Source organism: Alcaligenes sp. (assembly GCF_050255915.1).
Lineage (GTDB): Bacteria > Pseudomonadota > Gammaproteobacteria > Burkholderiales > Burkholderiaceae_B > Alcaligenes > Alcaligenes aquatilis.
Genome location: NZ_JBFWIQ010000010.1, coordinates 115344 through 162943, shown reverse-complemented (window position 1 = coordinate 162943; position 47600 = coordinate 115344). Strand labels below are relative to the sequence as shown.

Annotated in this window: 44 protein-coding genes (1 of these 44 only partly in view); 20 read left to right on the top strand and 24 right to left on the bottom strand. The window is 56.6% G+C overall.

From position 1 onward, the window contains the following. Window positions 1-486: 486 nt before the first annotated feature. The 6 genes from AB7E06_RS14015 to AB7E06_RS13990 all read right to left on the bottom strand — a co-directional run bounded on the left by AB7E06_RS14015 (window position 487) and on the right by AB7E06_RS13990 (window position 6586). Entirely contained in the window at window positions 487-1065 is a 579-nt protein-coding gene (locus tag AB7E06_RS14015) for an OmpA family protein (protein WP_094198434.1), read from the bottom strand. A gap of 266 nt (window positions 1066-1331) precedes the next feature. Continuing rightward, window positions 1332-2321 (bottom strand): Bug family tripartite tricarboxylate transporter substrate binding protein, encoded by a 990-nt coding sequence (locus AB7E06_RS14010; RefSeq protein ID WP_094197762.1) that lies wholly within the window; start codon window positions 2319-2321, stop codon window positions 1332-1334. A 70-nt stretch (window positions 2322-2391) separates the two neighbouring features. After that, a complete protein-coding gene (locus AB7E06_RS14005; protein WP_094197763.1) occupies window positions 2392-3129 on the bottom strand; it encodes an amino acid ABC transporter ATP-binding protein in 738 nt (245 codons plus the stop codon). 59 nt (window positions 3130-3188) lie between these two features. Further along, a complete protein-coding gene (locus tag AB7E06_RS14000) occupies window positions 3189-4283 on the bottom strand; it encodes an amino acid ABC transporter permease (protein ID WP_108728534.1) in 1095 nt (364 codons plus the stop codon). Beyond that, entirely contained in the window at window positions 4284-5471 is a 1188-nt protein-coding gene (locus tag AB7E06_RS13995) for an amino acid ABC transporter permease (protein ID WP_125277810.1), read from the bottom strand. It lies immediately after the preceding gene. 98 nt (window positions 5472-5569) lie between these two features. Further along, window positions 5570-6586, bottom strand: a complete 1017-nt coding sequence (locus AB7E06_RS13990; protein ID WP_094197766.1) for an amino acid ABC transporter substrate-binding protein — start codon at window positions 6584-6586, stop codon at window positions 5570-5572. A 220-nt stretch (window positions 6587-6806) separates the two neighbouring features. Between AB7E06_RS13990 and AB7E06_RS13985 the strand changes: the two genes are divergently transcribed. Genes AB7E06_RS13985 through mutY form a run of 3 tightly spaced genes read left to right on the top strand, consistent with a single transcriptional unit; the run spans window position 6807 to window position 9474 of the window. Further along, on the top strand, window positions 6807-7478 hold the full coding sequence (locus tag AB7E06_RS13985) for a cell division ATP-binding protein FtsE (RefSeq protein WP_094197767.1): 672 nt from the start codon (window positions 6807-6809) through the stop codon (window positions 7476-7478). Beyond that, window positions 7475-8383, top strand: coding sequence for a cell division protein FtsX (locus AB7E06_RS13980; RefSeq protein ID WP_094197768.1), 909 nt, complete (start codon window positions 7475-7477; stop codon window positions 8381-8383). The genes AB7E06_RS13985 and AB7E06_RS13980 overlap by 4 nt, the downstream gene beginning before the upstream one ends. Beyond that, window positions 8383-9474, top strand: coding sequence for an A/G-specific adenine glycosylase (mutY, locus tag AB7E06_RS13975; protein WP_427957344.1), 1092 nt, complete (start codon window positions 8383-8385; stop codon window positions 9472-9474). Before AB7E06_RS13980 ends, mutY begins: the two co-directional genes overlap by 1 nt. Before the next feature lie 86 nt (window positions 9475-9560). Here mutY and rodA read toward each other — a convergent pair whose 3' ends face one another. The 5 genes from rodA to AB7E06_RS13950 form a co-directional block, all read right to left on the bottom strand. Further along, window positions 9561-10703 carry a rod shape-determining protein RodA gene (rodA, locus tag AB7E06_RS13970; RefSeq protein ID WP_094197770.1) on the bottom strand — a complete coding sequence of 381 codons (1143 nt, stop codon included), beginning with the start codon at window positions 10701-10703 and terminating at the stop codon, window positions 9561-9563. Then, window positions 10700-12559, bottom strand: a complete 1860-nt coding sequence (gene mrdA / locus AB7E06_RS13965; RefSeq protein WP_094197771.1) for a penicillin-binding protein 2 — start codon at window positions 12557-12559, stop codon at window positions 10700-10702. The genes rodA and mrdA overlap by 4 nt, the downstream gene beginning before the upstream one ends. Before the next feature lie 14 nt (window positions 12560-12573). Beyond that, the gene (gene mreD, locus AB7E06_RS13960; RefSeq protein WP_108728531.1) at window positions 12574-13155 is read right to left on the bottom strand and encodes a rod shape-determining protein MreD; all 582 of its coding nucleotides are present in this window, start codon (window positions 13153-13155) and stop codon (window positions 12574-12576) included. After that, complete coding sequence (gene mreC, locus AB7E06_RS13955; protein ID WP_108728530.1) at window positions 13139-14020, bottom strand: rod shape-determining protein MreC; 882 nt, start codon at window positions 14018-14020, stop codon at window positions 13139-13141. The genes mreD and mreC overlap by 17 nt, the downstream gene beginning before the upstream one ends. Before the next feature lie 61 nt (window positions 14021-14081). Beyond that, window positions 14082-15125 carry a rod shape-determining protein gene (locus tag AB7E06_RS13950; RefSeq protein ID WP_003801946.1) on the bottom strand — a complete coding sequence of 348 codons (1044 nt, stop codon included), beginning with the start codon at window positions 15123-15125 and terminating at the stop codon, window positions 14082-14084. Window positions 15126-15396: 271 nt separating this feature from the next. On the opposite strand from AB7E06_RS13950, the gene gatC reads away from it, so the two are divergent. The 3 genes from gatC to gatB are packed head-to-tail and all read left to right on the top strand — an operon-like array spanning window position 15397 to window position 18692. Beyond that, window positions 15397-15705, top strand: a complete 309-nt coding sequence (gene gatC, locus AB7E06_RS13945; protein WP_108728529.1) for an Asp-tRNA(Asn)/Glu-tRNA(Gln) amidotransferase subunit GatC — start codon at window positions 15397-15399, stop codon at window positions 15703-15705. A 9-nt stretch (window positions 15706-15714) separates the two neighbouring features. Continuing rightward, window positions 15715-17235 (top strand): Asp-tRNA(Asn)/Glu-tRNA(Gln) amidotransferase subunit GatA, encoded by a 1521-nt coding sequence (gene gatA, locus AB7E06_RS13940; RefSeq protein WP_427957339.1) that lies wholly within the window; start codon window positions 15715-15717, stop codon window positions 17233-17235. Continuing rightward, on the top strand, window positions 17235-18692 hold the full coding sequence (gene gatB, locus AB7E06_RS13935) for an Asp-tRNA(Asn)/Glu-tRNA(Gln) amidotransferase subunit GatB (protein ID WP_427957337.1): 1458 nt from the start codon (window positions 17235-17237) through the stop codon (window positions 18690-18692). Before gatA ends, gatB begins: the two co-directional genes overlap by 1 nt. Before the next feature lie 91 nt (window positions 18693-18783). On the opposite strand, the gene pyrE is transcribed toward gatB, so the two are convergent. Continuing rightward, complete coding sequence (gene pyrE / locus AB7E06_RS13930) at window positions 18784-19458, bottom strand: orotate phosphoribosyltransferase (RefSeq protein ID WP_094197776.1); 675 nt, start codon at window positions 19456-19458, stop codon at window positions 18784-18786. A 53-nt stretch (window positions 19459-19511) separates the two neighbouring features. Further along, window positions 19512-20402, bottom strand: a complete 891-nt coding sequence (locus tag AB7E06_RS13925; protein WP_094197777.1) for a LysR family transcriptional regulator — start codon at window positions 20400-20402, stop codon at window positions 19512-19514. 202 nt (window positions 20403-20604) lie between these two features. On the opposite strand from AB7E06_RS13925, the gene AB7E06_RS13920 reads away from it, so the two are divergent. The 3 genes from AB7E06_RS13920 (at window position 20605) to AB7E06_RS13910 (ending at window position 22740) form a co-directional block, all read left to right on the top strand. Beyond that, window positions 20605-21006, top strand: coding sequence for a DoxX family protein (locus AB7E06_RS13920; protein WP_094197778.1), 402 nt, complete (start codon window positions 20605-20607; stop codon window positions 21004-21006). A 57-nt stretch (window positions 21007-21063) separates the two neighbouring features. Continuing rightward, entirely contained in the window at window positions 21064-21873 is an 810-nt protein-coding gene (locus AB7E06_RS13915; RefSeq protein ID WP_094197779.1) for a DODA-type extradiol aromatic ring-opening family dioxygenase, read from the top strand. Between the two features lie 72 nt (window positions 21874-21945). After that, window positions 21946-22740, top strand: coding sequence for an exodeoxyribonuclease III (locus tag AB7E06_RS13910; RefSeq protein WP_094197780.1), 795 nt, complete (start codon window positions 21946-21948; stop codon window positions 22738-22740). A 24-nt stretch (window positions 22741-22764) separates the two neighbouring features. Here the strand turns inward: AB7E06_RS13910 and AB7E06_RS13905 are convergent, their stop codons facing one another. The 8 genes from AB7E06_RS13905 to AB7E06_RS13870 all read right to left on the bottom strand — a co-directional run bounded on the left by AB7E06_RS13905 (window position 22765) and on the right by AB7E06_RS13870 (window position 34071). Then, a complete protein-coding gene (locus tag AB7E06_RS13905; protein ID WP_094197781.1) occupies window positions 22765-23094 on the bottom strand; it encodes a c-type cytochrome in 330 nt (109 codons plus the stop codon). A 192-nt stretch (window positions 23095-23286) separates the two neighbouring features. Then, a complete protein-coding gene (nirK, locus tag AB7E06_RS13900; RefSeq protein ID WP_094197782.1) occupies window positions 23287-24432 on the bottom strand; it encodes a copper-containing nitrite reductase in 1146 nt (381 codons plus the stop codon). Window positions 24433-24661: 229 nt separating this feature from the next. Beyond that, a complete protein-coding gene (locus AB7E06_RS13895; RefSeq protein WP_094197783.1) occupies window positions 24662-25126 on the bottom strand; it encodes a MarR family winged helix-turn-helix transcriptional regulator in 465 nt (154 codons plus the stop codon). Between the two features lie 129 nt (window positions 25127-25255). Beyond that, window positions 25256-27031, bottom strand: coding sequence for an acyl-CoA dehydrogenase (locus AB7E06_RS13890; protein ID WP_094197784.1), 1776 nt, complete (start codon window positions 27029-27031; stop codon window positions 25256-25258). A gap of 2 nt (window positions 27032-27033) precedes the next feature. Continuing rightward, on the bottom strand, window positions 27034-28404 hold the full coding sequence (locus AB7E06_RS13885; protein WP_094197785.1) for a spinster family MFS transporter: 1371 nt from the start codon (window positions 28402-28404) through the stop codon (window positions 27034-27036). A 69-nt stretch (window positions 28405-28473) separates the two neighbouring features. Continuing rightward, complete coding sequence (locus tag AB7E06_RS13880) at window positions 28474-30597, bottom strand: acetate--CoA ligase family protein (protein WP_427957332.1); 2124 nt, start codon at window positions 30595-30597, stop codon at window positions 28474-28476. 89 nt (window positions 30598-30686) lie between these two features. Continuing rightward, entirely contained in the window at window positions 30687-31526 is an 840-nt protein-coding gene (locus AB7E06_RS13875) for a p-hydroxycinnamoyl CoA hydratase/lyase (protein ID WP_094197787.1), read from the bottom strand. Between the two features lie 265 nt (window positions 31527-31791). Then, entirely contained in the window at window positions 31792-34071 is a 2280-nt protein-coding gene (locus AB7E06_RS13870) for a nitric-oxide reductase large subunit (protein ID WP_427957328.1), read from the bottom strand. A gap of 306 nt (window positions 34072-34377) precedes the next feature. Between AB7E06_RS13870 and norR the strand changes: the two genes are divergently transcribed. Continuing rightward, on the top strand, window positions 34378-35919 hold the full coding sequence (gene norR, locus AB7E06_RS13865) for a nitric oxide reductase transcriptional regulator NorR (RefSeq protein ID WP_427957326.1): 1542 nt from the start codon (window positions 34378-34380) through the stop codon (window positions 35917-35919). Continuing rightward, the gene (locus tag AB7E06_RS13860) at window positions 35912-36610 is read left to right on the top strand and encodes a Crp/Fnr family transcriptional regulator (protein WP_094197791.1); all 699 of its coding nucleotides are present in this window, start codon (window positions 35912-35914) and stop codon (window positions 36608-36610) included. The genes norR and AB7E06_RS13860 overlap by 8 nt, the downstream gene beginning before the upstream one ends. A gap of 8 nt (window positions 36611-36618) precedes the next feature. Here the strand turns inward: AB7E06_RS13860 and AB7E06_RS13855 are convergent, their stop codons facing one another. Continuing rightward, window positions 36619-37422, bottom strand: coding sequence for a formylglycine-generating enzyme family protein (locus AB7E06_RS13855; protein WP_427957324.1), 804 nt, complete (start codon window positions 37420-37422; stop codon window positions 36619-36621). A gap of 173 nt (window positions 37423-37595) precedes the next feature. On the opposite strand from AB7E06_RS13855, the gene AB7E06_RS13850 reads away from it, so the two are divergent. Then, the gene (locus AB7E06_RS13850; RefSeq protein ID WP_094197793.1) at window positions 37596-38060 is read left to right on the top strand and encodes a nuclear transport factor 2 family protein; all 465 of its coding nucleotides are present in this window, start codon (window positions 37596-37598) and stop codon (window positions 38058-38060) included. Between the two features lie 53 nt (window positions 38061-38113). On the opposite strand, the gene AB7E06_RS13845 is transcribed toward AB7E06_RS13850, so the two are convergent. Next, window positions 38114-38770, bottom strand: coding sequence for a TetR/AcrR family transcriptional regulator (locus AB7E06_RS13845; RefSeq protein ID WP_094197794.1), 657 nt, complete (start codon window positions 38768-38770; stop codon window positions 38114-38116). A gap of 143 nt (window positions 38771-38913) precedes the next feature. Here AB7E06_RS13845 and AB7E06_RS13840 point away from each other — a divergent pair, with 143 nt between their 5' ends. From AB7E06_RS13840 to AB7E06_RS13805, 8 genes are read left to right on the top strand one after another with little or no spacing between them, the layout of a single operon-like run. Beyond that, window positions 38914-40263 carry an NAD(P)/FAD-dependent oxidoreductase gene (locus tag AB7E06_RS13840; RefSeq protein WP_094197795.1) on the top strand — a complete coding sequence of 450 codons (1350 nt, stop codon included), beginning with the start codon at window positions 38914-38916 and terminating at the stop codon, window positions 40261-40263. Then, the gene (locus tag AB7E06_RS13835) at window positions 40260-41012 is read left to right on the top strand and encodes a DUF1365 domain-containing protein (RefSeq protein ID WP_094197796.1); all 753 of its coding nucleotides are present in this window, start codon (window positions 40260-40262) and stop codon (window positions 41010-41012) included. The genes AB7E06_RS13840 and AB7E06_RS13835 overlap by 4 nt, the downstream gene beginning before the upstream one ends. Beyond that, on the top strand, window positions 41009-42280 hold the full coding sequence (locus AB7E06_RS13830; RefSeq protein ID WP_094197797.1) for an SAM-dependent methyltransferase: 1272 nt from the start codon (window positions 41009-41011) through the stop codon (window positions 42278-42280). Before AB7E06_RS13835 ends, AB7E06_RS13830 begins: the two co-directional genes overlap by 4 nt. After that, the gene (locus AB7E06_RS13825) at window positions 42273-42842 is read left to right on the top strand and encodes a hypothetical protein (RefSeq protein WP_094197798.1); all 570 of its coding nucleotides are present in this window, start codon (window positions 42273-42275) and stop codon (window positions 42840-42842) included. The genes AB7E06_RS13830 and AB7E06_RS13825 overlap by 8 nt, the downstream gene beginning before the upstream one ends. A gap of 15 nt (window positions 42843-42857) precedes the next feature. Beyond that, on the top strand, window positions 42858-44153 hold the full coding sequence (locus AB7E06_RS13820) for an MFS transporter (protein WP_427957321.1): 1296 nt from the start codon (window positions 42858-42860) through the stop codon (window positions 44151-44153). Next, window positions 44150-44710: a DUF3833 domain-containing protein gene (locus tag AB7E06_RS13815; RefSeq protein ID WP_094197800.1), complete on the top strand. Its 561-nt coding sequence runs from the start codon at window positions 44150-44152 to the stop codon at window positions 44708-44710. Before AB7E06_RS13820 ends, AB7E06_RS13815 begins: the two co-directional genes overlap by 4 nt. 5 nt (window positions 44711-44715) lie before the next feature. Beyond that, entirely contained in the window at window positions 44716-45507 is a 792-nt protein-coding gene (locus AB7E06_RS13810; RefSeq protein ID WP_125277800.1) for an SDR family NAD(P)-dependent oxidoreductase, read from the top strand. Window positions 45508-45544: 37 nt separating this feature from the next. Then, on the top strand, window positions 45545-46447 hold the full coding sequence (locus tag AB7E06_RS13805; RefSeq protein WP_094197802.1) for a TIGR01777 family oxidoreductase: 903 nt from the start codon (window positions 45545-45547) through the stop codon (window positions 46445-46447). A gap of 183 nt (window positions 46448-46630) precedes the next feature. Here AB7E06_RS13805 and gltS read toward each other — a convergent pair whose 3' ends face one another. Then, window positions 46631-47600, bottom strand: partial view of a sodium/glutamate symporter gene (gene gltS, locus AB7E06_RS13800; RefSeq protein ID WP_108728517.1) — the 3' portion only. Its footprint extends 260 nt past the window's final position; only the last 970 of its 1230 coding nucleotides appear in the window; its start codon lies beyond the right edge, outside the window; the stop codon is at window positions 46631-46633.

Genomic DNA, 47600 nt, shown 5'->3' with positions numbered 1-47600 from the left:
ATGCATGATTACGTGAATAGCCACGGTATAAGCCCTTGGGGGGGGTGGGGACCCGGAGGGGCGATTCAGAGTACTTGCCGCAGGGGGGGGCATCATCCGGGATGCAAGCACTCTGCTGTTTGAGCGGGACGCTTGTGGTTCGTCCGGGGGACGAACCACCCCGCGAGTTCAGAGTGCGCCCGGATGAGAACCTCGACAAGGGGACCGGTGCGCAGCACCGGCAAGTGCTCAAGCCCCTCCGGGTCCCCACCGCCCCCAAGGGCGTGCTCATTACTGGGTTCTACTCAATAATCAGCCTTACCCCCAAAGCAACGGTGACGCCATCAGCGACAACAGATAAGCGCCAATTGGCAGCTCACAACTAACAACAAGCAACAAGCAGAGGACCCTGCCCTCAAACTCCATTACTCCCCGATCGAGCACAAAAAAAGCCCGGTTAAAAAACCGGGCCTTTTGTCAGCACGCCTTAAGGCGGCAAGCAGAGACTTACTTCTGCGGAGCGTACAAATACAACTCCACACGGCGGTTCATGGCGCGGCCTTCAGCCGTGGCATTATCGCCAATAGGAGCATTCGGACCACGGCCTTCCACCATCAGACGACCTTGCCCCACACCTTGCTGTGTCAGGTAGTTGGTTACCGCACTGGCACGGTTGACCGACAAAGTCTGGTTGGTTTGCGCCGAACCGGTGCTATCGGTATGACCAACAGCCTTAGCACGCAACTCGGGATGCTGATTCATCGCACGAGCAACACTGTCGAGCACAGGCAGCAAAGCGGGTTTCAACTGATAGCGACCCGTATCAAAAGACACACTGCTAGGAATATTGACCCGCAAGCTGCCATCAGCCATTTCGGTCACATCCACACCCAGCCCAGTTGCCCCAGACTGCTGAACATCCTTCTTGATGCCAGACCAGTTATACGCAGCAATACCACCAGCCAGGGCGCCGATACCTGCACCGATCATGGCTGCCTTGCTGCTATCTCCGATCAAGGCCCCAATACCCGCCCCCACAGCAGCACCGCCACCGGCACCCATTGCGGTACGACCGCCTGTGCTCATATTGTCCATAGTGCCGCAAGCGGCCAAAAGGGAAAGAGCACCCGCACATGCTGCTAATTTTGCAGAACGAATGGAAATTGTCATTATTGGCTCCGTAATCTTAAGTTAAGTACCAAGACCGCTTGAATGCCTCTAATACTAGCAAGAGGCACACCAAGCAGGTACTTCAAAACAGACTTCACTGCCTTGTTTAACAATTCTTGATCTTGCCAGCGACCATGCCAACTTCAGTCACCCATTGCCTTGGGGGCTACGCCCTTGAATACTTAAAACAACTCGGCACCCGAGTCAGCAACGACTTCTTTGTACTTCTTAAGATCATTGCTGACAAGCTCGCTGAACTCGGCCATGGTGCCAGGCTCAACATCCGAGCCCATGGTAGCCAGAGCTTCACGTACGGCGGGATCCATCAAAGCCTTGGCGTAAGCGGCATGCAACTTGTCTAGAACGGGCTGAGGTGTACCGCCGGTGGCGAACACACCGAACCAAGTGCCCAGGTCGAATGGTTTCACGCCAGCCTGTTCCATAGTGGGAACCTCAGGCAAGAAAGTGGAACGATCCAGAGTCGTCACAGCCAAGGCTTTTACGGTATCGGCCTTGATCAACGGCGCGGCCGAAGCCAGGTTGTCAAACATGAAATGCACTTGGCCAGCCAGCAATGCTGTCTTGGCAGGATTGGCACCCGCGTAAGGGACGTGCACGGAATTGATCTGGGCACGGGTATTCAGGACCTCACCGGCCAGATGGCCTGCACTGCCATTACCGCCCGAGGCAAAGTTCATTTGACCAGGATGCTCTTTAGCGTAGTTGATCAGGTCCTGCACCGAGGCAATCTTGTTTTGCTCGGCAAACTCTTTGTTTACGATCAAGATGTTAGGCACCGAGGCAACCAGCGCGATGGGCGCAAAGCTTTCGACTGGGTCAAACGGTATCGCCTTGTACAACCAGGGGTTGATGGCGTTGATCGCCACCGCACCCATCATCAAGGTGTAGCCGTCTGGCGCAGCCTTGGCCACGATGCTGGCACCGATATTGCCACCTGCTCCTGATTTGTTCTCCACCACGACCGTACCCAGATCGTCTTTGACACGTTCAGCCAGCAAGCGCGCCATGCTATCCAAGGGGCCACCCGGCGGGTACGGCACCACGAACTGGATCGGTTTGGAAGGATAGGAATCCTCTGCCATGACAGCCGGGGCAGCCATGACAGCCGCAACACCAGAGACCGCCAGCAGCCACTTACAGACACGAAACATCACTTTTTTCCTTGAAATAAAAATGCATATGGGCTGCGTAAAGCAGCCCGTACAGAGCAACCACTGACCCTTAATGGATGATCTGGCTTAAGAACTCGCGTGTTCTTTCACTGCGTGGCGAGTCAAAGAACTCATCAGGCGTATTTTGCTCGATGATTTCGCCCTGATCCATAAAAATGACCCGATCTGCCACTTTACGTGCAAAACCCATCTCGTGGGTCACACACAGCATCGTCATACCGGTATGCGCCAGCTCGACCATTACCTCCAACACTTCCTTGACCATTTCCGGGTCCAGCGCCGAGGTCGGCTCGTCAAACAGCATGATCTTAGGCTCCATGCACAAGGAACGGGCAATCGCCACGCGCTGTTGCTGCCCACCGGAAAGCTGTCCAGGATACTTGTTGGCCTGCTCTGGAATACGCACACGCTCAAGGTATTGCATGGCCAGTTCCTGAGCCTGGGCCTTGGTCTTGCGACGTACCCACATCGGCCCCAAAGTCAGATTTTCCATCACAGTCAGGTGAGGAAACAGGTTGAAGTGCTGAAACACCATGCCCACATCACGCCGAATGGCCTCAACCTGACGCACATCGTTGGTGAGTTCCTCACCGGCCACAATAATCTGCCCTTGCTGATGCTCCTCCAAGCGGTTGATACACCGAATAAGGGTGGATTTTCCCGAGCCAGAGGGTCCACAAATAACGATGCGCTCGCCTGGGGCCACATCCAAGGTAATGTCGCGCAGCACATGAAACTGCCCATACCATTTATTGACGTTCTTTAGCTGAATAATGGCGTCTGCCATGCAAAACTCCTTGTCTGGCCAGCAAAGCCTCGGTGCTACCCAAGGCTTTGCCACCTGTGTCAGCGTTCATAACCCGTTTGCAAACGTCGCTCCAGCGAACGACTGTAGCGAGAGATGGAGTAGCAGAACACGAAATAAATCAGTGCGATGAACAGATAGGCTTCCCGGCTAAAGCCGCGCCAGGCCGCATCGGCCAGAGCGACTTTGGCGGCCTGGGTCAAATCGAAGATACCGATAATCACGACCAGGGAGGTGTCCTTGAACAAGGAAATAAAGATACCTACCAATGGCGGAATCACGATCTTGAGAGCCTGCGGCAAAATGATCTGGCGCATGGTGCGCCAGTAGCTCAAACCCAGCGAGGCGGCCCCTTCATACTGTCCTTTTGGAATGGCCTGCAAACCACCCCGCACAGTTTCCGCAATGTAGGCCGCCGCAAACAAAATAATCGCGATCTGGGCACGCAGCAGTTTGTCGATGTTAAAGCCCTCGGGCATGAACAACGGCAGCATCACCGAGGACATGAACAGCAAACTGATCAGTGGTACGCCACGAATCAGTTCGATGTAGACCACGCACACCGCCTTGACGGCCGGCAAGCGCGAGGTACGCCCCAGGGCCAGCAGCAAGCCCAAAGGAAAGGCGAAAGCGATGCCGAAGGTAGCCAGAATCAAGGTCAGCGGCAAGCCGCCCCACAGGCTATTTTCCACATAGCTCAAACCCAGCACGCCGCCCCACATCAAAATACCCACGACGATCAGGCCGACCAGCCATAGCAAAGGCAGCCACGGTTTCCAAAACCAGCGCACGCAACTGCACACAATCAGCAGGGTCAGCAAGATAGAGGCCAGCAAGGGCCGCCATTGCTCGTCGTAGGGATAGATGCCAAACAGGATCAGGCGGTGCTTTTCACGAATGAAAGCCCAGCACGCCCCGGCACTGGCCCGACAGTCCTGTGCGGTTTGTGCATCGAAATTGGCCTTGATGAACAACCAATCGATCATCGCTGGTACGGTCATCAACAACAACCAGGCCGACAGCGCCGTCAAAATGGCGTTCAAGGGGGAAGAAAACAGGTTCTGGCGCAGCCAACCCAATGTGCCCCGCTGCAGCGGCGGTGGCCCGCTTACGGTGGATGTAGGCGTATGGCTCATTTATCGCTCCACCAAAGCAATGCGGTTGTTGTACCAGTTCATGAAAACCGAAATCGACAGGCTGACCGTCAGGTAGGCCGCCATGATGATCAAAATGCCTTCAATCGCCTGCCCTGTCTGGTTCAAGGTGGTGTTCACCACAGACACAATATCGGGATAGCCAATGGCCACGGCCAAAGAGCTGTTTTTAGTCAGGTTCAGGTATTGGCTGGTCATGGGCGGCACAATCACACGCAATGCCTGGGGCAGAACCACCAGACGCATCATGCGGCCACGGGACAGCCCCAGCGCCTGCGCCGCCTCCCACTGTCCTTTACCCACTGCCTGAATACCGGAGCGCACCACTTCGGCAACAAAGGCCGAAGTATAGGTGACCAAACCGGCCAGCAAGGCGGCAAATTCAGGCGATAAGGTCGCGCCCCCGACAAAGTTGAAACCTTGTAGGCGGGGCATATCCAACGCCAAGGGCTCGGGACTGAGCAATAAGGCCAGAACCGGCAGCACAACAAGCAGCAAAATGCCAAAACGGAGGGTGGGAAAAGGACGGCCCGTATTTTCCAGACGACGACGCGCCCAATGCGCCATCAGAACCCACAACACCACGGCCAGACCCAGACCCATGAAGATCCAGTCCATGCCATCGCCCTGCAAGGTCGGCAGCTTCAAACCGCGATTCGATAGAAATACGCCACTGATCGGGTTCAAAGCCTGCCGAGGTCCGGGCAAGGTCTCGGTAATCAGGGCGTACCAGAAGAACAGTTGCAGCAGCAGTGGCACGTTACGCATCACTTCCACGTACAAGCCCGCCAAACGGGAAACCAGCCAGTTCTTGGACAGGCGTGCAATGCCCAGCAAGGTGCCAAACACGGTGGCGGCAATAATGCCGATCACCGCCACTTTCAGCGTATTGACCAGGCCGACCAGAATGGCCCGCCCATACGTGTCCGAGGGCGTATACGCCAGAGCCGACTCGCCAATGGCAAAGCCTGCCTCTCGGTCCAGGAAATCAAAGCCTGTAGAAATATTGCGGACAGCCAAGTTGTGCAAGGTATTGGAAACCAGATACCACACACAAAAACCGAGCACACCCAAAATCAGCACCTGGTAGATAATGCCGCGTGTGAACGGATCATTCCAGGACAGGCGCCGTTTAGGGGGCGCTGGCACGGCAGGTGTATTTTGTGCCATAGCGTAAAACCCATGGATGCAGCACTACGCGTAGCCCTGCGAGGTGGCGCACGTCTGGCCGAAGCCAGACGCAAAAACAAACAGCGAAGACCGAAATCTTACCGCACTGGCCAGCCGTACATCACCCCACCGTCACGCCATTGTGCGTTCAAACCGCGATCGAGCTTCAGTGCTGTCGATTTACCCAGATTACGCTCGAAGCTTTCTCCGTAATTGCCAACCTGTTTGATGATGTTGTAGGCCCACTTGTTATCCAACTTCAGACCTTTACCCAGCTCTCCGGACACGCCCAGAATGCGCTGAATATTGGGGTTATTGCTCTTGGTCATTTCATCCACGTTAGCGCTGGTAATGCCATATTCCTCCGCTTCCAGCATGGCATTCAGAGTCCATCGCACCAGCGTGAACCAGTCATCATCACCCTGACGCACGAACGGGCCCAGCGGCTCTTTGGAGAAGTCCTCAGGCAGGATATCGAACTCGTCCGGTGTCGTCTGGGCAGCACGCATAGCAGCCAGCTGGGATTTATCGCTGGTAAAGCCGTCGCAACGACCGGAGGTAAAGGAGCGCATCGCCTCTTCAGGATTGTTGATCACCACAGGGTTGAATTTGATACCCTGGCCCCGGAACCAGTCCGCCAGATTCAACTCGGTTGTCGTGCCAGGCTGTACACACACAGCAGCTCCATCCAGCTCTTTGGCACTTTTGACACCCAGGGATTTTTTCACCATCACGCCTTGGCTGTCATAGTAGTTGATGCCAGCGCTGACCAAGCCCAAGGTCGTGTCGCGCGAGATCGTCGCAGTGGTGTTGCGGGTTAGCACATCCACTTCCCCCGATTGCAGGGCGGTAAAGCGCTGCTGGGTGGTCAAGGGCGTCACCTTGTATTTTTTGGCATCCCCAAAAACAGCAGCGGCGATCGCACTGCACATGTCCACATCAATACCAGACCAGGCTCCCTTACTATCGGCCAGCGAGAATCCTGCAATACCTGTTGAGACACCACACTGGACAAAGCCCTTTTTCTTGACCGAGTCCAGGGTTTCACCTGCTTGTGCATTAGCGGCCAGGGCCATCAACGCAACACTACATGCAATGGTTTTCACTAAGGTCATGGAATATCACCTCCTGTTTACTTTTGGTAAATGGATGCAGATTACAATTGCAGCTAAGCTGTGGTGTCCAATCGTAGAGCCAGACTGTGCAAACACGCATCGGGGGTTTCCCTCTAACAATCTGACGAATACTTTTACCTACGTCGACACTTTCAGGCAGGCCCCCATAGCCATTCCCTAGGGGCTTTTCAAGCAGACTCCTCTTTAATTGTGCGTCGCGATGATCGAGTTCCAACACGTTTTTAAATCGTATGGCCGCAGTAAAAATATTCTAGCCGACATTAATTTTCGCATTGATGACGGCGAATTCATTTTTGTGTCCGGCCCATCGGGAGCAGGTAAATCCACTTTATTGCGTCTGATCGGGGGGCTGGAGCTGCCTAGCCGTGGCTCGGTCCAGGTCAACGGGCACAGGCTGGACAAGCTGCCCGCGCGCGCGCGCCCCTATCTGCGACGCGCTGTGGGCGTGGTTTTACAAGATACACACTTGCTGCAAGACCGCAGCGCCCTGGCCAATGTGCTCCTGCCTCTGGCAGTCGTAGGCCTGGAGCCCGGCACAGCCCAGGCACGTGCCCGCGCCGCCATGGAAAAAGTGGGGCTACGCGGCAAAGAAGATTTAAAGCCGGTGGAAATGTCCGGTGGTGAGCAGCAACGGCTGGCCATTGCCCGTGCGATTGTCAATCGTCCGGCTATTTTGATTGCGGACGAGCCTACCGCCAATCTGGACGCCGATAACGCCAAGCGCATCATGGATGTTTTGATGGACTTTAACCGGGTGGGTGTCACCACCCTGATTGCCTCGCACGATCTGAATTTGATGGCACGCTATGCGCGTCGCACCCTGCTGATTCAGGACGGCCGCTTTTCCGATCATCCAGGAGTGCTGGCATGAGAACCTGGCTGCGTCATCACCAATATGCTTTCCTGGTGGCTTTGCGCCGTCTGAAAGTGCAACCCTTCTCCTCCCTGTCCAATCTGCTGGTCATTGCCCTGACTCTGGCAGTACCTGTGCTGGGAGCCAGTATCTTGCTGGCCGCCCAGCCTGTCGTGCGCGAAATCCCTACCTCGCCCGAAATGACCGTGTTCATGAAACAGAACAGCACCCTGGAGCAAGCCCAGGCCTTCAGCCAGGCCGTGGGCAAAGAGTTTCAAACTGAACTGGCCAATATCAGGCTGGTCAGCAAGGAGCAGGCGCTCAAGCAATTGCAGAGCAACCCCAGTTGGACAGAGGCTTTGGGCGCCTTGCCCAGCAACCCCTTGCCCCACGCCATTGTGCTGACCCTGCATGAAACACCAGATCTGGTCACGCGGGCCGATACCTTAGCCAAAACCCTGCAAGGTCGCCAAGACGTGGATAGCGTGCTGCTCGATAGCGAATGGGTGCAGCGTCTGGCCGCGATCCTGAGCTTTATCCGCATTGGCTTATGGATATTGATGGCAGGTGTGGGCGTGGTGGTGATTGCCACCGTGTTCAATACCGTGCGCCTGCAAGCCCTGAACCAGCGTGAAGAAATTGCCGTGGCCCGTTTGGTCGGCGCGACCGAAGCCTTTGTACGCCGCCCTTTTCTGTACATGGGTGCGCTAACCGGCCTGCTTGCCAGCGCACTGGCATGTGGCCTGGCTCTCTTGGCCCTGACTCCGCTGAACAAGGCCCTATCCAGTCTGGCCCAAAGCTATGGCGTCCAGCTAGCGCTCAAGCTGCCGGAATTTTCTCTTTTGCTGACAGCGGCTATGTTGGTCGCCATTTTGGGCGCACTGGCGGCTCGCTGGTCTGTTACCCGTAGTACCCAATATTGATGTCGCTTCCTGAACCCTGTCCCCAAAATCTGGCCGAAAAAGTGGTGGCCTGGCAAAGAACCTCCGGCCGCCACCACCTCCCCTGGCAGAACACGCAAGACCCTTACCGCGTCTGGCTTTCCGAAATCATGTTGCAGCAAACCCAGGTCGCCACTGTCCTGGGTTATTACGAGCGCTTTCTGGAACGCTTTCCTACCGTCAAGGATCTGGCCGCTGCCGAGCAAGACGAGGTCATGCCCTACTGGGCCGGTTTGGGCTATTACGCTCGCGCCCGTAACCTGCATCGCTGTGCCCAAGAGGTCATGGAAAAATGGGGCGGCCATTTCCCGGGCAATGCCACGGATCTGGCGACCTTGCCCGGCATAGGTCGCTCCACCGCCTGTGCCATCGCCGCCTTCTGTTTTGGCGAACGCAGCCCCATCATGGACGGCAACGTAAAACGTGTGTTTACGCGCTATTTCGGAATTTATGGGCCCACGCAGAAAAAGGCCGTGGAAAACACCTTGTGGGCCAAGGCGGATGAAGTCGTCGAGCTTGCTCCGGCAAGCCTGGATATGGCGGCCTACACCCAAGGGCTAATGGACCTGGGCTCGCAATGCTGTACGCGCAGCAAGCCCACCTGTAGCCTATGCCCGCTGCAAAGCAACTGCTATGCCCATACCCATCAGGCCCAGTCCGAACTACCCAGCCCCAAAGAGCGTATCCGCCAGGATGAGCGCTATGCGCATGTGCTGATTCTGGAGCTGAACGGTCAGGTCTTGCTGGAGCAACGGCCTGACAAAGGTATTTGGGGTGGCCTGCTCACTCTGCCCCAGTTTGACGATGCCGTCAGCCTGCAAACGGCGGCACTGCACTGGTCTCATGAAGAAGCGATTGCGCTGGCCTCTTTCCAGCACGTGTTCTCACACTTCAAGCTGCACATCACACCGTGGCTGCTGCAAGTGGACGAATCTACCCTGGCCGAGCCAATGGCAGGCCAGCAATGGCAGGATCATGAAGCTCTGGAGCAAACCGCTTTACCTGCACCTATACGCAAGCTACTGCTGGGTTTGTATCAAAACCAAGATAGTGAACAACTGCTTCTACCTTGATGCCAAGACCCCCGGTATCATCCGGGGTAAGCGAGACAGCCCCTGGCTACGCGCAGCACCAAGCCAGGAGCACCCAAGGTCAAGCACTATGAAGGTCGCGCGGGCTTATCGTTGCTGATGCTCATCAGCATTCCGCAGGCCACACCCAGCGTCATCAAGGCCGTGCCGCCGTAGCTTAGAAATGGCAAAGGCACGCCTACCACGGGCAAAATCCCCGTTACCATGCCTATGTTCACGAACACATAGACAAACAGCATCATGGACATAGAACCGGCCAGCAGACGGCTGAACTGGGTATGAGCCACAGCGGCAATCGACAAGCCGCGCAGAATCAGCAAGGCATACAGCACCAGCAGCATGATGCCGCCATACAAACCGAATTCCTCGGCAAACACCGCAAAAATAAAGTCGGTGGTACGTTCGGGAACAAAGTCCAGATGGGACTGGGTGCCCATCATGTAGCCTTTGCCGTAAACCCCGCCCGAGCCAATCGCAATCATGGACTGAATGGTGTGAAAGCCCCTGCCCAGACGGTCGCTACCCGGATTCAGCAGCGTGCAGACCCGGTGTTTCTGATAATCGTGCAGCACCACCCAATCCAGGTCAGGCACGCAGATATAGTCTTCGTAATAAAGCAAAGCACTGATGCCCAGCACCAGCACGACCACAATCGGCACAATCAGCTTGAAGGACAGGCCTGCAAAATAAATAACGCAAAAGCCAGCAGCAAACACCAGCAAGGCGGTACCCAAGTCCGGCTGACGCACAATCAGCAGGAACGGAATCATCAGCAAAATACCCGCCACCACAAAATCCAGCAGGCTCATCTTGGGCCGTTGATAGCGGTGAAAATACCAGGCCAGCATCAAGGGCACAGAAATCTTGAGCATTTCCGAGGGCTGAATACGCGCCACCCCCAGATCCAGCCAACGCGTCGCGCCTTTGCTGGTCTCGCCAAAGAACTCCACCCCCAAAAGCAGTACCACCCCAACCGAATAAACGACTGGGGCCAACTTCATCCACATCGCCGGTGGAATCAAGGCCGCAACCCACATCACACCAAAGGCCAGCAGGAAATTGCGAACCTGGTCAGCAAAGCGCCAGTCCGTCCCCCCGACGGCTGAATGCATGATCGTCATGCCCAGCGCAGCCATCAGCACCAGCAACAGCAGCAAGGGCCAGTCAAAGGCAGTGACAGCTTTCAGGCCCAGTTGCAAAAGTCGCTTCATTGCATCTGCCCTCGCTCTACCAACCAGTAATCAAAGACCTTGCGCACAATCGGTGCTGCAACCGAACCACCCCATCCTGCGTTTTCCACAATCAGGGCAACTGCAATTTTAGGGTTTTCTGCCGGGGCGTAAGACATGAACAAGGCGTGATCACGCAACCGTTCGTCAATGGCGTTCGCATTGTACTTGGCACCGCGCAGGCTAAAGACCTGTGCGGTCCCTGTCTTGCCAGCAGCCTGATAGGCTGCTCCCGCAAAAGCGCGCCGTGCCGTGCCTTGGCGCACTACATCGACCAAAGCCTGTTTGACCACATCCACATTAGCCTGCTTCAAGGGGATCAGCTTGGCATCAATACGCACGGGCTGCTCAATTTCCGGGTCGTGGGGACTTAGCGTCTGGGTGACCAGGTGCGGAGGCCGCACAATGCCATTGCTCGCCAGCACAGCCGTGGCATGAGCCAGTTGCAACACGGTAAAAGAGTTATAGCCCTGGCCTACCGCCACGGAGATACTCTCCCCAGCATACCAGCGCTGTTGCGCCGGTTTGCGATAAGCCTTACGTTTCCACTCGGTAGAAGGCAAAATGCCTTGGCGTTCACCATCCAGGTCAATGCCAGTATGCTGGCCAAAGCCAAACTGCTTCATGAAGTCGTGCAGATTATCGACGCCGATTTCCGGGCCTAAGGAATAGAAATACGTATCCGAGGACACCACCAAGGCACGGTGCATATCGGTAGACCCGTAAACCGCCCCACCCGCGTTACGGAAACGCTGACCACCAAACTCAAAATAGCCAGGATCGGAAATACGATCGGTCGCCTTGCGCTTGCCGGTCTCCAAAGCCGCCAACGCCACGAAGGGCTTGTAGGTCGAACCAATCGGATATGTACCGTACAGGGGACGATTAATCAGCGGATGATCGGGCGAGTCATTTAACTTGCGCCAGTTCTCTACGTCGATACCGTCGATAAACAAGTTCGGGTCAAAGGACGGTGCGGACACAAACGCCAGCACTTCCCCCGTGCTGGGTTCAATCGCCACCAACGCACCACGTCTCCCGGCAAACAAACCTTCGGCCATCTTTTGCAGGCCAATATCCAACGACAGGCGCAGGCTGGCACCCGGTACAGGGTCCACGCGACTCAAGGTACGCACAGGACGACCTGAAGCGGCCACTTCCACCTCTTCAATACCCGTGCGTCCGTGCAGGGTCTTTTCCCAGGTTTTCTCAATCCCTTTTTTGCCAATCACCTGCGTGCCTCGGTAGTTACCGGTTTGCCCGGTTTCTTCCAGACGCTGCTGGTCGCCTTCGGAAATACGGCCTACATACCCCAGCACGTGCGCCGCTGACTCGCCGTGCGGGTACTCGCGCACCCAGCGGGCCTGTAAGGTCACTCCGGGGAATTTGAAAGCATGGGCAGCAAACCAGGCCGCTTCATCATCACTTAGGTTATTGCGCAGTAAAATCTCGGAATATCGGCTGTTTTGGGCGGCGTTCTGCTTGAATCGGCGACGATCGCGTGGACTTAGCTCCACCAATTCACCCACGCGATCCAGCATATCGTCTACGGGCTCGCCCAGACTGGCGGGCACCACCGACAGCGTGTAGTCCCGATAATTACGAGCTAAAACCTCGCCATTGCGGTCCAGAATCTCGCCTCGTCGGGGAGTAATCGGGATGACAGCAATACGGTTTTGATCAGCTCGAGCGGCAAAGCCTTCGTAGCGCACCACTTGCAAGTACCACAAGCGCACGCCCAAAATTCCTAGCAGCACGCAGGCCAGAACGGCGGCCACCAGAACACGAAAAAAAATGCGTTGGCGCAACTGGTGTGAGGTTTTTTTGAATTCAAACATGGCCGCCCTACCAATCAGGACGAACCAGAGTCGGATTCGTCCAGACGTCGCTGCGGCAAGAACAGCACACTATCGGCCAGAGGCCACAAAGCGGCTGTCAGCAAGGTGCCAGCCGCCCACTCCCAGCCAGACCACTCCCCCACCAGCCAGGCGTGCAACACCTGCACGATCAACTGTGCCAGCAACATGACGACTGCCATGTGCAAAAAGTGAATCCACATACCGAAGTTCAAGATGCGCTTGCGCAAAAGCAAGGCGCCATACACGACCAGCACGTAGGCCAGGGCATGCTCGCCCAGGAGACTGCCATCATGCACATCCACCAAGATACCCAGCACGAAGGCCAGGGACATGGGAACACGGCGTGGCTCATGCACGGCCCAAAAGCCCAGTACCAGCATCAACAGGTCCGGCGCAAAGGGCAGCAGGCGCCAGGGCAACATGGACCCCAGCCACATCAAAAGAATTGAGCCCCACACCAGCCACGGGCTGGAAGCACGCGAAAACGGGCTGCTATCAATAGGCTGCAAACTGCCCAGAGATGAAGACCGGACTTTGCGGCTAGGGGTGTCCGAGGACTCAGCGTGTCGCGTCATCAGCATCGTCCTGTTCAAGAGAGCGTTCGCTCTCGGGCACCAGCAAAATGAGAAAATGGCGGTAACGCTCGGGGTGCGATAAGGGCGTCACCAAAGCCAGCGCAAAACCGGAGGCATCATCGCGCTCGATACTGCTGACCGTCCCGACCGGCAAACCAGCGGGGAACAAGCCGCCGATACCACTCGTGATCAAGGTATCGTCTGGCTCCAGATCCACGTCACTGGTCAGAAAACGCACCTCTACCTTGCCACCGGGGTTGCCACCAAAGGCAATCAAACGCAGGCCATTGCGCAGCACCTGTACCGGCACCGAGACTTTGTCGTCAGTAATAAGCGCGGCCTCCGAGGTAAAACGCGTGACACGCACCACCTGCCCCACAACCCCGCCTTCGTCAATAACGGGCATACCGGGACGAATGCCACTTGCCGAGCCCTTGTTGAAAATCAGGTGACGCGCATACCCATTGGGCGGTTCGTACAGAACTTCAACTGCTACAGAGGGCTGGGTGACGGTATCGGCCACTTGCAACAAGCGACGCAATTGTTCGTTTTCAGCAGAAAGCTGAGCGGCATGGGTAGAGAGCTGAGCCAGCTCGATGCGCTGGCGTTGCAAGGCCTCTTTTTCAGAACGGGCGGTCGAGGCCGCATCCGTCCAGCTACTGAAGTACGTAACCAGATCACGCGGCGCGAGCATGACGCGCTGAAAGGGGTAGAGCACAGTGGCAATCGCCTGACGTACAGGCTCAAGCACAGAGTAACGAGCATCGGTGATCAACAGGCCCACTGTCAGCACCAAAAGAGCGGCCAAACGCAGCTCAGCAGATGAGCCACGCCTAAATAGCCGGATGGAGCCTTGTTCTCGCATTACTCAAACACTCGATCACTTGTCCCAACGAACAGGCATTGCCGTAGGGGCCAAGCAAGGATCAATCGTAAATGAATACGGACTCCAGACGCTCCAAATGCTCCAGAGCCTCGCCGCAACCCCGTACCACGCACGTCAGAGGATCTTCGGCCACCACAACGGGCAAACCGGTCTCTTCTTGCAATAGACGGTCCAGATCATGAACCAGCGCACCACCCCCGGTCAGGACAATGCCCTTGTCGGTGATATCCGCACCCAGTTCAGGAGGAGTTTGTTCCAGAGCGGTTTTAACCGCAGAGACGATCTGATTCAAGGGATCGGTCAGCGATTCCAGGATCTCGTTGGACGAAACCGTGAAACTACGTGGCACCCCTTCGGACAAATTGCGACCCTTGACTTCAATTTCACGAATTTCAGTGCCAGGAAATGCGGAGCCAATCTCTTTTTTGATCAATTCAGCGGTGGGCTCACCGATCAGCATGCCGTAATTGCGACGGATGTAATTAATAATGGCTTCGTCGAACTTGTCGCCACCAACGCGCACCGATCCTTTATAGACCATGCCGCCTAAAGAGATCACGGCCACCTCGGTAGTACCACCACCAATATCCACCACCATGGAACCACTGGCATCGGACACGGCCAGACCGGCACCGATTGCTGCCGCCATGGGCTCTTCAATCAGGTAGACCTTGCTGGCGCCCGCGCCTAATGCAGATTCTTTGATGGCGCGGCGTTCTACCTGGGTAGAGCCACAAGGCACACACACGATAATACGTGGGCTGGGGGCAAACATGCTGCGGGGGTGAACCATGCGGATAAACTGCTTGAGCATTTGCTCGGTCACAGTAAAGTCCGCGATCACACCATCCTTCATGGGCCGGATGGCTTCAATATTGCCAGGCACCCGACCCAGCATTTGCTTGGCCTCCTGCCCAACGGCCTGAATGATTTTTTTACCATTAGGTCCACCTTCATGGCGGATGGCTACAACGGACGGTTCATCCAGTACGATACCCTTGCCGCGTACATAAATAAGGGTATTGGCCGTACCGAGGTCGATTGCCATATCGCTGGAAAAGTAACTGCGTAGGAATCCGAACATGGGCGCGCAAAGTGTAAAGTGTTTGGGGGAAAAGACAGGTAAATTCGGCGCGGAACTCAAGCGTAAAACGACAGGCACAAGAACCAGGCAACGAATTCAAAAATACCTGGAAAGAAAACGATCAATGATAACTTATAATTGCACTACATTAGGACTGTTTTAATGGTCAGTTAAGTTCTGTAACCCCCGCATTTGCTGTAAAAGTGCCAAACTGTCCTTAACTGACAGATTTCCGCTTTTTTTTATTACTTATTTTCCAGTACCCACCCACATGTCTATCACTGAACAGGATGTTGCCCGTATAGCGCAACTGGCGCGCCTTGATCTTTCTGCTGAACAAGCCTCCCAGGTCGAGCACGATTTGACGCGCATCCTGGGCCTGATCCAGACCTTGCAAACCGTTGATACTCAAGGCGTTGAGCCGATGGCCCACCCTTTGTCCGCCCGCCAGCAGATCAGTCTGCGTCTGCGCGAGGACAAGGCCCTGCCTTGCGGAACGGTAGAAAGCCGCCAGGCCATGATGCGCAACGCCCCCGCCGAGCAGGATGGCCTGTTTCTGGTGCCCACGGTCATCGAATAAAGCAAAACCATGTCTTTTACCCCTGAATTCGCGACTATTGCAGCGCTGCGACTAGCTCTGCAAAACAAAACCGTCAGTGCCCGCGAGCTGGCCCAGCAAGCCCTGGACAACAGCGCCCGTCAAAAAGAGCTCAATGCCTTTGTTCAGCAAGACGCCGCCCTGACCCTGGCACAGGCCGATGCCGCCGATGCCCTGATTGCCCAAGGCAAGGCCGGTCCACTGACCGGCATCCCGATCGCCCACAAAGATTTGTTTGTCACCAAGGATTGGCAGACCACCGCCTGCAGCAAAATGCTGAAAGGCTATGTCAGCCCCTTTGACGCGACGGTGGTGACCAAACTGCAGGCAGCCGGTGCTGTCTCGCTGGGCAAACTGAACTGTGACGAGTTCGCCATGGGTTCGCGCAACGAAAGCTCGGTATTCGGTCCCGTACGTAACCCCTGGGATCACACCATGGTGCCCGGTGGTTCGTCAGGTGGTTCCGCCGCTGCGGTGGCCGCTGGTCTGGTAGCTGGTGCAAGCGCAACCGATACCGGCGGCTCGATTCGCCAGCCTGCCGCCCTGTGTGGTGTCAGCGGCATCAAGCCCACCTACGGCACGATTTCCCGCTTTGGCATCATTGCTTACGGCTCCAGCCTGGATCAGGCCGGCCCTATCGCCCGTAATGCCCGCGACTTGCTCGATCTGCTGGAGACCATGTGCGGTTTCGACCCCCAAGATGCTACCAGTCTGGAATTTTGCGACGATCAGCCCAATAACGGCGCGCGGATTCGTCAGCAATTTGAACAGCAACAGTCGCAGCAAGAAGCCCAAGGCAGTCAGCCACTGAAAGGCCTGCGTATTGGTGTGCCCGCCCAGTTCTTTGGCCCCGGCCTGGACCCGGTCGTTGCCGACGCCATCGAAGCCGCCCTGAAAACCTACGAAAGCCTGGGTGCAGAACGCGTCACCGTGCAACTGCCCCTGACCGAGCTGTCTGTCCCTACGTATTACGTCATCAGCCCCGCTGAGGCCTCAACCAACCTGTCACGCTTTGACGGTGTACGCTTTGGCCACCGCGCCAGCCAGTACACCGACCTGAACAGCATGATCTCGCGTTCGCGCTCGGAAGGTTTTGGCCCTGAGGTGATGCGCCGCATTCTGGTTGGCACTTACGTGCTCTCGCACGGCTACTACGACGCCTACTATCTGCAAGCCCAACGCGTACGCCGCATGATTGTGGACGACTTCCAAAAAGCCTTTGAACAGTGCGACCTGATCCTTGGCCCCGTCACACCGGCCCTGGGCCGCAAGCTGGGTGCCACCATCGAGGACCCCACTACCGACTGGCTGGGCGATGTCTACACGCTGGGCGTCAGTCTGGCTGGCCTGCCCGCCATGTCCATTCCTTGCGGCTTCAGTAACGATGAGCGCCCCTTGCCCATCGGCCTGCAAATCATTGGCAACTACTTCCGTGAAGGCCAATTGCTGGCCTTTGCCGACCGCTTCCAGCAAGTCACCGACTGGCATCAACGTCAACCAGGACAACAATAATGGAATGGGAAATTGTGATCGGGCTGGAAACCCATACCCAGCTCTCGACCGAATCCAAAATCTTCTCCAGCAGCAGCACCCGCTTTGGAGCCTTGCCCAACACGCAAGCCAACGAAGTCGATATGGCCCTGCCTGGCGCGCTGCCCGTCTTTAACCGTGGTGCTGCCGAACGGGCGATCCGTCTGGGTCTGGCCGTTGGTGGCCACATTGCGCCACGTTCCGTGTTCGAGCGCAAAAACTACTTCTACCCTGATCTACCCAAGAACTACCAGATCAGCCAGATGGAAATCCCCGTCGTCAGCGGCGGCACAGTCAGCTTCATGCTGGATGGCGAAGAAAAAACCATCAATCTGACACGCGCCCACCTGGAAGAAGATGCCGGTAAATCCCTGCATGAAAACTTCCGTGGTCCTTACGGCGAGTCCAGCACCGGGATCGACTTGAACCGAGCAGGCACTCCGCTGCTGGAGATCGTGTCCGAACCTGAAATGCGCTCGGCTGCTGAAGCCGTGGGCTATGCCCGCGCCTTGCACAGCCTGGTAGTCTGGCTGGGTATTTGCGACGGCAATATGCAGGAAGGCTCGTTCCGCGTCGATGCCAACGTATCGGTGCGCCCCAAAGGCCAGAATGAATTTGGCACCCGTTGCGAACTGAAAAACATCAACTCCTTCCGCTTCCTGGAACGTGCCATTCAATACGAAGCACGTCGCCAGATCGAACTGATCGAAGACGGTGGCAAGGTCATTCAGGAAACCCGCCTGTACGACTCGGATCGCGATGAGACCCGCAGCATGCGCAGCAAGGAAGATGCACACGATTACCGCTACTTCCCCGACCCTGACCTGCCACCTCTGTTTATCAGTGAAGAATGGATCGAGCAGGTTCGTCAGAACATGCCTGAACTGCCCGCCCAGAAACAGGCCCGCTTCGAGCAAGAGTTTGAACTGAGCCGTTACGACGCCTCGCAGCTGACGGTAGACCGCGCCACTTCCGACTTCTTTGAAGCCATCTTGCAAGCAGGTTCCAGCGCCAATGCCAAACTGGCTGCCAACTGGGTGCTGGGCGAGTTGTCGGCTGCCTTGAACCGTGAAGAAATCAGCATCGAACAGTCCAAAGTCAGCCCGGCACAATTGGCTCAGCTGATTGCCCGTATTGCTGACGGCACCATCTCCAACAAGATTGCCCGCGATGTCTTTGCGGCGCAGTGGGATGGCGAGCTCAATTGCGATGTAGATGCCATTATCGACGCCCGTGGCTTGAAGCAGATCAACGATGTGGGTGCCATTGAGGCCATGGTGGACGAAGTACTGGCCGCCAACCCCAGCATCGTCGAACAACACCGTGCCGGTAAACCCAAGGCCTTCAACGCTTTGGTCGGTCAGGTAATGAAGGTTGCCAAGGGCAAGGCCAATCCGCAGCAAATCAATGAAATGCTCAAGCAAAAGCTGGACGCTTAAGTCCGGACTCTGCGCTTAGCGGATACAAAAACACCAGGCCAAGGCCTGGTGTTTTTTTTACTACTGAATCCTGCTTAACAAACGCGGAAGATCAGACGCCGTAGCGATCACGGTAGGCTTTCACCTGGGGAGCATGAGCGGCCAAGGTCGTATCGTCTGCCAATACCGCCATGATGTCAGCCAGCGAGGCAATGCTGATCACGGGAATACCGTAAGTCTGTTCCACTTCCTGCACAGCAGAATGCGCGGACAGTTCCTGGTCATTACCAGCGCGTTCCATGCGATCCAGAGCAATCAGCACCGCAGCAGGCTCTGCACCCGCCGCCTTGATGATCTGCATGGATTCACGCACGGACGTACCCGCTGTGATCACGTCATCAATAATCACGACCTTGCCTTGCAAGGGTGCTCCCACCAGGGTACCGCCTTCGCCGTGGTCTTTGGCTTCTTTGCGGTTGAAGGCAAAGGGCACGTCACGATCACCAATTTGAGGATGCTCAGCCAGGGCAATCGAGGTCGCGGCAGCCAAAGGAATCCCTTTGTAGGCAGGCCCGAACAGCATGTCAAACGACACGCCCGAATCCAGTAAAGCCTGGGCATAGAAACGGGCCAGTTGACCCACACTACGTCCCGTATTGAACAGGCCGGCATTGAAGAAGTAAGGACTCAAACGGCCAGACTTGACCTTGAATTCCCCAAAGCGCAGCACTCCCTGTTCCAGGGAAAAGCGCACAAAATTGCGACGATTATCGTTAGTAGCCGACATGACAGAGTATGAAAAAGATAGAGACGAACAGCATTTTAGCGTGTTGTGCGCCATCACTTGGCAGGTTCGGCCAGTTCTTCTAACAAGAAGTCGATAAAACTGCGCACTTTAGGTGTCAAATAGCGACGACTGGCATAGACAGCGTGCAGTTGTTGCCGCTCTTCGGTGTAATCAGGTAGCAAGCGAACCAAACGACCACTGTTCAGATCATCCATGACCAGCCACTGGGGCAAATAGGCCAACCCTGCTCCGCCCAAGGCGCTGTAATAGGTCAGGTTCGTGTTGTCCGAGCGCATAAAAGGATTCAGGCGCAAGGACTCCGGCCCGTCCGGCCCTAACAGCTCGAAGCTGGGCTGCTGCAAATAACTGGGACTGATAGCAGGCAAACGCATCACCTCAGCACAGTTGCGCGGCATGCCGTGCTGGGCCACAAACGCCGGGCTGGCCACCAGATGAAAAGGCATGGGGCAAATAAGACGCGCAATCTGATGCGGGGCAGGCTCACGCATCACCCGCAGAGCCAGATCAAAACCTTCCGCCACCAAATCCACTTTGTGATTGCTCAGGCTCATGTCCAGAGTCACTTCCGGAAAGCGTGTTTGGTAATCGTGCAACAACTGCGCCACTTTGCGATTTGCAAACCACACCGGAGCCGTCACCCGCAAGGCCCCTTGCGGCTGATGCCCTGAACCCGACAAAGCCTGCTGCCCGCGTTCCAGGGTATCGAGCGCCTGCAGGCAATAGTCAAAGTAAGTCTGCCCCAATTCTGTCAGACTCAAACGACGGCTGCTGCGATGGAGCAAGCGGGTGCCTAGCTGTTTTTCCAGATTGGCCAGGTGTTTGCTGACCATAGGCGCTGACATGTCCAGACGTTGCGCCGCCGCGGCAAAACTGCCCGCCACCACGATCTCTCTGAACACCCGCAAACTCTGAATCGTATCCATGCTTTCCTAATAAGAAAGTAACTAATGAAAATAGGCCTGTTTATTTCCTGATAGTAATTGATTAATCTAAAAAAAGTGCCAACCCGATGCCTGTCTGGACCTTGAACGGGCGGGACCAGCTCCAGGCTGACATCGAAACGATGTCACTTCCCCGGGTCAGGTGCTGTTTTACCGATACTGTCAACTTTCCAAAGGAAAACACATGAGCGCCCTTACTTCCAGCTGGACTCCTCGCATCCTTAGCCTGCTGCGCTTTGTCACAGGCTATTTACTGCTGACACACGGTACTGCCAAGATCCTCGGTTTCCCCAAAGTAGACATGTTTGCCAACCTGCAGATCACCTCTCTGTATGGGGTTGCAGGCATCCTGGAACTCGTTCTGGGCGGCTTGCTGGTGCTTGGGCTGTTTTCTCGCTTTGCAGCCTTTGTTGCATCGGGCCTGTGCGCGTTTGCTTATTTTATTGGTCACGCCACCTCCAGTACCTTTGCCACTCCAATTCTCAACGGCGGCGAAGCGGCGGTTCTGTTCTGCTTTGTGTTCCTCTATCTGGCCTTTGCTGGCCCGGGCCCCTGGAGCATTGACGCAGGTCGCAGCAAAGACTGATTGCCCCACTCAACCCCTTAACCCCTGCCTCTATCTGGCGGGGGGCAGGAGATCATCATGACAATGCCCACCTATTTCATTTCGCACGGTGGCGGACCCTGGCCCTGGATCTCCGAGGCACAAACCATGTACGCCCCGCTGCGTACTGCCTTGCAGGACATTCCACGCCAACTGGGCCGCACGCCCAAAGCAATCGTGATGGTCTCCGCCCACTGGGAAGCCCAACAGGCACATTTGCTGGTCGCAGCCGCAGCACAACCGAGCATGGTGTACGACTACTATGGCTTTCCACCCCATACCTACGAGATCCATTACCCTGCACCGGGCGATCCTGCATTAGCCCAGCAGGTCTGTAACCTGCTGGAAGGCGCTGGCCTGCCCACTCATCTGGATATGCAACGCGGCTTTGACCACGGCGCCTTCGTACCGGCTTATGTCATCTACCCGCAGGCCAAAGTGCCCATGGTTCAGTTGTCCATTCACGCCAACTATGACCCGGCCCTGCACTACGCCATGGGCCAAGCCCTGGCCCCCTTGCGGGACGAGGATGTGCTGATTATTGGCAGCGGCCTGAGCTACCACAACCTGCGCAATATGGGACCCGGTGGTGTGGAGCCCTCGGCCCAGTTTGATGCCTGGCTACACCAGAGCCTAAGCCTGGAGGATCCCGCTGTTCGCCGTCAGGCCTTGATGGATTGGGAACAAGCTCCGGCGGCACGTATTGCCCATCCGCGCGAGGATCACCTGGTCCCCGTCATGGTGGCTGCCGGGGCCGCACGTGGCGATACCGCGCATCGCTTTCACCATGAAACACACGCCTTTGGTGGCTTGACCGTGTCCAGCTACCGCTTTGGCTCGGCCACGTAACAAGCTCTGACGGCCACTGACATACAGGCAGGTTACGGGTTACAGTGCTGACGCTATAAGGAGAATTGCCACGTGTTACGCGTCACCTCGTTAAACGTCAACGGTATTCGGGCTGCTTTTCGTAAAGGCCTGCCCGCCTGGCTGGAAGCCCAGAAACCTCATATTGTCTGCATGCAGGAAATCAAGATCAGCGAGCCTGATCTGACCCCCGATCTGACCCACCCCGGTCAGTATCACGGGCATTTCCACCACGCGCAGAAAAAAGGCTATAGCGGCGTAGGCCTGTATCTGAATCACAAAGCGGAAAATGTGGTCGAAGGGATGGCCTGCGAGGAATTTGATGCCGAAGGCCGTATCATTCGCGCCGACTGGCATGACCTGAGTGTCATCAGCGCCTACCTGCCCTCCGGTTCGTCGGGCGACGAGCGTCAAACGGCCAAGTACCGCTTTCTGGATCATTTTGAGCAGTGGATTAATGGCTTGATGCAGGAGCACCGTGATACTGGCCGCGAATTCATCATTTGTGGTGACTGGAATATTGCACACCACGAAGCCGATCTGAAAAACTGGAAAGGCAATCTGAAAAACAGCGGCTTTCTACCTGAAGAACGTGCCTGGATGACAAAAGTGCTGGACGAGCTGTCCTGGGTAGACGTGTATCGCAGCCTGCATCCCGATACCACCGACGAGTGCTACACCTGGTGGAGCAACCGCGGCCAGGCTTGGGCCAAAAATGTGGGGTGGCGCATTGATTATCAAATTGCCACCCCAGGTATTGCTGCCAAAGCGCGTCATGCCACAGTCTATAAAGAAGAGCGTTTCAGTGACCATGCGCCCTTGACGGTTGATTACGACTGGAGCTTGTAAGCCCAGTCTGAGAAGGTCAGCGCCTTAGCTGCCCTTCTCAATCATGTAGCGCACCACACTACGCAATTGCTCGTCCGTGGCTTTGGGGGCAGCACCACGCGGTGGCATGGCGCCCTTGCCATTGATAACCACTTCCATCAGGGCGTCTTCGCCTTGAGCAATCAAGGGCGCCCAACGAGCCTTATCACCCAGACGGGGCGCATTGGCCATACCGGATGCGTGGCAGACCATACACGACGATTTATATAGTTTGAGGGCTTCGTCGGAATCGGCATGTGCTGCAGGAACAGCGGCCAACAAGAGTAAAGCGGCCATTGCAGATGACATCATGGTGGCGGGGCTATAGATTCTCATGGTTTTACCCTTTAAACAGTCGGCATGAACGCATGCCCGGCTGATACTTCGTTTGCAGAACAAGGGACCTGGTTTTCAAAGTCCATACCCCCTGCTTGTTCTTGGCTTGTTTACGATACTGCCTGCAAGCCCGGACGGAATTGATTCGTACTCCTGTTCCTCAATTCCGCGCTCCGGGCACCAACTCCTGCCTTAAGCCTTGATCGGGCCGGGAGGGCTGACTTGTTTCATCAAGTCATCGTTCCAGTCGCCTTCGACCAGGACGTGACCTGCGGCGCCCAGCTCCATGGCTTCGATCAGGTTGTGGTTCACGTAGGCGTACACTCCAGGCTGCTTGAAGGTGTAGAGCGCCACACCGGCCGAACCGCCACGAATGAACCAGGTTTCCAGGTTCTTGGCGGGTGGGTCATCAAATTTACCCAGTTCCCAAACCCAGTCACCGTGCCCCCCGATCAGGTGGGGTCGCGTATCGCGGTTGGCCTGCGAGTGAATGAACAGCACGGTTTCACCCACTTTGGCCTTCATGGCACCGTCACCCATCAAGGCACCGACCTTACCGTTGAACACCACATGGCTGGGGATCAGGCCACGCATGGCTTCCAAGGTATCACCGTAGCTTTCCGCCGATGAACCATACTTTTTAAAGTTACCCTTTTCATCACGAGGGATGTAGAGGTCAAACTCACCAATGCTGTAGACACGGTCGTAATGCAAGGGGTTACCAGCCGAGTCTTTCAGGCCGTCGCGTGGCAGCACCATGACGGTACCGTGCATGCCCTGAACCACGTGCCAGGCAACCGAGCCTTCTGGTGCGCAGTGGTAAATGAAGGTACCGCTACGGTCGGCCTTGAAACGCAGTGTGGCTTGCTCCCCAGGGTTCACGTTGGTCAGCTTGGCACCGCCCAGCGCACCGGTCGAGGCATGAAAGTCGATATTATGCGGCATGGTGTTGGTGGCCGGGTTCACCAGGGTCAGCTCCAGGTAGTCGCCTTCATGAACCACCATGGTAGGACCGGGCATGGAATCGTCGAACATCATGGCGTGCATGGTGGTGCCGTCACGGTCAACCTCGATTTCGCGCTCGGAGATGGTCATGCGAAATTCCACGACACGCGGCTCGGGACCCACTTTTTGCTCGTGTTTATGGACCATGGGAGGCGCAACCAGATCCACCTTGACCCGTTCCAGCTTGGCGATCTGCTCTTCTGTACGTGCAGCCAGCCAGGGCGCATTCTTTTTGGGGGCGGCTGTTTCGCGGGCTTGTACTTGCGCCGCCAACAAAGTGGTTCCTGCGGCCACACCTAGGCCAGCACTTTTCAAGAAATGACGACGTTCCATACTACCTCCGGTTTGATCCAGGCGTAATGCCTGCTGATTAAATAGTTGATTGCTCTAACAGTTACAGGATGTATTTGAACGCACTTAATCTACGCCATCTTTGTTGCAGCGCAAGCATTGGCGATGCGCACAAAAAAAACCGCCTCAACGGCGGTTTTAAAAAATACCTGTTAACGATACGCCGCAACCCGATCCGCAAGGATCGTCTGCTCAGCCATTCTGCAACTGATCAGCTTTCGCGACTCTCTTGGACGGCCATCAGTTTGTCCAGGGCCGAGAACAAATGGCGCCGCTCGGTAGCGGTGAGAATCTGTTCCAATTCCTCCTCCAATTTTCCGACCTGCTCTTCAGCAGGCAAGAGCAAAGTCTGGCCTTGAGCAGTCAGATGCAATTGCTGCAAACGTCGATCACGCGGGTCTGAATGGCGTTGGATCAAACCACGCTTGACCAGACGCTCGACCACCGGCACCAGATTGGACGGCGAGATATCCAGCGTTTCACCCAATTGGCGTAAATAGATTCCCGGATTGGCATCGAGCAAGATCAAAATAGAAAACTCGCTGGGCTTGAGATCATGTTCGGCAACACGATGCGCAAACAGCTTATGAATATGAATTTCCGTACGCGTGAGGCGATAGCCCAGAAAGCGCAGAAGGCGCGACTGGTCAACAGCGGATTCGAGAGCACTGTCCATGAGTTGGTGTCTGACTAAAAAGAGAAAAACGCCAGCAAGACAGTGTCGACATACTATCGACACCATCCTGAGCGGCACACCGTTGATCGGTGCAGACATCAATCATAGAACATAGACCCGTAAACCGTCTCAGACGAGCTTTTGCATGGGCACTGTGCTTGCCGCTGTCGCCTCTATCCTGCTCAAATAATAGCGGGCGTCCAGCAAGCCATGATCAAAGAAATAATCGGCACTGGCCACCTTACGCTCACACAAGCTGGTATCGGCCTGCAAGCGACTGACCCGCCCTGCCCGTGCCCAGGCAAATGCCATACACACGGTACCGACCAAGCGCAGATAATCCTCCGCACACCACGCCAGCACTTGCGTATCGTGTTGAGCACGGGTGCACAAATGGGTCGTCACTTCGTGCAGATGGTCGCTCCACTGCCTTAACGCTTTGCCCCACGGACAGTCCGCCATCGCACTCAGGCAAGCATCCGCCTCCCCGCGCCAGGTCTGGAGCAAAGGCTGCAAGGCCTCGGGGCCGACGGCGGCAATCTTGCGCTGCAGCAGATCCAGCGCCTGGATCTGGTTGGTTCCTTCATAAATCATGGCAATACGCACATCCCGAAGCGTTTGCTCAATACGATACTCATGCACGTACCCATAGCCGCCAAAAACTTGTAGTGCGTCGCTGGCCAGGGCAAAGCCCCGCTCTGTAAAGAACGACTTGACGACCGGTGTCAGCAAAGAGGCCAGACTCAGCGCCTGAGCCTGCTCGTCGCCCTCTGGCAGGCTCTGCGCCAAATCAAGCTGATGCGCTGTCCACGCCGCCATCACCCGCATACCCTCCGTCCAGACGCGTAAGTCGGCAAGGATGCGTTGCATGGCAGGATGATGGGCAATAGGGTCCGCTGCTCCCTTGGCCGTTGCCGGGCGAGGTTGCACCCGCATCTGATGACGTTCGTGAGCATAAGTGCGTGCCAATTGCCACGCAGCTTCTGCATGCCCCAAGCCTTGCAAGCCAACATGCAAACGAGCCGAATTCATCATGACAAACATGGCAGCCAGACCTTGATGCGGCTTGCCAAGCAACCAGGCCTGGGCAGCCTCGAAACGCATCGTACAAGTAGCACTGCCCTTGATACCCATTTTCTTCTCAATACCATCGCAATAAATCGTATTGGGAACCAATCCCTGTTCCTGGGGAATCAGGCGTGGGGCCAGGAACAAGGACAGCCCCCGTGTACCGGCAGGGGCATCGGGCAGACGTGCCAGCACCAGATGAACGATGTTCTCGCTCATATCCTGATCGCCACCAGAGATGAAAATCTTGTTGCCATGCAAGCGGTAGGAACCATCTTGTTCGGGCAGTGCCTGGGTACGTAACAAACCCAAATCGGAACCGGCTTGTGGTTCTGTCAGGCACATCGTGGCCAACCAACGCCCGCTAACGATAGGCGGCAGATAGGTGCGGCGGATGTAATCATCACCATGAGCATGCAAGCAGGCGTACGCACCATGCAAAATTCCCGGATACATGGCCCAGCCGTGATTGGCCGATGCCAGCATTTCATGCAAGGCCGTATCCAGCAACTGAGGCAGACCCTGGCCGCCCACGCTGGGATCGCAGGCCAAAGCAGGCCAGCCCGCTTCCACAAAATCGGCATAGGCTTTAGCAAACCCGTCTGGCGTCAAGACCCGTCCGTGCTCCAGACGACAGCCTTGCAAGTCCGCTGGCCCATTGAGCGGGGCCAATACGTCAGCACAGAAGCGTCCGGCCGCCTCGAGCACCCTATCTGCCGTTTCCTGATCCAGCCCCTGGTGCGCCGACAAACGGCACCACTCTTTTTCCGCCTGTAAGCAATACTGCTGCACAAACCGGAAATCCTCCAAGGGGGGCTGATAATGTGATGCTTGCATACTTAAATCCTCTCTTGCTGCGCCAAACCGGCGACCAATTGACGATAAGGGCCAATCGCCCGGGCCAGGCACACGACTGACAGCAAGGCCGCCAAGGCTGAGACCAAACCCAATGACAACCCTACTTTCTGCTCGTCATAAAAAATAAAGTCCGTGAAAAAAGCGACCAGAAACGGGCCCATGCCCAAGCCAATCAAATTGATCAGAAGCAGATAAATCGACGTGACCTGTCCCCGCAATTGATTGGGCGTAATCGCCTGCAAGATAGGAGGAGCCAAGGCAACGGGCATCCCCAGAAAGAAGGTCGTTGCTGCCACCGCTACCAACGCAAACTCAGCAGAAGGGGCAAAGGCCAGCGCCACGCCAGTCACGATCAGAACGCTGGTGGCGATCAAGGAAATAAGGATCGAGCCTACCAGCTTGCCGCGTGCGGTCAGATGATCAGCCAGAAAGCCACTGACCAGCATGCCCCCAATCCCAAATGTCAAAATAATGACCCCGTAAGCTGGGCCAATTTCACCCGGAGTCCAGCCCCACTGGCGGATAAAGGTAGCGGGCAGCCAGGCCGTGACGCCAAACGTGATCATGGCGGTCAGCCCCGGAGCCAGCAGCAGTGGAAAGTAGGCCCGTTTATGACGCAGCACATAGCGCCAATCCGGGGCGCAAGCCGATCCGGCACGCGCGGTTGGGCTGGCCTCTTTCAGGCCCCGCCGCACCGGCTCCCGCACCGTTAGCATCAGCAGAACAATGGGGATACCGGGCAAGGCCACAAAGATGAAGGCCGCCTGCCAGGGTTTGAAGCTGCCCAGCAGCGGAAACACCAGCGTCCCTGACTGGCTGGTCGCCTCAATGACCAGCCCACCCACAATGAAGGCAGTCGCCGATCCTATATAGACCCCCGATGTATAAATACTCATGGCACGGGCCCGGCGCTCGGGCGCAAAGTAATCGGCCAACATAGAATAGGCGGCCGGAGACAGGGCGGCCTCGCCAATGCCCACGAACATGCGGGCGACAAAAAGCGATGCGAAACCAGTCACATAGCCCCCTGCAGCAGTGGCCAACACCCACACCACCATTCCGATCACAATCAGGTTGCGGCGATTCCAGCGGTCTGCCAAGCGGCCCAGAAAAATCCCAACAAACGTATAGAAAATGGCAAACGCAAAACCGTGAACAATACTGAACATCCAATCTGACAGATGCAGATCCTTTTTGATGGGCTGCACCAACAGGCCCAAGATCTGGCGATCCACAAAGGACAGCGTATAGGCCAGCAATAAGACAATCGTGACGTAATACGCATAGCCCAAGGTCGAAGGCTCGGTGGAAACGGGCACGCGTACACGGCCCGGCAAATAAGGCAGGCTCAAGGCAAGCTCCTGTGAAGGATGGAGAAAGGAATTAAATGGGCTGGCATGAACAGCCAGCCCTGGTGGACCTCAGCCGCTTTGACCCTGAATCAGCATCAGGGCATCTAATGCAAGCACACCTTGAGCTTCGGGCAACACAATCACCGGATTAAGGTCTATTTCACGAATAGCAGGCGTGCCACGCAACACCTGCCCGAGGCGGACGATCAGCTCGGCCAATGCCTCACGATCAAGCCTGGGGGAGCCTCGATAGCCATGCAACAAGGCCGCTGCCTGCAACTGATCGAGCTCATGCAATACCTGCCTTACGGACAGATCAGCATCCAGCAGACGAACATCACGCATGATTTCCGCCGTAACTCCTCCCATACCTACCAAAATGACCGGCCCCCATTGCGGGTCCTGACGCGCCCCTACAATCATCTCCAGGCCACGCCGTCCCATGGCCTCTACCAGCACACCATCCAGGACAATATTGCCGTCGTAGTTGGCCACATTGGCATGCAGACGCGTCCAGGCTTGCTCTAAAGATGGCCTGTCGCCAACGTTAAGAATGACACCGCCTGCATCACTCTTGTGGCTTAACTGCGCAGACTGAGCCTTGAGCGCAACAGGCCAACCCAGCGCCTGGGCGGTCTCTACCGCCTGCTCCAGGCTAGTAGCCAGTTCTCCACGAGCAAATGGTATGCCCGCTTGGGCCAGGATTTGCTTGGCCTGATATTCAGGCACAACGGTGCGATCTGCCGGCAAAGCTAAGGCTTTGGGTTCACTGTGACTGCTTTCAAAACGGCGTGCTTGCAACGCTGTCAACCGTTGCACGGCGCGCAAGGCCCGTTCGGTACTGGGGAAATACGGAACGCCCAGGCTGCGCAGTTGCTCAATGAACTCGGGTGGGACAGCCGCCCCCTCATCCAATCCGGCCAGCACCACGGCTTTACGGGGACGCAAATCGTGTATGGCTCGCAGCACCGGGGGCATTTTGATGCCGCAGGTCACCGCATCGCCCTGAATCAGACCAATGACAAGGGTGGAGAAGCGTTCGTCCTCCAGCAACGCCGTCAAGGTACGGTAATAGAGGTCCGGATCGACCAAACCTTGTGCCGTCAGGTCCAAGGGATTGCTCACACCCACAAAACCGGGCAACACCGCCCTTAGCTGCGGCGAGTCCTGGTCACTGATCACCGGCAGATCCAGTTGCAAGGCCTCGGCCCAATCCAGGGTCAAGGCTTTGAAGGCGCCTGACTCTCCCAGAACCGCTACGCCCGCAGCCGGCAAGGCCGGACAACGAATGGCAATCTCGGCGATATCACCTAGCTCTTCCAGTGTTTCTGCAAAAACAGCACCCGCACGCTCCATCTTGGTGCGCATCAAGGAGTAGTCGCCAGCCAGAACCCCGGTATGTGTGGCCGCAGAAGCGCGAGCCGCACTGCTTTTGCCTGGATGAAGCAGGACAAGCGTCTTGCCCTGACGACGTGCCTGGGCCACGGCTGCCAGCATGCGCTCTGGATGACGAAATTGCTCGACAATCATCGCAATAACGCGGGTATGGCTTTGTTCCAGCAAGAACTCCACATAATCTTCCGCAACACTGGCCGCCTCATTGCCCGTTGAGACGGCGTAGGACAAGGGCAAGTGACGGCTGGACAAGGTGGTGCACAGCACCGTCATCATGGCACCGCTTTGCGACACCACCCCGATGCACGGTTGCTGCGCGCAGGTCTTGTCGCGAATATCCACTTGCACAAACGTCAGTGGCACACCTTGCTGATAATTGATGCTCCCCAGACAGTTAGGCCCTTCAATCACCATGCCTGCCTCAGTCGCGATTCGAGCAATCTCGCTTTGTTCGGCTTGGCCCTGCTCTCCGGCCTCGGCAAAACCTGCCGAGAAAATGATCGCCGCACCGACACGCCGCTTGGCCAGCGCACGAATGGTATCCAGGACGGCCGTTTGTGGAATCGCCAAGACAGCCACATCCACTCCGTCAGGAAGCTGTTCAACGGATGCCAGGCAAGGGCGGCCTGCTATCTGGGCGCGCTTGGGATTGATCAAGTAAATCTCACCGGCAAAACCGTTGCGTTCCAGATTACCCAGTACCGATGCACCCAGTGCGCCGGGCGTGGCAGACGCGCCCACAATAGCAATGGAACCGGGCTTTAACAGCCGTCCGATATCCGGCCGCTGAGCGGCCACCCTCTGTGTCCTTATCACTGTTGTCTCCCATTGGGTGATGTCAGCTCTCCTTCAGACCAAGGAGGCTGCCTCCCCTGCTGTGCCGTTTATCAGGCTTTTTGTTTGGAAAGGTCGTAGGTTCCCAGGCCAGGCTTGTATGTTTTATCGTCCAGGAACTGACGCATACCCTCTTTGCGGCCTTCGTTATCGAAACTGTTGGCTGCTTCCTGAACTCGCACCAGATAATCTTCAGCATTGTCGTAAGTCATTTCCCGCACACGACGAATGGCATCTTTGGTGGCCTTCAAGGCAATCGGGTTCTTTTGCAGCAAGGTTTGCGCAACCTGCGTCACGCGCTCTTGCAAGCTCTCCAAGGGCAAGGACTCATTGACCAGCCCCCACTGGGCTGCCGTACGCCCGTCGATGTTCTCACCCATCATGGCGTGATACATCGCATTACGGAACGACAAAAGCTCGACCGCAACCTTCGAGGCACCACCACCGGGCAAAATACCCCAGTTGATTTCAGACAGGCCAAACGTGGCCTCATCAGCGGCAAACGCCAGGTCGCAGGCAAACAAGGGGCCGTAGCCTCCACCAAAGCACCAGCCATTGACCATCGCAATCGTCGGTTTCTGAAACCAACGCAACCGGCGCCACCAACCGTAACTTTCACGTTGCGCCTTGCGCGTCCCTTCCAGGCCTGTGGCCTCGGTCTCCCGGAAATACTCTTTCAAGTCCATGCCGGCAGTCCAAGCCGAGCCCTCGCCACTGAGCACCACGACACCCACGTCCTCACGGAACTCCAGCTCATCGAGTACACGCATCATCTGACGATTCAGTTGCGGACTCATGGCATTGCGTTTTTCGGGTCGATTGAATTTCACCCAGGCGATACGGTTCTCTACCGTACAAGACACGGTTTGCTCTTCTGTGCGTTCAATATTCATCAGCCTTCCTTGCTCTTGTGAAACTGGATTTCTATCCAATTAATTTGAATCAATAATTATTATGATAAATAACTATTATTGATCATCACAATACAGCGTTAACCCTAGGTGCTCGCAAACACAATCCACACAGCCTGACAAAACGGCCACCAGCTTGGCGTTCGTACTCGGAGCACAGCAGTCCCTCCAACATAAAAAAAACCGCCCGAAGGCGGTTTTCTTGTCGATGCGCTCTCATAGAAAAAGAGAGCGCCAGTAAAAAAAATCAGGATGTTTTGATGGCACCGACTGCATTGGCCGGCGTTATCCGACGCCGTGCAGAGATACGTACCCAAACCTGCTGGAACACAATCAAGGCACCGGCAATAAAGACGACGTCACCCAAGGTGCGCCACCAACGCAGAGATTGCAGGATGGGCTGCTGCATGAACTCTTCACTGCGGGCGTACCACATGCCTTCCGAAATGCTGGCCCAAGCCTGAATAATCCCGGCAGGCAGCAAGCTGACGAACATCATCAGCACCAGACCACCGTTCAGCGCCCAGAAGCCCCAGCTCATCACACGGTCGTTATAGCGAACCTCGGGCGAGATATAACGTACCACCAGCAAGACAAAGCCCAGAGACAGAAAGCCATACACACCAAACAAGGCAGCGTGTGCATGCAGTGGTGTCGTGTTCAGACCCTGAATGTAGTACAGCGAGATGGGTGGGTTGATCAGGAAACCAAACACACCAGCACCGAGCATGTTCCAGAAGGCCACGGCCACAAAGAACATGACGGGCCAACGCAAATCGCTCATCCAGCCGGCTTGTTTCTGCATTTTCCAGTTATGGAAGGCTTCGTAACCCAACATGATCAAAGGCACCACTTCCAACGCACTGAAAGAAGCACCAATGGCCATGATCGGAGTGGTCGTACCCGAGAAGTACATGTGATGCAAGGTACCCGGCACCCCGCCAACCAGGAACAGCGAGGCGGCAGCCAGACCGGCAATGGTGGCACTGCGCTTGGAAACCAGACCCAAGGTCAGGAAGATAAAGCCCATGGCAACCGTGGCAAAGACCTCAAAGAAACCTTCAACCCACAGGTGAACCACCCACCAGCGCCAGTACTCCATGATGGTGATATTGGTGTGCTCGCCGTAGAACAGGCCAGTCCCGTAGAACAGGCCAATGGCCACGGTAGAGATGGTCAGCAGGACCAGCAAGTGGTTGTCGCCCTTGTCTCGACGCAAGGCAGGCCACATGCCACGCAGCATCAGCAACAGCCAGAAAGCCAGACCAATGAACTTGATGATCTGCCAGAAACGCCCCAGATCCAGGTATTCGTAGCCCTGGTGACCAAACCAGAAGTTCAGCTCGGGAGGCAGGATGTTTTTGATAGTCAGGAAGTTACCGGCAAAAGAACCAATAAAGAGCACAACCAGAGCACCGAACAGGACGTCCACACCCAGGCGCTGGAACTTGGGATCCTCGCCCCCGTTAATCAAGGGCACCAGGAACAAGCCGGCGGTCAGAAAACCACTGGCAATCCACAAGAGAGCTGCCTGAATATGCCAGGTACGGGTCAGGGAATAAGGGAACCACTGCGACACGTCTATGCCATAGAACATCTGGCCTTCAACCGTGTAGTGTGCGGTAAAGCCCCCCAGGAAAACCTGGATGACAAATAGGGCAACCGTCAGGAAGGCATATTTTTTCAGGGCACGCTGTGAAGGGGTCAGGCGGAAAGCCAGAACCGGGTCGGTAGCCGGGGCAACAGGGGCTTCCTCTTCTTTGTGCGTAAAGGCCCAGATCCAGACCAGCAGGCCAATACCGGCCAGCAAGAGCACGATACTGACGATGGACCAGACGATATTGGCCGTGGAAGGATAGTTATCCACCAAGGGCTCGTGCGGCCAGTTGTTGGTATAGCTGACGGTGGTGCCAGGACGATCAGTTACCGTGGCCCAGGACAGCCAGAAGAAAAAGCGGGTCATGTCCTGACGGCGCTGCAGCTCTGGCAAGGTGTTGTCCTTCATGGCAAAGCTCTCGCGGCTGGATTTCAGCTCGGGCGCGTCACCAAACAGGTCAATGTAGTACTGGGAGGTAGTGTCGATGGCCTTGGCGCGACGTTCACTGATCTGCAGCACGCCCGTCGCTTCATCAATGCGGTTAGGACGGTATTCGTCCTGCAGTTCCTGCCGCAAGGTGGCCTGCTGACTGGATGTCAGCTGATCATAGTTCAGCGAGTAGGTTTGCTGGGCAGCCAAATCCAGCCAGGCCAGAGCCTCGCGGTGCAACCAGTCGGCACTCCAGTCCGGTGCCTGGTAGGCCCCGTGCCCCCAGATCGAGCCCAGTTGCATACCGCCGGTACTTTGCCAGGCGGACTGGCCACGATGTATCTGTTCCTGTGAGGTAAATTCACGGCCATCCGGTGTGACTACCTTGGCCGGCATGGGGGGTGCCTGACGATACACCTCCACACCTGTCCATCCCAGGATGGCAAAGGTGACCATGGTGACTGCCACCAGGGACCACCATAGTTTTTTATAGCTACGCATTTTCTTCTCCGTCTCGCTGATGAATCAAACGACCCAATCCAAACAGGTCCTGGCAGGACCCAGTTACCTGGTCAAAACCTGTTTGGGTACGGCCCCGGAACGGGGGACGGACCGAAGTACACGCCTTGTAGCGATGTTCTGCTAAGTCGGGGGTCATGTCATAGTCCTTAAAAATGTATGACAAGACCTCTAAAGCAAAGACCGTGCCAAGTCCAAGACGACATAGATCAATGGTTTGCCACCATCCTAGGTATAAACTACCCCAACAAAACTGGGTATTTTTCACCATAAGGGTATTTTCCACCCATGCTAGATCTTTTGATTGCCGACCTTGCCACCGAGATTCCCGGGCCCTTACGTCTACAGCGCATGGTGCATTTGCTGGCTAGGCACTTTGGCTGTGATGCAGCGGGTTTGCTGAAACTGGATGACACCGTATTGCGTATTGTTGCAGCCAGCGGCTTGGGCCATGACACCCTGGGGCGTCACTTCGTGATTGCAGACCACCCCCGTTTGAACCGAATTTTGAGTTCATCCAACCTGACCCGCTTTGAACCCCACTGTGGCCTGCCCGACCCTTACGACGGCTTGCTTGATGACAAACTGGGCCAGCCTTTGCCGGTACACGATTGCGTAGGGATTACCTTGCAAGCCCAGGGCACACCCTGGGGCATTCTGACGCTGGATGCCTTGCGGCCAGGGACGTTTTCAACCTCCATGCTGATAGAACTGAAGCACTGGTGCCTGGTGCTGGAGAGCGCGATCCGCATCAGCGAACTGGAAGAAGAGAACCGCAGTCTACGACTGCTCTCCACCTTGCCGCCCGATTATTTGTCACGCCATAACTCGGCCGCCATCATTGGCAACAGCAAACCGCTGCAGGAAGTCATTCAGTTGCTGGACACGGTGGCCTCCTCAGAGCTGCCTGTACTTTTACTGGGCGAGACGGGGGTAGGGAAAGAGCTGTTTGCACAGCGCCTGCATCAACGCTCACCACGTCACAACAGTCCCTTGATCTACGTGAACTGTGCTGCCCTGCCCGAGTCTTTGGCGGAAAGCGAATTATTTGGACATGTAAAGGGGGCCTTTTCCGGGGCGCATGAAAATCGCGCCGGGCGCTTTGAAGCGGCTCAGGGCGGCACCCTGTTTCTGGATGAAATCGGTGAGTTGTCTTTGACGATTCAGGCCAAACTGCTGCGTACCTTGCAGAATGGCGAGATTCAACGCTTGGGGGCGGACCACCCCATCAAGCTGAATGTGCGTCTGGTTGCCGCCACCAACCGTGACCTGAGTCAGCAGATCGCCCAAGGCGGTTTCCGGGCGGACCTGTTTCACCGCCTGTCGGTTTTTCCACTTACCATCCCTGCCCTGCGCGAGCGCCATCAGGACATCTTGCTGCTGGCAGGCCATTTTTTGGAAATCAACCGATCCCGTTTGGGATTACGCGGAATTCGCTTGTCTCCCGACGCAGAAGCCGCTTTACTGGCTTATCATTGGCCGGGTAATGTTCGTGAATTGGAACATTTGATCAGCCGGGCAACTATCCGCCTGCTGGTCGACACGCCAGAACGTAACCAAATATTTACACTTAGCGCTGATAATCTCAATTTGTTACCTTCTATCCACCAGCCTGTCACAGCGACCAGTATGGCGATTGATCCCCCCCGCCAATCCTTGCGTCAGTCCGTTGAGCAACTACAGAGTCAACTGATCCGACAGGCTTTGGAGGATACCACCGGTAACTGGAGCCAGGCTGCCCGGCAGCTAGGCATAGACCCCAGCAATCTACACAAGCTGGCCAGCAAACTAGGGCTAAAAACCCGCTCAGAAAGCTTAAGTGATGACTGACATCTCCTACCCCTCCTTGTTAGCCAACCTGCCCGTTTTCTCCACGCTGGACGCAAGCGGCATCGATGAGCTGTGGCAAGAAGGACGCCTGATCCACTACGACAAGGACAGCCAGGTCTTTCGCCAGGAACAAAGCAGCGACCATTTTTTCGTCCTGCTCCAAGGCCTGATCAAAGTCGTGCGCACCATGCCCAATGGCTCGCAACTGCTGGTACGTTTTGCCTTACCGGGCGATGTGATTGGCATTGCCCCAGCACTGCGCCGCCGCAACTACCCGGCTACCGCTATCAGCGTGACCACCAGCGCGGCATTGGCCTGGCCGGAGAAATCCTGGGACAGCCTGACGCAACGCTTTCCGTGCCTGCTCAATTCTGCGCAAGATACCGTCGCACAACGACTCAGCGATGCGGATGATCGCCTGTTGGAAATTCATAGTCTGGAAGTGGAGCAGCGGCTTGCTCACAGCCTGCTGCGTTTGATTCGCCAAGTGGGCCAAAGCGGCGCACAAGGCACATCCTTGAGCATTCCGGTGACCCGGCAAGATCTGGCTGACCTGGCCGGGACCACCTTGTACACGGCCAGCCGTGTCGTCAGTAGCTGGGATCACCAGGGCTTGATTCTGGCAGGCCGCAAACAAATTACGATTGCAGACCTGGACAAGTTTGCACAAGCCGTTCTGGAGCGTGGCTAAGTGCCAGCCTAATCGTCAGTGACCAGACGCAGCCCCAGATAACGCGGTGGCACACCAACCGAACACGCCCCGGTTTTAGGATCGCGGATAAAGTCGGGCATCACCGCAATATGCTCGCCCCCCAAGGTGCGTACACCGCAGTTTTCCAGGCGTGATTCTGCACGAGGCATGCTGATGCGGTGTACCCGTACGTGGCAGGTATTGGTCCATTCGGCCACCTGCCCACCGGCATCAAATACCCCATAAGCATTGGCCACGCCCTGGCCCAAGGGCGCTAAGGGCACCTCTTGCTCCTGTTTGCGCTTGTAGCTTTCCTGATATTCCTGCAGCCACAAAGCGGCCTGCTCATTCTCATCCAGCCCACCCTGCGCCGATTCGGGTACTTTCTGATCGGCGAAATAGCTCCATTCCAGATACTGCGGCAAACGGAATGTCTTGCCTGTACGCTCGCTTAACCAGGCAGCGTAATCCTGTCCATCCTGCCAGCTCACCCCGACAACCGGCATATTCTTGGCCTGCCCTCGACCCACTGCGTCTGCAGCCTTGCAACGTTCTGCACGAACGCACTGATCGTACTCGTACTGGCTGACTTGATATTTCATCGCTTTCAGGGTCGGGGCCGGGGCATACATCACCGTATCGGACGCGACCAGGCGGCCATCGAGCAAGTACTCGCCAGCCTGCATGAGCTCACGTGCCGGGCCAGCCACTTCCACCAGCTCGGGCAAAGCGGACGGATTGCTGGACTCGCCAGCCGAACATCCGGCCAATATGGCCACTAACAGCACGTATCCCACTACATGGCTTCGCATTATGAACTCCCTAGAGACAATCACCATTGAAACGTAGCGAGAACATTGCGTCCTTGCTCCAAGGCAAACAGCGTCTATAAGAAGTCAAATTATCCAACCCGCTCTTTGGCCTGTTGCTTGAGCCTTATACTTGTTGTTTCCTCATCGTCCCTTGAATCCTCAGGCTGACACCCATGAAGACTGACTTGCCCGCAGGTTCCGATGATAGTGCGGCGGCAGTGCGCCGAATCGTCCAGCTCTATCAAGAGCTGGCACCAGACCGGCTCTCCGAGCTTGAGGCCTGTTACGCGCCTGATGCCTATTTCAAGGACCCCTTTAACGAAGTGCGTGGCGTGCCGGCCATTCGACGCATCTTCGAACATATGTTTACGGCGCTACAAGCACCACGATTTGTCATTACGCAGCAGATCGTCCAAGATCACCGGGCCTTTCTGGAATGGGAGTTCCGTTTTCGACTCCGTCGGTGGAAGCCGGACGTTGAACAATGCATCAAGGGGGCTTCGTTCCTGTCCTTTGATGAACAGGGACGGGTGTCTCATCATCGCGATTATTGGGATGCGGCCGAGGAGCTTTACGCAAAACTGCCGCTACTGGGCGTATTGATGCGCTGGCTGCGACGCAAGCTTGCTACCTCTTGAGACAACAAGCAATCGGAACACACACAAGCCCCTGCTTGCGTTTGGAGATCACCCTACGGAGTGGGGGGCTTCAGGCCAGATCCTGCCAAACCATCAAACGTGGTGCTGGTCACCCATTCAATGATTTGCTCATGGGTGTACTGGCCGGACTCCTTGAGCAAACCCACCACAGGATCGCAAGCGCGCGCAAATAGGGTATAGAGCACAAGCTCAACGGGCAGACCCGTTTGGAGGCCGCCTGCTGTCTGTGCCTCGATAATCCAGGTGCTCAGACGATTACTCAAGGCGATCAGACGATCCATATACTCGTCATTCGATTGGAGCGAGGTGCTAAGGTTCGAGTTCTGCGCGGGCAACGACGGCATTTCCCCTTGCAATTGGGTGTGCATCGTCCAGCGCACCACTGATTTGAGCTGATCGATTGCTGCAATCGGCGCACCCAAGTCAGCCGCGCTCTTGGCCTGTCTACGCAACTCGTCCACAAAAGCCAAGGCGCGATCCAAGACACCAACCATTGCGGCCGCAGCAAGTTCTTCCTTTGACGTGAATAACTTATACAGGCTGGCCTTGGCCATGCCCGCCTCGGCGGCAACTTCGTCGACCGTCATGGCGTCGTAGCCCTTGGTAGCCAATAGCCGGTTCACAGCGGTCACGATAGCTTCTTCGCGCACCCGCTGGATTTGTTGTTTGATTGAGGATCGAGCGTTCATACATCACATTTTAGGACGAATGGGACTATCTTGAACACTAGATAGTGCAAAAATAATATTTAGGGTTTATAGTTTGAACTAAGCAGTTCACATTTTAATCCTTATGGTCTATTGAGCACTATAGCAATACTCAAGGAGCTGCCATGCGTCGTATCGCTGTCATAGGTTCGGGCATTTCCGGTCTGGCCGCTGCCTTTCGTCTGGCCAGCACGCAGACCTCTCATCGCGTGTGCTTGATCGAGGCAAACAGCTATTTCGGCGGACATGCCAATACCGTCCAACTAAGCCTGGACGGAATTTGTCATGGTGTAGATACCGGGTTTCTCGTATTCAATCACCGCACCTACCCCATGCTCACGCAACTGTTCAAAGAGCTGGATGTGGAAACGGCACCGTCCGAAATGTCTTTTTCAGTGCAGGTGCCCGACGCCCACGGCAGACCGGGTATGGAATGGAGCGGCAGCTCCTTGAACGGGGTTTTTGCACAACGCAAAAATTTGCTGCGCCCACGCTTCATTGGCATGCTGCTCGAGATCATGCGTTTCAATCGTCTGACCACGGACATTGCCCAGCGCCAGGTCGAGTCGCAGCTCAGTGCCTCGATAGAAACCTTTCTTGATCAGCACGGCTTTAGCAGCGCCTTTCGCCACCACTATCTACTACCCATGATTGGCAGTATCTGGTCTTGCCCGACAGATCAAATGCTGCGTTTTCCCGTTACTACCTTGATTCGCTTTTGCCACAATCATGGGCTGATACAGATCACTAATCGGCCTCAGTGGCACACCGTTCGAGGGGGATCGCAACAGTATGTGCGTCGCATGATTGAACGGCTGCAACAAGACGGTCGCCATGAAACACGCTTGAATACCCCGGTGCTCAGCCTCAAACGCCTGCCACAGGGGGTTTTAGTAGAAATGCCCCACGGGTCGGAACAGTTCGATGCAATCGTACTGGCCTGCCATAGTGACCAGGCATTGCACTTGCTTGGCAAAGACGCGACACAACAGGAACAAGCCGTACTGGGCAGCATCCGCTATCAGGCCAATGAAGCGGTTTTGCATACCGATACCTCCGTCTTGCCACAACGCACAGCGGCTTGGGCGGCATGGAACTACGAGCGCGCCTCCTGCGTGAATTCAGAAGAGGCGGGGGTTTGCCTCCACTACCTGATCAACCGATTACAACCCCTGCCCTGGCAACAAGCCGTGCTGGTTTCCCTGAATCCAGCCCGCCCAATAGACCCGGACAAGGTGCATGCCCGTATTGGCTACCACCATCCGGTCTTTGACCAGGCCGCCATCCAGGCACAACCGCTTGTCGAGCAACTGCAAGGCCAACGCCGCACCTGGTTTTGCGGCGCTTGGTGTGGCTACGGGTTCCATGAGGACGGATTGCGCTCTGGCCTGAATGCGGCCGACAAGGTCCTGCTGTCTCTTGAGCACAAACAGCCAGCGCCCCCCATCGAGATCAACGAGGAGGAAACGGTATGAGCACCGTCCCTCTTATTGGCTTTGGCCATATTTGGCACCGCCGGCTACGGCCGGTCGATCACGCCTTTCGTTACCCCGGTTATTTCCTGCTGCTTCCCATGCGCAGCCTGCGTGAGCACCCCGTTGCTGTGCTACGTCGCAATCGGCGCGGCTGGATCAGTTTTCACGATAGTGATCACGGCGACGGCAGCAATGACGCTCTGGCCTGGTTCGAGGCCTTGCTGCAAGAAGAAGGCATACAGGACGCCGATGGGGAAATCTGGTTGCATACCTTCCCCCGTGTCCTGGGCTATGTCTTCAAGCCCGTCAGCTTTTGGTACGCACATCGGGCAGACGGCTCGCTGGCGGCGATTCTGGCTGAGGTCAACAACACCTTTGGTGAGCGCCATGCCTATCTTCTTGCCGGACCGGATCTGGACTGGGACTGTGAGCAAGTGGCCAGCAAGCAATTTCATGTGTCTCCATTTTGCGAGACTCAGGGAGAGTATCGCTTCCGCTTCAAACGCAGTGACCGCGCCAACCTGGCACTCATTGATCTTTACGACGACGCAGGCCCCGTGCTGCGTACGGGCGTTCAAGGAGTGTTGCATCCCTTGAGCACCACGACCGTGCGCCGGGCCTTTTTTGGCACGCCGCTCATGACCCTTGGGGTCATTTTCCGCATCCACTGGCAAGCACTGCGCCTGTGGGCAAAGCGGCTTCCTTTCCATCGCAAACCACCAGCGCCCAAGCGCTCTGTCACACGATGAATACAAGCACCGCCACCCTCTTGCGCAAGTCCGCCGATGCAAAACGCGTCTTGCCACCTAGCGCGAACCGCGTCCTGAAGCTGTTGACGCATCTGCCTCATGGCCAATTGGAGCTTCAATTGCCCGATGGGCAACTGCGGCATTGCCCCAAACAGAGCGCCCCGGATGCAGACGCACGCTGCACAATCAAGCACTGGGAAGCGCTGGAGCGCGTTCTAAGCTCGGGCGATATTGGTTTTGCCGAAGGTTATATAGACGGCCTATGGGACAGTGACGACCTTAGCGGACTCTTGCGCCTGTGCATCGACAACCGCGACCACCTGGAGCAACTGGTATATGGTCACTGGTGGGGCCGTCTGGGCTTCAGGCTACGGCATATGCTTCGCCGCAACACACGGGCAGGCAGCGCCAAAAACATCCATGCCCACTACGATCTGGGCAACGATTTTTATCAGCTGTGGCTGGATCCGACCATGAGTTATAGCTCTGCGTGGTTTGAAGGTCTCAGCGGCAGCGCCTTGCAAGAGGCAGATCTGGAGCAGGCCCAGCAGAACAAAATACGACGTGCGTTGCGCGAGACAAGGCTGCAACCAGGTCAACGCCTGCTGGAAATCGGCTGCGGTTGGGGGGCACTTGCCCAGACAGCGGCCACGGAGTTCGGCGCACAGGTCAGCGGTGTGACCTTGTCGCGTGAACAACTTCACTGGGCCACGCAGCGCATCACCCAAGCAGGCCTGCAAACACAGGTGGATCTGCGTTATCAGGACTACCGGGACTTAGCTGCCGAACACGCGGCGCAGCCATTCGACGCCATTGTGTCCATTGAAATGTTTGAAGCGGTCGGACATGAATACTGGCGCACCTACTTCCAGACCTTACATGACTGCCTCAAACCGGGGGGCCATGCTTGCTTGCAATCGATCACCCTGCGCGAAGACCTTTTTGAGCGCTATTTGCACTCTTCCGACTTCATTCAGCAGTTCATTTTTCCGGGAGGACTGTTGCCCAGTGTCACGGCCTTCGAGCGCGAGGCGCAACGAGCAGGCCTGGAAATAGTCAAGAAGATGAGCTTTGGCAAGGACTATGCCGAAACGCTCAGGCGCTGGCGTCAGGCTTTCGAGCACAAGCTCGATGCTGTACGAAGCCAGGGCTTTGACGAACGCTTTGTACGCATCTGGCGATTTTATCTGGCCTACTGCGAGGCTGCCTTTGATATGGGCAACACCGATGTGGTCCAGTTCACATTGAGAAGGCCCGACCATGCCTGATCTTCGACGACGCAAAACCCTGATCTGGGGCATCAGTCTTCTCGCTCCTACCCTTACTGCCATGACCAATACTGTCTTGGCGGCCACACCGGCTGCCCCCCAGGAGCTGCGCTCCACCCTGCCCGCTGCCCATTTGCTTGGCAGCGGCCCCATGCGCTTTTTTGGACTGCGGGTTTACGAGGCGCGCCTGTGGGCGCTGCCGGACTTCGAGCCAGCACAGTATGCACGCCAGCCTTTCGCACTGGAACTGATCTACGACCGCAAGCTGGAAGGAGAGGCAATTGCCGAGCGCTCAATAGCCGAAATGCGACGTGTCGGCAGCTTCTCTGAACAACAGGCACGCCAATGGTTGCTCCTGATGACAAAGGCCTTTCCTGATGTGCTGGCTCAGGATCGGCTGCTGGGGGTAACCGACGGGGCCGGCGATGTACGTTTTTTCCACAATGGACGCGAGACTGCACGTATTCAGGACGCAGAGTACGCGCGCCTGTTTTTTGGAATCTGGCTGTCTGAGCAAACGTCGGCGCCCGGTCTGCGCGCGGCATTGCTGAGTAAACGCTAAGAAAGGCACGACATCATGCCCTCCCAAGAACTTGGCCCCTCCACACCGCTGCACTGGCGTACAGGGCTCTCTTACGGCAGTCTTGGCCTACCGCTGGCTTTTGTGTCGCTGCCTTTATACGTCAACCTGCCTCATTACTATGCAGCGGTGGCGGGCGTGCCCCTGGCCAGTCTGGGTGCCGTACTGCTTGCCACTCGAGCCATTGACGCGGTGCTCGATCCCGCATTGGGACGCCTGGCCGATCGCCTTTTGCATCGAGGACAACGTCAAGCCTGGCTGGCAGCCGTGCTGGGCAGTGTCATCATGGTCTTGGGGTTTGCCGCCTTGTGGCATCCTCCCCTGGCTGTTCAAGAGGCGGCGCTAATCTGGCTGGCGGTCAGCCTACTGGTATGCACCCTGGCCTATAGCGCCGTGAGCATACTGCATCAGGCCTGGGGTACCCGTTGGGGAGGTGACCCCAATTGGCGCGCACGCGTGACGGCATGGCGAGAAGGCGCCACGCTTGCCGGTGTCCTGCTGGCCAGCATCTTGCCTACCTGGCTGGGCTTTGACGCGACCAGTATCGTGCTCTTTCTGGCTCTTGCCCTAGGCTTGCTCGGACTGCATAACCTGCAACGATTCACAGCAAGCCCAACACGTTACGGACATCGTCACATCAGACCTGCTCAGGCCGCCTCCCCCTGGGCAGATGCCAGTTTCCGCCGGCTGTTATCAGTCTTCATGCTCAACGGTGTGGCCGCTGCCATACCCGCCACCCTGCTCCCGTTTTTCGTAACGGACCGTCTGCAGGCAGCCGATATGCAACCACTTTTCCTCTTGTGTTATTTCGGTGCTGCTGCGGCCGGGCTGCCACTGTGGATCAAGGCCGTTTCGCGCTGGGGCCTCGCCCCCAGTTGGCGCGCTGGCATGCTGGCAAGCATCATCGCCTTTTCGCTAACACCCTGGCTTGATGCTGGTGACGGCAAGGTCTTCATCCTTATCTGCCTGGCAAGCGGGCTTGCCCTTGGCGCGGATCTGGCACTGCCAGGCGCTTTGCTGACCGGTGTCATCCATGAGTCCGGTCACGGTGGCTCGGGCGAAGGACGATATCTGGGCTGGTGGGCCTGTGCCACCAAGCTCAATCTGGCTTTAGCCGCCGGGCTGTGTCTGCCGCTGCTCGCCTTTCTGGGTTACCACAGCGGCACGACCGACCCGGCAGGCCTGCAGGCACTGGCCTGGACCTATGGTGGCCTTCCCTGCCTGTTCAAACTGCTGGCGTGGGCATGCCTATGGCGCGCTGAGCACCTGCACACCTCCTGGAGACTGATATGAAATTGACAACATGCCGTGTCTCGACCCTGCCCTGGCGGCGCGCCATTCTGGGACTGACACTCACCGGATTGCTGGCCGGGTGTGTAGGGCCCACCGTGCAGGACTATGCCCAGGAGCGTCCCGAACTGGACCTGCGTCAGTATTTCAACGGGCCTTTGACCGCCCACGGCTTGTTCACAGACCGCTCCGGCAAAGTGGTCAAACGCTTCACCGTGCGCATGACAGGCACCTGGAATGGCGATGAAGGCGTGCTCGATGAGCACTTTGTCTACAGTGATGGCACCACACAGCAACGGATCTGGCATTTGAAATATCTAGGTGACGGCCATTACACCGGGCGCGCGGACGACGTGGTGGGACAAGCACAAGGGCAGACCGCGGGCAACGCCTTCCATTGGAATTATGTGCTGGCACTGCCCGTGGACGGCAAAGTCTGGAACGTCAACATGGACGACTGGATGTATTTGATGGATGGTCGCACCATGCTCAACCGCGCCGCCATGAGCAAATTTGGTTTTCATCTTGGTGACGTAACCTTGTCCTTCACTAAGGAGTAAGTGTGATGGCACTGCTGCACACAAAACTCAACCCGCCGATCAGTCAATGGCAAGGCAAATGCGCCTGGATTGTCGGCGCCTCATCGGGCATAGGCAAAGCCACCGCACAAGCACTCCATGCCCAAGGGGCACGTGTCATCATCTCGGCCAGAGATGCCGATGCACTGCACACCCTGGCTGATGGCCGAGATGGCTTTCTGGCCGTACCGCTGGATGTCACCCAACTCGACTCCATGGTGGCGGCCAAGACAATGGTTCAAGCCTACGCGGACAAGGCCCCGGACCTGGTGCTGTATTGCGCTGGCAGATACCAGCCTCAACGAGCGACGCACTTCGATCTGCTTGAAATGCAGCGACATCTGGACGTTAACTATGTCGGCGCACTGCACCTGCTGGACACGGTTCTGCCGATGTTGCTTGCAGCCGGACGCGGTCACCTAGCTTTAGTCGGCAGCGTGGCCGGCTATCGAGGGCTGCCGATGTCCCTGGCCTACGGCCCCACCAAAGCGGCGCTGAACAACCTGGCCGAAAACCTCTACCTGGACCTGCACCCTTTAGGGCTGGGTGTTTCCATTATCAACCCGGGGTTTGTGGACACCCCATTAACGGCACAAAACAGTTTCAAGATGCCCGCACTGATCACCCCCGAAGAAGCGGCGCAGCATATCTTGCACGGCTGGAAACAGGGACAGTTTGAAATGAACTTTCCTCGCCGTTTCACTGGCTGGGTCAAACTCATGCGATGCTTGCCAGATAGCTGGTATTTCTGGGCGGTACGCCGTGTCACCGGCATGTAATTTCACCGGCGGCTCACTGTTAAACACGGAGAATCCGATGCGCATCCTTCTGACCGGGGGCACCGGCCTCATTGGACAGGCCCTTTGCCAACAATGGCAAGCTCAGGGCCATGAACTCTGGGTATGGAGCCGCACCCCGCAGCAAGTTCCCCAGTTATGCCCGGGCGCAAAAGGCGTAGCCACTCTTGAAGAGCTAAATGGCAACGCGCCATTTGACGCCGTCATCAACCTGGCTGGGGCCCCGATTGCCAATCAACGCTGGACTGATTCACGCCGCCAGCTTCTGTGGCGTAGTCGTGTGGATCTGACTCGCCGCCTGGTGGACTGGATGGGGCAGCAAGCGTCGGTGCCGCCCATATTGATCTCGGGCTCAGCCACAGGCTGGTACGGAGACGGTGGGCAACAGCCTTTATCCGAAGACAGTGCACCAAGCCACAAAGACTTCGGCAGCCAACTTTGTGTGGCCTGGGAGCAAGAGGCCGAACAGGCACGCCAATGGGGGGTACGCGTGGTCTTGCTACGCACCGCACCCGTCTTGGCCAACAATGCAGGAATATTGGCTCGGCTCCTGCCCTCGTTCAAGCTGGGATTGGGTGCCAGACTAGGTGATGGTCAGCAGTGGATGCCATGGATACACATTGAAGACCAGGTCGCTCTCATCGACTACCTTTTGCACAATCAAAGCTGTGAAGGCCCCTATAACGCGTGTGCGCCACAGCCTGTGCGCAATGCGGAGTTCACCCGCATCCTGGCGCAAGAGCTGGGCAAGCCAGCCCTGTTTCATGCCCCGGCCTGGGTGCTACGGCTGGCATTGGGAGAGATGTCTGTTCTGCTGCTGGGCGGACAACGACTGATTCCGCAACGCGCCCAGCAAGCGGGTTTCAGTTGGCGTCACCCTGAACTGTCCGAGGCCTTAAGGGATGTGCTTAACAAAGCCTGAACGGATCGTTTACAGAGGTGGTCTTGCCATCTTGCCCATCAAAAAACGGCGGACGCTAAGGTTCGGGCATCGCCTTGGCCCAAGCCGTCCCGAGCAAAATTCACACACCCCCTGTCCGTGACGTCCAAGCGTCCGGCCACGAGACACTGCCGCGCCGTTCGGCGCGGCCTGAGCCTTGCGCGCTTACGTCAGAAAGTTCACAAAGCCGGTGATAATCACGGCGTTGAAAAAATCGATAAACAAGGAGCCCACCAAGGGAATCACAAAAAAGGCCTTGCGCGAGGGGCCATTATCTTCCGTGAAAGCCTGCATATTGGCCATGGCGTTCGGCGTTGCCCCCATGCCGAAACCACAATGCCCGGCCGACATCACAACAGCGTCATAGTCCTTGCCCATGACATTGAAGGTCACATATCGGGCAAAGAAGTACATCATCACGGTCTGGGCAATCAGGATCACCAGCAAGGGACCGGCCACTTGAGCCAGTTCCCACAACTTCATCACCATCAATGCCATGACCAGGAAGAAAGCCAGCGACACGTTGCCGATAATTTCAAACTCTTTTTCCGGCAAGCGGTAACGACGCCAATCAATCACATTACGGATAACGGCTGCCACCAGCATGGACCCCAGGTAGGCAGGCAGCACGATGCCGCGCTCACCCAACCATTCGATGATGACACTGCCCACCCCAATCGCAATGGACAGCAGAACGACCGCGTAGACCGGCATTTCAAAGCCACCGTCATCAAGCTGAACGGTTTCTTTAACCTGGGCTTGCATAGCATGGGGTACGTTTGCACCTTCATGCTGGCGACGATGACGACGGTGTGGTGCAGGGCCGTCAATCTTGTGTTTTTTCATCAGGCGTCGGCCCAAAGGACCACCAATGACACACCCCATCACCAGCCCCCAGGTCGACGCGGCAATGGCAGCGGGCAAGGCTCCCACAGCACCTGCGTTCTCCAGCAAGGGGCCAAAAGCCGCGGAGGTCCCGTGACCTCCTGTCATGGCGACCGAACCGGCCGCCAGGCCCAGCAAGGGATTGGCATCCATCAAAGCGGCCAGGGTGACACCCATCACGTTTTGCAGAATAATCAGGACAACCGCACAGCCCAAAAACAGGGCCACTGCCAGCCCCCCCTTTTTCAAC

Excerpts from the sequence above, each read along its gene's own strand:
- AB7E06_RS14015 (WP_094198434.1), bottom strand. The coding sequence starts at position 1,065 with ATGAGCACAGGCGGTCGTACCGCAATGGGTGCCGGTGGCGGTGCTGCT.
- AB7E06_RS14010 (WP_094197762.1), bottom strand. The coding sequence starts at position 2,321 with ATGTTTCGTGTCTGTAAGTGGCTGCTGGCGGTCTCTGGTGTTGCGGCT.
- AB7E06_RS14005 (WP_094197763.1), bottom strand. The coding sequence starts at position 3,129 with ATGGCAGACGCCATTATTCAGCTAAAGAACGTCAATAAATGGTATGGG.
- AB7E06_RS14000 (WP_108728534.1), bottom strand. The coding sequence starts at position 4,283 with ATGAGCCATACGCCTACATCCACCGTAAGCGGGCCACCGCCGCTGCAG.
- AB7E06_RS13995 (WP_125277810.1), bottom strand. The coding sequence starts at position 5,471 with ATGGCACAAAATACACCTGCCGTGCCAGCGCCCCCTAAACGGCGCCTG.
- AB7E06_RS13990 (WP_094197766.1), bottom strand. The coding sequence starts at position 6,586 with ATGACCTTAGTGAAAACCATTGCATGTAGTGTTGCGTTGATGGCCCTG.
- AB7E06_RS13985 (WP_094197767.1), top strand. The coding sequence starts at position 6,807 with ATGATCGAGTTCCAACACGTTTTTAAATCGTATGGCCGCAGTAAAAAT.
- AB7E06_RS13980 (WP_094197768.1), top strand. The coding sequence starts at position 7,475 with ATGAGAACCTGGCTGCGTCATCACCAATATGCTTTCCTGGTGGCTTTG.
- mutY (WP_427957344.1), top strand. The coding sequence starts at position 8,383 with ATGTCGCTTCCTGAACCCTGTCCCCAAAATCTGGCCGAAAAAGTGGTG.
- rodA (WP_094197770.1), bottom strand. The coding sequence starts at position 10,703 with ATGAAGCGACTTTTGCAACTGGGCCTGAAAGCTGTCACTGCCTTTGAC.
- mrdA (WP_094197771.1), bottom strand. The coding sequence starts at position 12,559 with ATGTTTGAATTCAAAAAAACCTCACACCAGTTGCGCCAACGCATTTTT.
- mreD (WP_108728531.1), bottom strand. The coding sequence starts at position 13,155 with ATGACGCGACACGCTGAGTCCTCGGACACCCCTAGCCGCAAAGTCCGG.
- mreC (WP_108728530.1), bottom strand. The coding sequence starts at position 14,020 with ATGCGAGAACAAGGCTCCATCCGGCTATTTAGGCGTGGCTCATCTGCT.
- AB7E06_RS13950 (WP_003801946.1), bottom strand. The coding sequence starts at position 15,125 with ATGTTCGGATTCCTACGCAGTTACTTTTCCAGCGATATGGCAATCGAC.
- gatC (WP_108728529.1), top strand. The coding sequence starts at position 15,397 with ATGTCTATCACTGAACAGGATGTTGCCCGTATAGCGCAACTGGCGCGC.
- gatA (WP_427957339.1), top strand. The coding sequence starts at position 15,715 with ATGTCTTTTACCCCTGAATTCGCGACTATTGCAGCGCTGCGACTAGCT.
- gatB (WP_427957337.1), top strand. The coding sequence starts at position 17,235 with ATGGAATGGGAAATTGTGATCGGGCTGGAAACCCATACCCAGCTCTCG.
- pyrE (WP_094197776.1), bottom strand. The coding sequence starts at position 19,458 with ATGTCGGCTACTAACGATAATCGTCGCAATTTTGTGCGCTTTTCCCTG.
- AB7E06_RS13925 (WP_094197777.1), bottom strand. The coding sequence starts at position 20,402 with ATGGATACGATTCAGAGTTTGCGGGTGTTCAGAGAGATCGTGGTGGCG.
- AB7E06_RS13920 (WP_094197778.1), top strand. The coding sequence starts at position 20,605 with ATGAGCGCCCTTACTTCCAGCTGGACTCCTCGCATCCTTAGCCTGCTG.
- AB7E06_RS13915 (WP_094197779.1), top strand. The coding sequence starts at position 21,064 with ATGACAATGCCCACCTATTTCATTTCGCACGGTGGCGGACCCTGGCCC.
- AB7E06_RS13905 (WP_094197781.1), bottom strand. The coding sequence starts at position 23,094 with ATGAGAATCTATAGCCCCGCCACCATGATGTCATCTGCAATGGCCGCT.
- nirK (WP_094197782.1), bottom strand. The coding sequence starts at position 24,432 with ATGGAACGTCGTCATTTCTTGAAAAGTGCTGGCCTAGGTGTGGCCGCA.
- AB7E06_RS13895 (WP_094197783.1), bottom strand. The coding sequence starts at position 25,126 with ATGGACAGTGCTCTCGAATCCGCTGTTGACCAGTCGCGCCTTCTGCGC.
- AB7E06_RS13890 (WP_094197784.1), bottom strand. The coding sequence starts at position 27,031 with ATGCAAGCATCACATTATCAGCCCCCCTTGGAGGATTTCCGGTTTGTG.
- AB7E06_RS13875 (WP_094197787.1), bottom strand. The coding sequence starts at position 31,526 with ATGAATATTGAACGCACAGAAGAGCAAACCGTGTCTTGTACGGTAGAG.
- AB7E06_RS13870 (WP_427957328.1), bottom strand. The coding sequence starts at position 34,071 with ATGCGTAGCTATAAAAAACTATGGTGGTCCCTGGTGGCAGTCACCATG.
- norR (WP_427957326.1), top strand. The coding sequence starts at position 34,378 with ATGCTAGATCTTTTGATTGCCGACCTTGCCACCGAGATTCCCGGGCCC.
- AB7E06_RS13860 (WP_094197791.1), top strand. The coding sequence starts at position 35,912 with ATGACTGACATCTCCTACCCCTCCTTGTTAGCCAACCTGCCCGTTTTC.
- AB7E06_RS13855 (WP_427957324.1), bottom strand. The coding sequence starts at position 37,422 with ATGCGAAGCCATGTAGTGGGATACGTGCTGTTAGTGGCCATATTGGCC.
- AB7E06_RS13850 (WP_094197793.1), top strand. The coding sequence starts at position 37,596 with ATGAAGACTGACTTGCCCGCAGGTTCCGATGATAGTGCGGCGGCAGTG.
- AB7E06_RS13845 (WP_094197794.1), bottom strand. The coding sequence starts at position 38,770 with ATGAACGCTCGATCCTCAATCAAACAACAAATCCAGCGGGTGCGCGAA.
- AB7E06_RS13840 (WP_094197795.1), top strand. The coding sequence starts at position 38,914 with ATGCGTCGTATCGCTGTCATAGGTTCGGGCATTTCCGGTCTGGCCGCT.
- AB7E06_RS13835 (WP_094197796.1), top strand. The coding sequence starts at position 40,260 with ATGAGCACCGTCCCTCTTATTGGCTTTGGCCATATTTGGCACCGCCGG.
- AB7E06_RS13830 (WP_094197797.1), top strand. The coding sequence starts at position 41,009 with ATGAATACAAGCACCGCCACCCTCTTGCGCAAGTCCGCCGATGCAAAA.
- AB7E06_RS13825 (WP_094197798.1), top strand. The coding sequence starts at position 42,273 with ATGCCTGATCTTCGACGACGCAAAACCCTGATCTGGGGCATCAGTCTT.
- AB7E06_RS13820 (WP_427957321.1), top strand. The coding sequence starts at position 42,858 with ATGCCCTCCCAAGAACTTGGCCCCTCCACACCGCTGCACTGGCGTACA.
- AB7E06_RS13815 (WP_094197800.1), top strand. The coding sequence starts at position 44,150 with ATGAAATTGACAACATGCCGTGTCTCGACCCTGCCCTGGCGGCGCGCC.
- AB7E06_RS13810 (WP_125277800.1), top strand. The coding sequence starts at position 44,716 with ATGGCACTGCTGCACACAAAACTCAACCCGCCGATCAGTCAATGGCAA.
- AB7E06_RS13805 (WP_094197802.1), top strand. The coding sequence starts at position 45,545 with ATGCGCATCCTTCTGACCGGGGGCACCGGCCTCATTGGACAGGCCCTT.